This is a genomic window from Streptomyces sp. NPDC059788 (genome assembly GCF_042732265.1).
Lineage (GTDB): Bacteria > Actinomycetota > Actinomycetes > Streptomycetales > Streptomycetaceae > Streptomyces.
The window spans coordinates 1-57,671 of record NZ_JBHWHY010000048.1; the positions used below are offsets into that span (position 1 = coordinate 1).

Consider the following 57,671-nt stretch of genomic DNA (forward strand, 5'->3'; position numbering starts at 1 on the left):
GCCCACCTGCTTCGCGGCCGGGAAGCAGGCAGGCCGCGGCCCCGGCCGTCAGCCCTTGCCGAAGTGCACCGCGGGGAAGGCATCAGCCGCTCGGAGGGATTTCGAGAAGCCGCCGGCCAGGTCGGTGAGGCGCGCGGTGGCGGTCGGGCCGAGGTGGTCGTACGGTGCGGCGTCGAGGCGGTCGGTCCGCGCCTCGACCTCATTTCGCAGGTCGGCGCCCGACTTCGTCAGGTCCCCCGTCTCGTCCAGCAGGCCGCGCACGCGCAACCCGTCGCGGGCGGCGGCCCACTGTTCGGCGGACCACCCGCGGGTCTGCATGAAGAGGGCCGAAGTCGGTGCCGTTCCGGTGGCGTTGTGCAGGACCAGCGCTTCGAGGCCGGACAGGCCGGCGATCGCCAGGGCGGCGAGGTGCCCGTCGCCCCGGTGCTCGCGCAGCAGCGTGGCGGCGTGCCACAGGGCCAGGTGGGCCTCCTCGGGTACGGGCAGGTCGGCGTTGGCGGCGTACAGCGGCCGTGCCTCGCGGCGGCACGCCTCGGTGGCACGCAACGCCAGCTCGGCCGCCTCGGCCAGCTCCCGCGACGCGAGCACCTCCTCGCCGAGCATCCGTCGCAGTACCTTGTCCGCGACGCGCAACCGGGCCGCGAGCACCGCCTCCGGCGTGGTGACCGTCCACGCGGCGGGTATGAGCCGCTCCACATGCTCGTGGTTGAAGTTGTAGAACGTGGCCGAGACGGTGCCCGCGCCGACGGCCCCGAGCGGGGCCGCGCGACCGGCGAGGTAGGCCATGGTTCCGCGTTCCAGCCCGAGCGCCGTGAGTTCGTCCTGCTGTTCCGGCGCGAAATACACGCACGAGTGCAGGGGACCGACGGCGCTGTGGCAGTGGCGGCCCGCGCTTGCTTCGAATGACGACATGCGACAGCTCCAGTGTGAGTGATCAGGTGTGGCTGCCCGGCCGGGGCGGCGGGGAGGCGGGGTGTCAGGTCTCGTTCGCGGGTTCGTGGTGGGGGCAGTCGGTCAGCGCGGCGGCGGTCTGGGTGAGGTGCTGGGCCAGGACCTGGGCGGCGGTGTCGGCGTCGCGGGCGAGCGCGGCCTCCTCCAGGCGGCGATGTTCGTCGGCGCCGTCCCGGCCGGGGGTGCGGTGTGCCGACCAGCGGCGGGCCAGCTCGCTCGCGGTCCACATCCGGTCGAAGGTCTCCAGCAGTACGGGGTTGCCGCACCCCTCCAGCAGCGTGCGGTGGAACGCGCGGTGGGCCTCGGACCATGCGCCGCTGTAGTACTCGCCCTCCTCGGGCGCGTACGCCGGGGTGCGGGCCAGGCGGTGGTGGGCGGCGCGTACACGGGCCTCCCAGTCGAGGTCCCCGCGTTCGACGGACATGCGCAGTACGACCGGTTCGATGGTCCGGCGGGCTTCGGCGATCTCCTGCCAGCGGCGGTCGGTGATGGCCGGGACGGCGAAGCCGCGGTTGGGCAGCCGGTCGGCGAGGCCGTCGCCGACCACCCGTACGAGCGCCTCGCGTACGACGGCCAGGCTCACGCCCTGCTCCCTGGCGAGGTCCTGCGGTTTGAGGGCGTCTCCGGGGGCGTGGTCCCCGCGCATGATCGCGTCCCGCAGGTGTGCGTAGACCTGCTCGGAGAGCATCTGCTTGCCCGGCGGGGCCGGGGGGTGCTGCTGCTGCGGCGGCGTCTGAGTCATACCTCCATCATAGATCAAACATCGAATAATCGATTATTGCTGCTATGGTCGATCCATCGGTGGGCAGCAGCAGAGCGCCGACGGCCCCGCACGTGACACGGCAGCAGGCCCGGCGCCGATCAAAGCCCCACCAACCCCCAGCACGGTCTGAAAGGAACGACGCGTTGCGCGCCAACGACCCCTTCGCCCGCCTCCCCGAGGCGGCCTCCTTCACCGTTACCAGCACCACCGTCACCGACGGTGCCGTCTGGCCGCCCGAGCAGCACGCCTCCGGCGTTCCCGGCGGCAAGGACATCTCCCCGCAGCTCTCCTTGAGCGGCGCCCCGGACGGCACCAAGAGCTACGCCGTCACCGTCTACGACCCCGACGCCCCCACCGGGTCCGGGTTCTGGCACTGGGCGGTTGCCGACATCCCCGCCACCGTCACCGAACTCCCCGAGGGCGCCGGCGGCGACACCGGCCCGGGCCTGCCCCCGGGCGCCTTCCAACTGCCCAACGACGCCCGCATGGCCTGCTACATCGGCGCCGCCCCGCCCGCCGGACACGGCCCGCACCGCTACTTCACCGTGGTGCACGCCCTCGACGTCGAGACCATAGGCGTCCCGGCCGACGCCACCCCGGCCGTCCTCGGCTTCACCATGGCCGGCCACACCCTCGGCCGCGCGGTCCTGACCACCACCGCCGAAACCCCCGCCTGACATACGGCAACGGGGTGGCCCTCGACCGCGATGGCGGTCGAGGGCCCGATCCCGGCGGAATGTGCAGGTGGTCCGATCCGGCAGGGCCGCCGCACCCCCGTGGCAGCGGCCCCTCGCCCGTCCCGGCTCAGCGCAGCCGGGTCGCGGCGTACACCTCGATGGCGGCCCGCTGGTACGCGGCCAGGCCCGGCGCGATCGACTCGTACGCCGCGCGCCAGCGCTCGTTGTCCACGCAGGTGTGCCCGATCGCGCCGTACTCCTCGGCGGTGGCTGCCCGGATACGGGACAGTGTCCGGTACTGGGTGTCGATCTCGGCCTGCACCTCGTCGGCGTCGGCGGGCAGGCCCACAGGCTGTTTCACCGGACCGGAATCTCCGGCCCCGCTCAGGACGGTAGAGGCTTCCGCTGCGGCAGCTTCAAGCCCGACTCGTGTCATTCCCGACAGTGAGCCCACGGCCGGTCTTGCCCGCTGGTGGTGACCGTTCCTGACGAGCGGTCAGGAGCGGTCCGGCAACGAGGGCGGGACTTTCGCCGGGTTCCGGCGCAGCGCCGCGAGGGCGGTCCTGATCGCCTCGTCGAGCTGGGGGTCGCGGCCGGCCGCGTAATCCTGCGGAGCGTGGAGGACCTCGATGTCCGGTTCGACGCCGTGGTTCTCGACGCTCCACTCGTGTCCGTCGGCCCAGAAGGCGTATTTGGGCTGGGTGACCAGGGTGCCGTCGACAAGGTGGTAGCGGGAGTCGATGCCGATGACGCCGCCCCAGGTGCGCGTGCCGACGACCGGTCCGATGTCGAGCGCCTTGATGACGGCGGTGGCGATGTCGCCGTCGGACGCGGAGAACTCGTTGGCGACGGCGACGATCGGGCCGCGCGGCGCATCGCGCGGATAGCTGTATGGCTGTGCTCCGCGCGGCAGCTTCCAGCCGATGACGCGGCGGGCCAGCTTCTCCACGACGAGCTGAGAGGTGTGGCCGCCCGAGTTCTCCCGCACGTCCAGGACCAGGCCCTCACGGGCCACCTCGACCCGCAGATCGCGGTGCAGTTGGGCCCAGCCCGAGCCGACCATGTCGGGGACGTGGAGGTAGCCGAGCCGGCCGCCGGATGCCTCGTGGACGTAGGCCCGTCGGCCGGCGACCCAGGCGTGGTAGCGCAGGGGACGTTCGTCGGCGATCGGGATGACGACGGGATGGCGCAGGTCCCCGCCGCCCGCCGGGCGGACGGTGAGTTCGACGGGCTGTCCCGCGGAGCCGACCAGGAGCGGGCCCGGCCCGGTGGTGGTGTCGACGGGCCTGCCGCCGACGGCGATGATCCCGTCGCCCGCGTGTACGGCGACGCCGGGCGCGGCCAGGGGGGAGCGGGCATCGGGGTCGGAGGTCTCGGAGGGCAGGACGCGGTCGATGCGCCAGATCCCGTCCTCATGGCGGGAGAGGTCGGCGCCGAGCAGCCCTTGCCGGGTGGCTTTGTTGTAACCCCAGGTCGGGGAGACGTAGGCGTGCGAGGTGCCGAGTTCGCCCTGCACCTCCCAGAGCAGGTCGACGAGGTCGTCGTGGGTGGCGATGCGTTCCAGCAGCGGGCGGTAGCGGTCCAGGGCCGCGTTCCAGTCGATGCCGCCCAGGTCGGGGCGGCCGAGGTCGGGGTGCCAGAAGTGGTCGCGCATCAACCGGCCCGCCTCGTCGTACATCTGGCGCCATTCGGCGGCCGGGTCGAGGGTGTGCCGGATGCGGGAGAGATCCACGGTGATGTTGGTGTCGCTGTTCTCGTCCTTGTAGGTGCGGCGGTCGGCCGGTACGAGGCGCAGTTTGACGTCCGAGCGCAGCAGCAGCCGCTTGCCGTCCCCGGTGACCGCGAAGGAATCGATGTCGGAGCCCAGTTCCTCGCACTTCTGCTTTTCGAAGTCGTACCGCTCCAGAGCGGCTTTCGGGCCGGCGGCATCGGGGGTGGCCCGGGTCGCGCCGAGCACCCCGCGTATCGGGTGACGCAGCCACACGAGACCGTCCTTGACGGCGCGGAGCGCGGAATACCGGGCGGCCTCCACGGGGACGGGGATGATCCGGTCGCTGAGCCCTTCGAGGTCGACCGCGGTACGGGGCACCGCGCCGTTCTCCTGCGCCGCGTCCTTCTTCTCGGTCTCGACCGCGCGCCCGGAGCGCTGCGGGCCGAAGGGGGACGGCGTGGTCGCGGCGAGGGTGATCAGATGCGGGCGGCACGCGCCGACGAAGGCGAGGTCGAAGACATGGGCGTCATAAACCGGGTCGAAGGAACGATCGGAGAGGAAGGCCAGGTGCTTGCCGTCGAGGGTGAAGGCGGGGGAGTAGTCCCGAAAGCGCAGCGGCGTCGCGTCACAGACGACCAGGTCGGCGGTGGCGGCGAGCTTCAGGTGACGCAACGGCACGGGCCCGGGGTGGGACCAGGCGAGCCAGGACGAGTCCGGCGAGAAGACCGGCCCGCTCGCATGGCCGTGCGCGCTGCGGTCGACTTCCCGGACATTCCCGGAGGTCAGGTCCACCAGCAGGACGCGCCCATCGTGCGCACACACGGCGGCATGACCGCCGTCCGGGGCGACGGCAAGGCTGAGCACCCGGCCCAGCTCCCCGCTGCCCAGACGGCGCGGCGTCGTGCCGTCCGCCGGGCCGGGGGGCGTCGCGACCTCCATGCCGGTGGCCGGCGCGACCTCCAGGCCGTCCTCGCCGTCGGCGTCCGACACCCAGACCACATGCTCCTCCTCGTCCAGGCGGAAGGTCTGGGGCAGTCGGGCCCGTACGCCGGGCCGTGCGGCAAGCGCGCGGGCCGGGCCGTCGCGATGGGTGATCCAGTGAATGGTCCCGCGGACGGTGACGGCGCTGCCGCGCCCGGTGCGATCGGGGGACACCGCGGTGAGATGGTGCTCGGTGGTGATGGGGCGCGGCGTGAGGTCGGTGCGCTGGCCGCCGAGCCGGATGTTCAGACGTCGGGGCTCGGCTCCGTCGAGATCGTCCAGCAACCACAGGTCACCGGCCGACATATAGACGACGCGGGCCCCGTCGGACGTGGCGTGGCGGGCGTAGAACCCGCCGAGCGGCGTGTGCCGGCGCAGATCCGTACCGTCGGGACGCGAAGAGTACAGCGCGCCGGTGCCCTCGTGGTCGGAGAGGAAGGCGATGCGCTCACAGGCCCCGAGCCACAGCGGACACTCGATGTTCCCTTCGAGATTTGGGTGCAGGCGGACGAAAGTACCTGCCCCGTCCGGGTCGACCCACAACTTGCCGGCGCAGCCGCCTCGGTAGCGTTTCCAGGCCGCCGCGTCCCGTCCCATCCTGGCCGACTGCAGCAGCGCCCGGCCGTCCGGCCCGAAGGCCACGCCGCCGACCGGCCCGTAGGGAAGCCGGTGCGCCGGGCCGGCGTCGAGCGGTACGGCGTGCGCCCATTTGCGGTACCAGGACGCCTGTCCGTACGCGCTGATGGCCACGACCCGGCCGTCGGGCGTCCAGCCGCCCACCGACGTGCCCGGGGTGCCCCAGTAGGTGAGCTGGGTGGACAGCCCCCCGTCCAATGGCGCGACCAGGACTTCGGGGGCGCCGCCGCGGGTGCTGGTCCAGGAGACGCGGGTGCCGTCCGAGGAGATCCGGGGATGGGTGACGGGGCGGTTGTCGGCGCTCAGCCGCCAGGCCCGGCCGCCGTCGAGCGCGGCGATCCAGACGTCGTCCTCCGCCGTGAAGGTCACCGAGTCATGGTGGAGATGCGGATACCGGAGGTAGGCGGCAGAAGTCATCGTGCACCCCCGAGGAGCGTTGCCACGGCGGGGCGGTGGTAGCAAGCGCCGGGTAAGCCGGTGCGTAAGCCGGTGGGCTCGGGCGTCTGGCCGCTCAGCCGGGCCCGGGGCCCTCGATCGGGGTGCGGAGCTTTCCTTGTATCCATTCGCTTCAAGTCCCTTTCATAGGGGCGTGGCCGGAGGTGTGTCGGGTCCGGAAGCCGCGTCCGTACGGTCCGGTGCGGCGGCGCGGTGGCCGGGAGGGTAATTCCCCGCCCGGGGGTAATTCCGGAACTTCCTCGGGTGAAGCCGGGCTCTGCCATAAGGGTGCCGAAGGAACGGCTCTGACGTAGACGCTCTTACCCACCGACTGAAGTTCGGGCAGCGGCCGCCATGACGGCGGCATCGGTGCCGAGTCCACGCCCCGTACCTCTGGGAGTTCACAACAGCCGCGACCCGGCTCATGAGCGTGCCCCTTGAGCCCGGCCGTGCGGGTCGGAAGTGACCTGGTAGGACAGGAGTTGCCGGAACAGCCCCGATTCCCGGGCGAGCTCCGCATAGGTGCCCTCCTGCACGATCTTGCCCTCGTCGAGGACCACGATCCGGTCGGCTACGGCAACATTGGTGATGCGGTGGGTCACCAGCAGCACCACCCGGTCGCGGGCCAGGTCCCGCAGGCGCTGGAAAATCCGGTACTCGGCCCGGGGATCCAAGTTCGCCGTCGGCTCGTCGAGCACCAGCAGTCCGGCCTCGCGGAAGAACGCTCGCGCGAGGGCGATGCGCTGCCACTGCCCGCCGCTCAGTTCCTCGCCGTTGAGCCACTCGCGGGCGAGGAGGGTGTCCAGGCCGGCGCCGAGCCGGCTGACGACCTCGTCGGCGCCGGCAGCGTCGCACGCCTCACGCACCGCCGTGTCGCCGCGCGCCGTGGGCTGCCCGAGGGTGACGTTCTCGCGTACGGTCAGCGGCCAGTGCGCGTAGTCCTGCGGGACCAGCGCCACCTGTTGCCACAACTGGTGCGGGTCGATGTCGCCGGTGGGGACGCCGTCCCACAGGACCTGCCCCTCTGTGGGCAGGTACAGGGCGCTGACCAGCTTGGACAGCGTGGACTTCCCCGAACCGTTGAAGCCGACCAGGGCGGTCACCTCGCCCCGGCGCAAGGTGAGCGACACGTCGGACAGCGCGTCACGGTCCTTGCCCGCGTAGCGGTGGCCGACCGCCTTGACCTCGATCGTCTTCGGTGGTTCGGGACGGTGGACGCCCCGGCGCATACGGAAGCCGCCGGCCTTGTCCAGGAAGCCGCTCCAGTCGTCCATGTACAGCCCGGTGCGTACGGCGCGCGCCCCGATGGCCACCAGGCCGCGGACCGACTGGCCCGCGGTCTGCAGGGCGAAGACGGCCGTCCCCGCGTACCCGACGCTGATCCGGCCGGTGGCCAGCAGCCATACGACCGCCGCCCATACGACGGCCGACCCCAGGCCACCGCACAGCGCGCCGACCAGGGACATCCGCGCTCCCGTGTCGGCCGCGGCCCGGTCCTCGCGGTTGATCCGGGCCACCGTCCGCCGGTAGCGGCCGGACAGGAAGGGCCCCATGGTGCCGGCGCGGATCTGGTCGGCGGCCTCCTTGGTGAAGATGTGCCAGCGCAGGACCGACAGCATGCGCTGGTCGCCGTTGCTGCGCATGTTCGCCAGGTAGCGCACCCGAGCGGCGCTGACCTGGGCCAGGGCCTGCGGCAGGCTGGCCGCCACCAGAAGCGGGAGCAGGACCCAGTGCACGCCGGCCAGCACGATCGCCCCGGCGAGGAAGGAGGCCGACGACGCGATCAGGTCCTGGCCTTCGTCGATCAGATCACCCGTGACCTGCGCTCCGCGGTCGGCGGCCTCACGGTCGCGGTTGAAGTCGGGCTCGTCGTAGGCGCACAGTTCCACCTCGGCGCAGCCGGCGAGCAGCATCTGCTCGGCTTCGCGCGACATCAGCGGGCCGAGCCGGGAGGACAGCCAGCCGACGGTGATCCCCAACAGGGCGCGCACACCGGCGGCGCCGGCCAGCAGGGCCACGGACGGCCACGCGTGCAGGAGCCGGTCGTAGACGGCGCCGTCGGCCAGCAGGGCGCTCAACGTACCGCTGATGGCGACCAGACCGAGGGCCTGCATCACGCCGGCGGCGACCTGACACAGCAGCAGGCCGACGGTCGCTCGCCGGTCGACCCGCCAGGCCAGATCCAGCGACCGCCGCACCAGCCGCGGCAGCCGTCGAGCCATGTCGCGCATCCGGATCGAACGACCGGCTGCCTCACGGCTGCCGGTCAGGTCGATGTATCGCATCTGCGAATCGCCGTCGGAGGCGCTTGCGGGAGCGGGTTCGGCTGTGGTGCCGGGTTCGGCTCCCGGCCTGCCGCTCGGCGAGCCCGGCGCTTCGGTACGTTGCGTCGGTGGGGGCGTCAGCGGAGGCGTCGGTGGGGCGGTGCGCGGCTCGGGGACATGGTCGGCTGAGGCATCGGTGGACTCGCTCATGCCGCCCACCCCGTATCGGGGCTCCCTGAGCGGACGACGCCGACGACACGCCGAGTGCGCGAAGCGGCCCCCGACCGAACACCGGAGGGGGTGTCCTGGCAAGGGCCGGGAAGGGCAGCGGTCACACAGGCGGGAAGAGGACGCATGGTGGCCTCCAAAAAGACGAGTTGTGCGATGTCACGGCGTTCAACGACAGCTCCCGCGTTTCGAACACATGTGTTTCGGACGCAGTGGGAGCCGCGGAATGGTGCGGAAGCACTGGTCTGCCGGATACACCGACCCTTGGCGGAAGCGGGTCGTCCCGCGTAATGACCATGGCCGAAAAGCCGAGGCTCGCGGGTACATATCTGGCAGGGGGCTCTGACGGGGGCCGAGGGAACGTGACCGATCGATCTGGTTTCCACGGCAGATCGCCCGCAGTGGCCAGCGCCCGTCGCGGCCATGCAAGTCGACGCACGGCATGGCGCCGCGAGCCGCACCGGCGATGGGCGCCCGCAACGAGCGACTGCCCCGCCATCGCATTCCACGTTCCAGTATCTGGTCACAGGCTTCTCGCGATGTGAGTCGATCGTTATCGTCCTGGCAAGTCGGGTTCCCGCAGGGAGGCAAACGATGGTCGAGGCTGTGGCGCTTCCGGTGCCCTGGCAGGTCAGGTTCCAGGCCGGCGGCAACGAAGGCATCGCCGACACACTCAAAGCCGGCATCGGCGGTTCGGCGGGGATGCGGCCGCACGAACTGCTGGAGGCTTCGCTGGCCACGTGCATGACCATCTCGGCGCGGATGGCGCTGGCGGACCTGAGCATCACCGACGCCGAGGTGCGTGTGCGGGTGCAATTGGAGCGCGAGGAGTCCACGACGCGGTTCCGCTACGAACTTCTCCTCGCCCCGGAACTGGAGGCCCACCGGCCCGCGGTCGAGGAGCGCATCGCGCACTCACCGGTGTGCTCCACGTTGAGCAAACCGCTGACCTTCGAACCTGTCTGACCGGTCCTGGCTGGTCTCATTGCCCGGGGCAGGGCAGGGCAGGGCAGGGCAGGGCAGGGCAGGGGCAAGGTGGGGGCGCGGGGTTGTACGTGCGGGCCCTGCCGGGTTCGGCCGGCCTCGCGGCATCTGCGGTAGTACCGGTCGTACCGGTCGTTATGCTGCCGGGATGACCGCGCACCGGCCCCCGCTCCTGACGTTGGAAGCCGCCAGGAACCTTCAGCGCACGCTCCGAGCCGAGATCGGACCGGGCCTCACTGAGCGGGAACTCGACGCGGTCGAGGCGCGGTTCGGCTTCGCGTTTTCGGCGGACCACAGGATTTTCCTCACCGCCGGGCTCCCGCACGGGTCACGACGCTGGCCCGACTGGCGCGACGGCGACCCCGAGGAGCTGGCCGGGTGGCTTTCAGATCGCACGGTCGGAGTTGGCGACCGTACCGCAGCTGGTCCCCGTCTACGGCCACCGCTACCTGCCTGGCACAGCAGGCGAATCCGGCCACCCCGTACTGTCCGTCCACCAGGCCGACATCATCATCTACGGGAACGACCTCGCCGACTACGTACGGCACGAGTTCACCGGCCGGGCGAGCCGTTTCCCGGCCCACGCGACTGTCGGTTTCTGGTCGTACTTCGTCCACGGCGGGCCCGGTACCGACGTCACCTTGCCCACTCCGCACACCCCCTGCGCCGACAGCGCGCAGGAGGCTGTCGAGTACCTTCGGATGCTGGCACTGGAGCGCCTCATCGGTCGACAGCACTACCCGCACCAACTGATCGAGGCAGGGCTTACGGCGCTGGCCCTCGACATCGAGTCGGAGTCGCTTCCGCTGCTCGCCGGCTTGTCACGCACCGAGCACGAGCGGGCCGACGCGCTCTTCGACCAGGTACTGGCCGAACTCGGCCTGCTCGGGGTCCTTCCCGGTGATGACACCGATATCCCCTGGGAGGCGGCCGGGCGCGGTACTCGCCAGCAAGCGATCGTCACGGAGGCCGAACGACTGCTCGCCGGTCCCTGGTCACCGTCGGACTGAACTCCCGGACAGGCGCTGCCCGGGGCGGCGCATGAACGACCCCTCATTCGACCTGCCGCCTTGCTTCTCTCGCCAAATCACATCAAAGCCAGTGCACGCGGCGTCTGCAGCATCAGCGCACTTGGCGTTGCACGCAGTGCGTGCATAATAAGGGCGTGAGCTCGCCGGGCGCCCCTGCGTGAGGTGGACCGGCATGCCGCCGGCGCCCTGCAATACAGGGCATGCAGGGCATACGGGATATGCGGTTTGCCCGGGCCGGGCGACCGATGCGAAGCCCGCCCCGGGAACGCGAAAGGACGCCTGACGTGAAGAACCCACTGGATTCGGCCGCACTGGACGCAGCCATCGAGAACGTCCACCGCGCCGGGATGCCGGGCCTGTTCGCCGAGGTGCGATACGGCGGCCAGGTCTGGCGCGGCGCGGCCGGGGTCGCCGACGTCGCCACCGGCCGCCCCGTCACCGCCGATATGCGGCACCGCGTCGGCAGCATCACCAAGACTTTCACCGCCGCCGCGGTCCTGCAGCAGGTCGAGAGCGGGCAGATCGGTCTCGACACGCCGATCGGCCGATACCTTCCGAAGCTGGTCCCCGGAGAACGTGGTGACGCGATCACCGTACGGATGCTGATCAACCACACCAGCGGCCTCGCCGAGTACCTCCCGTACGCCTACCCCTCCCTCAAGGCGTACCCCGTCCTCGCGGACACCGGCCCCCAGAGCTTGGACGACCACCGGTTCAGGCGGTTCGACTCCACTGAACTGATCGAGATGGGGGTCACCGCACCTGCCGTCGGCATTCCGGGCGGTACGCCGGGGGTGTACTCGAACACCAACTACCTGCTCCTCTGCGAACTTCTGGAACATGCGACCGGTACCACGGCCGAGCGGTACATCACTCGCAACGTCATCGAGCGCGCCGGACTCCGGGACACCGAACTCGCCGCCGGACCGTACGTCGACGGGCCTCACTCGCAGCTCTACGAAGCGTGGTTCGGCATGATCGACCCGCCGCGCGACTACAGCGTCTACGACATGTCCTGGGTGGGGCCGTCGGCCTCACTGATATCAACCGTCACGGACCTCAACCGCTTCTACCGCATGCTGATGGCCGGGGAGATCGTCGGCCCGTCGTCGCTGGCGCAGATGCAACGCACCGTCCCGGTCGTCTCCCAAGAGGGAAAGACGATCGACTACGGCCTCGGCCTCCACCCGATGGAGGGGCCCGGACAGGGCACTTTCTGGGGCCATGGCGGCACGGTCTGGGGTGGTGGAGCGCTGTCCATGACCCGAGCCGACGGCGAGCGGCAGATGACGGTCGCGGTGAACATGCAGAGGTGGAACCGCCTCGACTCCTCCGGCAGGCCGCGTCCCCATCCCATCGACGACGCTCTCGCGACTCTCTACGGCGTGGCGATGTACGGCTGACCGCAAGGCGAGGGCCTGGGCAGGCGTCAAGCTCTCGGCGCGGTCCCCACATCCCCGCGGTGCGGCAGGCTTTCGCCCCAGGGGTGTAGACGCACGTCGGCTCGGGCGCCGGTGCCGGAACTCACCCGTCTACCTGCCGCCCGGAGCTGGCGACGCCCCGTCAGCCCTCCTCCTCGCGCACGATCGCGTAAAGGTGCTTGAGGTACTCGGCGAAGCGTTCGCGTCCGCTGTCCGACAGGCGGACGTGGGTGACGGCGACGCGCCGGACGCGGAGTTTGGCGACCTCCACCATGCCCTCCCTCTCCAGGATCGCGATCTGGCGGGAGAGTTCCGGAGCGGACACATGCAGGTTCTCGCGCAGATCCGCGAACGCCACGTGCTGCACCCGGTTCAGGGTGGCGAGGACGGCCAGCCGAGTGGGGGAGTGGATGACGTTGACCAGCGCCTCGCGCGGCGGCAGAGCCGGTGCGTCGTCGTCCGCCGTCGTCATCGCTTCCAGCGCAGGACGAGGAAGACCGCGGCCGCCACGGCGGGCACCGCGGCGGCGACCAGGTGGGCCGTCAGCGTGTCGGGCCCCTCGTCGAAGACGAGGTCGACGCCGGGCAGAGCCAGCAGGCACACCGCGCCGAAGCGGGCCGCGTTCTCCACCCGGGTCTGCGGGCGCCTGCGCGCAGCGCCGTCGTGGTGGCTGCTCCAGGCGAGCAGCAGAGCCAGGGCGCCTACGAAGACCGCGATCCCCGCCGGGCGGGGCAGGTCGCTCTCCATGGCGATGACCAGGCCGACGTACAGAACAACGAGCGTGGCCAGCCCGGCGGCTCGCTCGCGTCCGGACGCCGGCCGGGACAGATCGGGTGCGGAAGCTACCGTCGCCAGCTGGTCGGCCGCGCAGGGGCGGGACTCGTCGTACGTCATGGTTGGAACGCTCGCACCTGGTTACCAAAAGTGCAACTGCTTCCCAGTTGCGTCCTCCATGCTTGTCGCTGAGCCGCTCGGGCTGTGCGGGCCGGCCGCGGCCGCAACGGCTGGGGCGTCGCGGCCGCTGTCGCCCCGTCAGCCGTGCGTGCGGTATCTCTTGCCGCTCGCCGCCACGTATTGCGACCACGTCGCGACGGTCTCCGGCCGGGGCGCCTTGATCTTCGGGTCGGCGCCGTAGCCCGAGAACTCTTCGGTGATCCGATCGTCGCCCTTGGCCGTCCTGCCCTTCTCCTCTTCCTTGGCGATGAACCCGTTCTCGTCGACCCAGACGTCGATCTCGGCCTTCTTCCTGCCGGCTTTGCCGCTCTGCAGGAGGTACAGGTCGCGGTAGTCCTTCGTCATGGCCGGACCCTCGTAGTTCTTCAGGTCGGCGAGAACGACCGTGCCGCGATAGTGGTCAGCTGCTCGGGTGCCCACCGTTTCGCGGCCGACGTGCTTGAGGTCCTTGGAGACAGCCAGCAGGGCGCCGACCCATTTCTTCACGGAGCCCGCGACGCGCCGCTCGGCGTTCTCCTTGGGTGGCGTCGACGGCGAGGAGGTCGCCTGCTTCTTCGCCCCGGAATCCGGCTCGGCCATGGTGAACCAGGACTTGCCGGGAACGTCCTTGGTGGCCATGTACGACGTGCCGTTCACGGACAGCATGTGGACATCCGGCGTCTTGACCTCGGTCGCCTCGGGCTCGTTCCGGAAGGCCATCTCGGTACGGGACTCCGGCTCGCCGCCGGTCCTGGCGGTCTCGACGGTCCGGTACGAGTTCTGCTGGGCCATCTTCGCCAGGGCGGCCTTCAGCACGGCGGGTGCGTCAGCCGCCGCGCCGCCGGGGCGCGCGGCATGGTCGCCCTTCACGTCCGACGCCTTCGTGTCGTTGCCGCCACAGGCCGCCAGGCCCATGACCAGAGCGGCGCTGATGGCCGCCGTGACGCTCTTACGGATCGCCTTCACGGCTTTTGAAGTCCTTTGTCAGTTCTCGAACAAACAGGGGGAGAGTATCCCTTCTGCCGCATCAGTCTCGAACCGGTTATCGAATTGTCGGTTTGCCGGCGGGGTCCCGTACGTGAGTTCCGGCCGTCTCAAGGGCGGCCGGTGAGCCACCTGGAGCGGATGGACGCCGCTGTAGCCGCATCGACAGTGGAGGCCCAGGGCCGAGCCCGCTGGGAAGCCCAAGTCCGAGTCTCCATCCGAGGCCGTCGAGACCGAGGCCGGGGCCGACGACAGTGGCCGTCCGCCCGCGTGCCGTACGAGTGCCGACCGGCAGCCCCTACGAGTTCCCGCCCATCAGGCCCCCGGCCCTCTCTTTCCCCCCGCCTCCCCTCCGCCCCGACAGCAGCCCCGGGAAGCGCGGCACGCGCACCTCCCGGGGCCTGTCCGCTCGCGTCAGGCGAAGATGACCGACCGCACCTTCAGGCGCTCCGAGGCGCCGCCGGTGTGCGGCCGGAGTCGGAAAGAGTCGCCCTTGCAGTTGGTGTCGGTGTAGACCGTCGCCCAGGCGTCGGTGCGGTTCTTCGGCGAGTGGCCGGGCTGGGGGTTCTCCAGGCCGACGCCGGGGAGGTTGATGCACCGGCCGCTGTGCGGGTTGTTGAGGAAGCCGCTCGCCTCGAAACCCTCGACGGTCTCGTAGGTGTAGCGGAACTGCCCTGACGCCGCGGAAGCGGAACCAGGCGCAGCGGTCAGGAGCAGGGCAGCGCCGAGAACGGCGGTCAAGGTGGAGCGAAGACGCATCAACGGGCCCCTTAGCAGGTGGGAAGAGTGGCGCAGCCAGCTCTGCCCGCCCTGGCGGGCACCCACCCGCGCATCACACCTACGGATGACGACGAAACGATCCTGCACAGCCCGAACGGTGCCGGCACTCGGATCCGGCGACGCCCCGCCCGCCCCCTGCCCGCCCTCGCGCGGATCACTGATCAGCCCGCCGGGTTGTACGTATTCGGACGCATTGACCTGTCCGGAGGTGGTGCGTTTGTATCCTGCTGGGCCTCCGGCGCAGGGTCGGGGCACATGGGCTTTCCGGGGGAAGCATGTCCGCCGCTGCTCCGCACCGTAGGCGTATCCACGACGCCCGCCGCGCCGCCGCACCTGCCGGGCGCGCCGCCGCCCGTCGCGCCCGCCGCGGCGTCACCGCCCTGGCCGGGGCGCTCGCGCTCGCCGTCCTGCCGGGCACCGCGGCCACCGCGAGCCCGGTGAACTCCTCACCCGGCCCCGGCACGGAGAGATTTCGTACGGTGGCGGAGAGACCGGGCACGGAGGCGGAGGGATTCGGTGCGGACCGGGCCCTCGGCGCCCGGACGAAGTCCCGTGTCGGGCGGGCCAGTCTCGCCGCCGACGGGACCGAGGCCAACGACGCTTCCTGGGGTGCGGTGATCAGCGCCGACGGGCGGTACGTCGCCTTCACCTCGAAGGCGACCAACCTGACGCCGGACCCGCAGAACCCGTACCTCCCCGACACGTACGTCAAGGACCTGCGCACCGGCGCCGTCACCTTCATCCGCGACGGCCTGGGCGGCGTACGGATCAGCGCGGACGGCCGCTGCGTCGGCACCAACGACTTCGGAGCCCATGATCTGCAGGGCTTCGTCCACGACCTGCGGGCAGGCACCAGGCAAGCGCTCGGGTCCGCCCGCGGCGGCAGCCGGATCACCGGGCTCAGCGGCGACTGCCGGTACGCCGTGTACACCGCGAACCCGCAGCACCCCGCCGACCCGCAGCGCGTCTACCTGCGCGACCGTACGACCGGTGAGGACACCCTCGTCAGCCACCCGCCGACGCCCGAGCAGTACGACATGTCCGACGGATCGCTCAGCGCCGACGGCCGCACCCTCGCCTACCGCGCCCACCGCCGCCTCGGCGACGGCCCCGACCGCGACGACATCGTCGTCGCGGACCTGCGCACCGGCAAGCGCCGGCAGCTCGACGGCTCACAGGACGACGCCACCGCCGGTCTCGTCCAGCTCAGCGCCAACGGGCGGGCGGTGGCCTACACCGTCGGCCCGGACACCTACGTACATGATCTGCGCACCGGCCGGACGACGCGGCTGAACGGGCTCCGGGGACGGGCGCTGAGCCCGGACGGAGGGCACCTTCTCTACACGGACAACAGCACCGAGGCCCTGCGCCTGCGCGACCTGCGGTCCGGTGCCGATCACCTGGTCGCCGCGCAAGGGGGCGCCGAGCCCGGCGCGCTGACCGCGCACGCCCGCACCGCCGTCTTCGCCAGCCCTGCCGGCGATCTGGTTCCCTCGGACACCAATGGCGCGGCAGACGTCTTCGTCCGCCATCGGCGGTGAGCCGTCCCGGCTGCGGTGAGCCGTCCCGGCTGCGGTGAGTTGTGCCGACGGTGGTGGCCGGACGACGGACGATGGCTGGACCGCCCGTTCTGGATCAGGCGACCCGGTCAGGCGTGGCCGCCCACGGTGACCGGACCGAACGTCAGCTGTGGCGTGGCCTCCAGGATCTCGCCGATCCGGGCCACCCGGTGCTCGATCTCGCTGCGCTGCGCGGCGCTGAGCTGCACCAGGGACTCCACGGTGACAGCGAGCTTGCGGCCGGAACGCCGTTGATGCCACAGACCGCCGACCACGCCGTCCACGATCAGCACCTGGAAGTTGCCGCGCAGCACCCGTTCACGGGCGTCGCCGGGGTAGAGGAGCTGCGGTGGCTGGTTGCCGACCCGGTAGGCGTAGCCGTCGAAGTAGGGGAGCAGGTGCAGGCCGCGCGGTGGCGTGTCGGGCATGGCGGTGTCGCCGGCCGCCACCCAGGCCGGGCTGCCCTCGACCTCGACCGGCTGGAGTGCGTCGGCCAGTGACGCGAAGAGGTCGGCCGCCCAGCGGACCGGTGCGTTCAGCCAGTGTGCGAACTGCTGCGGGGTGGCCGGGCCGTAGGCGTGCAGATAGCTGGTCAGGACATGTCTCAGGGCGTCTTGGGGGTCGGCAGGCGCGAGGTCGGGCAGCCAGCGGGCCGGGTTGGTGTAGGTGACCTTACGGCCACGGTTGGGGCCAAAACACAGCGTTCCCCGCATACCGGCCAGGTGCAGGGCCTGACGCCAGCGCGGCCACAGGCCCTGGAAGCCCGGTATGACCAGGTCGCCGGCCCAGGGGCCGGTCCTGTGGATCACTTCCTCGCTGAGTTCGTCGATGGTCAGCTCCGCGTCCTTCAGCGCGTCCCCGACGGCCGCGACCACCTCGGCAGTCTGTTCCTCGCTGAGCCGGATGTGCGCGGGATGGGAGAACTTCGGCTCGGGTACGGCGGAGAGGGCCGCGACCCACAGCGGTAGGTCGCGGGTCGGGAACAGGTGCACGGTTCCCCGTTGCCCAAACGTTTTGACCAGGCTCTGTTCCGACCAGAGCGCCGTGCGTACGTCCACCCGGGTGGCGCCGGACATCCGCAGCCCGATGGCGAGTTCGGCAGCCGACAGCACCTGGGCATGGGTACCGGCCATGGCGGCGACGATGTCGGCGGGCCGGGCGGTGGTGGACGGGGTGCTCAGGGCGTGGCGTTCCAGGCGGCGGGCACACACCTGGGACCAGGTGAAACACGGGACCTGCGACATACGTCCGGACATGCGGGGAGGGCTCCTTGGGCGGCGAGCGGTTCATGGGGGACGAGGGCGCGGGGCGGAGGCTTGGGGCGGCAGGCCCGGCTGCGCAGTGGTGACCCACGTCCGTGACCACGTCTGTCCGTGACTGTACCGGCGCTTTAGGTCAAGAACAGTCCTCATTGCCGTTGCCCGGACGAGGCACGTCCGGGACGGCGCGGGCTACGGCATTGACGTCCAGCCGCTCCGAAGCCGTCCTCCACATCGCCTGCCGCCTGGCCTTCCTCATGACGCGCCGCAGCGTGGCACCAACGACCTGAACGACGCGTCGGGCCACCCCCGACGCGCCGCCGATGCATGCCACCGACGAGCCCCCGCGCGGCCGAGAGACCACGCAGAGCACGTCACGCCTCAGCTACCGCCCTTGGGCCGAAGCGTCTGATGGCCGCTGTCCAGGTCGAAGTCGCTGACGTACCACTTCCCGTCGACCTTCGCGGCCTTCACCTTGGCCGTGAAGGACTTCGGGTCCACGCCGTGCGAGCGGGACAGCATGATGGCCCGCAGGGGCTTTCCGTCGACAGTGATCTTGGCCGTCGGGACGACCGCCTTGTCGTCCTCGGGAGTGGGCGCGTCGACCTTCACCGACGGCTTGCCGGAGGCGTTCTGCGGCGAGAACGCCTCGCTCATGGACTTCAGCCCGCGGGCCATTTTCTGCGTCGCCGACGCGTTGCACGTCTGGGCAGTGGCGGCCTTCGGGGACGACTCGCCACTCCCCGGCATCGCGGAGAGCAGGCACGCCTGCTTCACGTCCTTCTCGATGACCGCGCCGACCCAGCCGCCGACCGCGGAGGCCACCGTGGACCGGCCGCCCGCCTGTGCGCCGGAGCCGTCGCCCGACGAGCCGCCGGATGCGTCCGATGCGGCACCCGAGGGGGAGGGGCTGCTGCTGTGCGAGGCGGAAGAAGAGGGCGAGCCGCCCGAGCACGCCGCCATCAGCGGCGCCGCCGCCAGCAACGTCGCCGCGGCGGCCCAGCCCATGACCCTCTTCCCGGACTCCGGTCGTGCCATGACTCTCTGCTCCTTGCGCGTTCGGGTCCCCCCCCGGATCGTTTTCCGTCGGCGACTACGACGGGCAACGAGCGCCGAACGGATGCACGGAACGCTACAACGCCACCTGGACCGGAAGCACACGCGGAGCGTTTCGCAGGCGGCGCCGCGTGAGATGTCCGCCGCGGACTTCAACGTCAGCAGCCAGGCCGGATTACGCGATCCGGGACGTGACGCGACGGACTGAGGTCTGCCGATGCCGGAGACCTCCGTACGGAGCGCGACTTGCCCCAAGCCTCCTGAGCCCCCCGATTTCCCCAATAAACCCACCCCCGGACCGAGCACCGGCAAGCTCAAAACGTGCCGCTTGCGGCCGGCACGGCAGTTTGTGATTCCCCAGGGACGGCCTCGCCGTCTGCCTGCGGTGCGATCGGGTGGTCAGCACTGCCTGCAGCGGCCAAAATTCACACCGCACGCGTCTTTTACGGGCATGAACGATTACTGTGACCGCCGATGATGTCCGACCGTGCGGTATCGCCCCACTGCTCCGCGTCCCGGACCGGAGCGGTGATCCTGGTACTGCTCGCTGCCCTGGCGCACGTACTGGTCTGCGCGCACGGGCCGGTTCCGGCAGGCCCCGGTAAGGTCGACACTCCCGTCGCGGCAGCCACCTTCGACTGTCCGGGCGCGCCAGGACAGCGCACCGAGGCCGCGGCCCCCCACTCCCTACACGGGCACGGCAGCGCCGAGTTCTGCTCGGGTCTGGACAGCCCAACCCTCCAGCCTCCGCGGCAGATCACTTCCCCCCTGGAGTCATCTCCGCGCCTTGTGCCGGCCGGTCTCGTCGAAGCCGAGCCGGACGGCGTGGCGGCCGACCAGCCGCAGCCCCCGAAGCCGGGCCGCTCGGCGGCCGGGCAGGAGCGGGCCCGCCTTGGCGTGTGGCGGACCTGATCGCTCCTGAGGCCGCGCCGGTACCTCGGCGCGGCCAGTGAGCACCTCCGTCATCCCCCGACCATCACGGCCGTTCGCCGCCGCTCGGCGCCGGCCGCAGGAGAAGCACGCCATGAATCAGGTCAACCACACTCCCGTACCCGTACCCGCCTCCCCGGCGCAGCTGCTGGCCGGCGCCCGGCGCCCGATGCACACCCCCGCCGGCCTCGTCGGGGACACCCCCGTCCTGTGGATCGGAGAGCCCTTCACCGCCCCCGGGCGGGGATTTTGGGCCAAGCTGGAAGGGCACAACCCCGGCGGCATCAAGGACCGCACCGCCTTGCACATGGTCCATGAGGCGCGGGCGCGCGGGCAGCTGCTGCCCGGCGCCCGTATCGTCGAATCCACCTCCGGCACCCTGGGGCTCGGCCTGGCCCTGGCCGGCGCCACCTTCGGCCACCCGGTCACCGTCGTCACCGACCCGGGCATGGAACCTCTGATGACGGGCCTGCTCACCGCCTACGGGGCCGACGTCGCCCTCGTGCACAGCCCGCATCCGGTCGGCGGCTGGCAGCAGGCCCGCCGTCACCGCGTCGAAGAACTCCTGGCCGTACACCCCGATACCTGGTGCCCGGATCAGTACAACAACCCCGACAACGTGGCCGCCTACGCCCCGCTCGCCCACGAACTGACCGCCCAGCTCGGCCGGATCGACACCCTGGTGGTCTCGGTGGGAACCGGCGGCCATTCGGCCGGCATCGCCTCCGTCCTGCGCGGCTTCTTCCCGCGCCTGCGTGTCGTCGGTGTCGACACCACCGGTTCCACGATCTTCGGCCAGCCCGCCGCGCCCCGCCTGATGCGCGGTCTGGGCTCCAGCATCTACCCCCGTAACGTCGCCTACCATCTCTTCGACGAGGTCCACTGGGTCGCCGCTCCCGAAGCCGTATGGGCCGCGCGGCGCCTGGCCCGCGACCACTACGCCACCGGCGGTTGGAGCGTGGGCGCCGTCGCCCTGGTCGCCCGCTGGCTGGCCCGCACCCTGCCCGCCGAGGAACGGATCGTCACCGTCTTCCCCGACGGCCCGCAGCGCTACGTCGGCACCGTCTTCGACGACACCTACGGCCGCGAACACCACCTGCTGGACCAGCCGCCCGCCGAAGACCCGGACGAGATCGACGACCCCGGCCGACGGGTCGTCACCCGCTGGACCCGCTGCACCCACGTCACCGACCCGACCCGCCCCGCCACCCGCCACGGCCTGACCGCCGCGGGAGCCACCCGATGAAGCACCTGTGGCAGCAGACCCGCTCCTTTCCGCCCGCGGCACGGCTGTTGATGGCCAACCAGTTCGCCATCAACCTCGCCTTCTACATGCTCATGCCCTACCTCGCCGCCCACCTGGCCGGCACCCTGGGGCTGGCGGCCTGGGCCGTCGGCCTCGTCCTGGGCGTGCGCAACTTCTCCCAGCAGGGCATGTTCCTGATCGGCGGCACCCTCGCCGACCGCGTCGGCTACAAGATCCCCATCATGACCGGCTGCCTGCTGCGCACCGTCGGCTTCGGCCTGCTCGGCTGGGTCGACAACCTCCCCGCCCTGATCGCCGCCTCCGCTGCGACCGGTTTCGCCGGCGCCCTGTTCAACCCGGCCGTACGTGCCTACCTCGCCGCCGAAGCCGGCCCGCGGCGGGTGGACGCCTTCGCCACCTTCAACGTCTACTACCAAGCCGGTATGCTCGCGGGCCCGCTCGTCGGCCTGGCGCTGCTGACCGCCGACTTCCGCCTGGTGTGTACGGTCGCCGCCGCCGTGTTCGCCGCGCTCACCCTGCTGCAGTGGCGCGCCCTTCCCCCGCTCAGCCGCACGGCCGCGTCCGCCCCGGAGCGGCTGCTCACGCAGTGGCGCACGGTCGCCTCGAACCGGCCCTTCCTGCTGTTCTCGCTGGCGATGATCGGTTCCTACGTCCTGACCTTCCAGGTCTACCTGGCCCTGCCCCTGGCCGCCTCCGACGCCCTCGGCGCCCGGGGCACCCTGGTCACCAGCGGCCTCTTCGTCGTCTCGGCCGCCGTCACCGTCGTCGGCCAACTCCGGCTGACCGGCTGGGCCAAGGCCCGGTGGAGCCCCAGCCAGGCCCTGGTACGCGGCCTGGCCGCCATGGGGCTCGCCTTCCTTCCCCTGGCCTTCGCTCCACCCGGTACGGCGACGGCGGTCCTCGCCGCGCTCGTGGTCGCCGTCGTCCTGCTCGCCGCGGGCAGCGCCGTGGTCTATCCCTTCGAGATGGACACCGTCGTGGCTCTGTCCGAAGGCCGCCTGGTGGCCACCCACTACGGCCTCTACAACACCGTCTCCGGCCTGGGCGTCACCGTGGGCAACCTTGTCACCGGCGCCCTGTGGGACTTCGCCGCACGCCACGACGCCCGCTGGCTGACCTGGAGCGTCCTGGCCGCGACCGGCCTGACCTGCGCAACAGCCCTCGCCGCCCTCGCCCGCGGCGGACACCTGACACCAAGCCGCCGACCGCAGCCCGCCCCGGCGTAGCCGATCGGTGCGCCGGCCCGGACCGCCTGGTCCGGGCCGGCGTGCGCCTCCTTGCCGGTCCGGCCCACCAGTGGAACTTGACCCTCGGGTCAACCAGCGTGTTACCGTCGAAATGCAAGTTGACCACATGGTCAAGCTATCTGGAGCAGGGAGCGCCCTCGTGTCCAAAGTGATCGCCGTATTCGGAGCCGGCAGCGGTCTTGGCGCCTCCGTCGCCCGTCGCTTCGGTCGTGAGGGCTTCCGCGTCGCCTTGGTGGCGCGCCGCAGGCATCGCCTTGACGCCCTCGTCGAGCAGCTGGCGGTGGACGGAATCGAGGCAGCCGGTTTCACCGCCGATCTCTCCCGGCCCGCCGACGTGCCGGCGCTGATCGCGAGCGTCCGCGACCGCTTCGGCCGCATCGATGTGATCGAGTACGGGCCGTTCAGCACCGAGCAGAGCCTGATCCCGGCCGCCCAGACGGACGCGGCCGTCCTGGAAGCGGGTCTGCCCATGTTTTTGCTGACGCCGGTGGAAGTGGTGCGCGCTGTACTGCCGGAGTGGACCGAGCGGGGAGACGGCGCCTTCCTCCTGACCACCGGCGTCACAGCCGTCCACCCCATGCCCAGGCTCAGCGGCCTGGCCCCCCTCGGCGCCGCCGCCCGCAACTACCTCTACTCCCTCCACGGTGAACTCGCCGACACAGGCATCTACGCCGGGACCCTCTCCGTCGGTGCCATGATCGCCCGCAGCGAGATGAGCACACTCATCGACCGAGCCGGAACCCCCACGGGGTCGACCGCAAAGTTCCCGGTCGTCGATCCGGACGACCTCGCGGAGCAGTACTGGGACATGTACACCAAGCGTGACCGGATCGAGCAGCTCCACCCGCAGCCCCAGGGCGCGTAGCGCACGGAACCAGCGGGCGGGCGGACGGGAAGAAGATGCCCGCAGTGCGGAGACAGCGATCGCGAACGCCGCAACTCCGCCCCGATCGGCCCGGAGACGGCCGCCCGATCGCATTGCGGGTCCGAGGCGGCTTTCGGTCGATGCGGCCGCCGCATCGTGCCCCACCGGGATCAGTGCTTCAGTACGAACTTGAGGGCCACGATCAGCAGACCGATCACCAGGTTGACCGCGTCGGTGAGGACCACTTGGCGCCAGACGGCGCCTGCGCGCCGCGCGGCAGCGGTCGCCCAGCCCATCTGGCCGATCAGAGCGGCGGCGAGGGCGAGCCAGGCGGCGCCCTGGACATCGAGGTCCAGCAGGGGACTGACAAGCACGGCGATCGTGGACGGCACGGCCGCCTCCACGATGGGCCACTCCTCACGGCACACGTGCAGCACGGTTCCTCGGTTCAGGGAGCGCTGCGCCATGCGTGCGCCGAAGAGCTGGGCATGGACGTGCGCGAGCCAGAAGACGACCCCGGTGGTCAGCAGCAGCAACGCCAGTTCCAGCCTCGGGAAGGCTCCGAGCGTACTGGCTCCGACCACTACGGAGGCGGCGAGCAGCGAACCGTAGACGCCACCGGTGTAGTCGGCATGAGCCCGGCGTTCCACTCTCCGTGCCCGGTCCTGCGCCCTGAACTTCTCCAGCATCCTTAGCTCCCGAGGTCAGCGAACCGGACACGCGGCGTCCTTCATCGTGCCGGTCTTCGCACGGCCGGAACATTTTCGGTCCGGAAAGCTGGGCCACCTCCTCAAAGCTCCTCGACCAGTGGTGCAGCCGCCGCCACGATCCGGTCGTACCGCTTGGGCCTGCCCGCGCGAACGGGCACGGGATGCGCGCGGTGGGCATGAGCCTGCTCCTGCCCACCGCCGTACGCCAGCAGGCTGTGCCTAGGAATTCACGAGGTTCCGCCACCGGCCGCGGGTAGTGCGCGTGCGTGAGGACCTGGCGGTGGACGAGCTGCCCGTCACCTCGTGCGTCGCGGGGTGTGAGTCCGCGTCGGTTCGTGCGTCTGCTCGGGCCTCGGGGGTCAGTGGGCGAGGCGGGGGAGGAGGGCCCGGGCGTTCTTGTGGTTGATGGCTTCTTCCTGGCCGGGGGTGAAGTCCGGGTAGGTCTCCAGGAAATGGTTGTAGTAGCTCCCGGCCTCCTGAGGGGCGAAGGGCCAGTCGCTGCCGTACAGGACGTGTCCCGGTTCCGCGAAGGCGAGCAGCGCGGGCAGGGCGCTGGGGCTGGCGGACAAGGCGGTGTCGAAGTAGAAGCGCTTCAGGTCGCGCAGGACGTCCTCGGACGTGCGGTCGGGGTCGACGGCCATGGAGGTCAGGCCGGAGAAGCGGTAGGCGGCGTAGGGGAGGAAGCCGCCGCCGTGGGAGAGGATCACGCGCACGCTGGGGTAACGGTTCATGACGCCGTTCAGTACGAGGTTGAGCGCGCTGCGAGTGGTGTCGAAGACGTAGTCCGCGAGCGGGGCGGGCGTGCCGGGGAGCAGGGGCATCGGCGGCTGGGCGGGGTGGACGAACACGTTCGCGGCGCGGCGGTCGAGTTCGGCCCACAGCGGCTCGAAGTCGGGGTCTCCGAGGTATCGCCCGCGGGCGTTGGACATCAGCACGACGCCGTCGGCGTGCAGGACGTCCAGCGCGTACACGGCCTCGGCCACGGCGGCGTCGATATCGGGCAGCGGGACGCCGGCGAAGTAGCCGAAGCGGGCGGGGTTGTCCTTGACGGCCTCGGCGCCGTACTCGTTCACGGCGCGGGCGAGGTCCCGGGCCTGGGCGTCGGCGCCGAGGTGGACGCCGGGGGCGGTGACGGACAGGACGCCGGTGGCGATGCCCTGCTGGTCCATCATCGCGATGGCGCTCCTGGGGCTCCAGCCCGGGATGGCCCAGCCACCGGAGTCGAGGCCCTGCGCGGCGAGGGTCTGGGCCCAGACGGGCGGGACGATGTGCTGGTGGACGTCGATGCGAGCAGGGAAGGCCATGGCGCTTCGCCTCCTAATGATTAGCACACTAACAATATTCTTTTAGTAGGCTAACAGACATGAGGGAGACGACCGGAACCCAGCCCAGCAACGCCGCCGAACCGCGCGTGGAGCCCGACATCGAGGAGCTGGCCCTGGCTGCCGATCGACTCTTCTACGCGATGCGACGCTCACGGGCGGCGACGGCGGGCCGGTCGGAGGCCGCGGGCCTGTCCATGTCACAGATGTCCCTGCTCGCCGCGCTGGCCGACGACCCCCGAGGCGAGGGCCTGCCGGTCAGCCGCCTGGCTGCGAACGCCGAGGTCAGCGTCCCCACTGCCACGCGCATGCTGCAGCAACTGGAGAGCAAGAACGTGGTCGACCGACGCCGTGCGCCGCACGACGAGCGTCAGGTTCTCGTCCGCCTCACCGAGGAAGGCGCCGAACGTCTCGCCGCCATGCAGGCCGGACTGCGCGCACGCCAGTACGCCGCTCTGTCGCAATTCGCGCCCGAGGAGCGGCGCGAACTCACCGCGCAGATGCATCGCCTTGCCGGCATCATCGGCGAGATGATCACCGGGGCGGCCGAGGCAGCCGGGGCGGCCGGGGCGGCCGGGGCGGCCGGAACGGGCGGAGCGGTGGCTCAAGAGGAGGGCTGAGCGTCCAGGGACTTCGGCGGCTGCGGGTTGTGTGGTGCTGCTGCAAGGTGGCCAGGGGCGCACGCAACGAGTCGGGCTCCTCTGAACTCCTCGCTCACGTCATCACGGGGGAGTCCGTTTTCCTCGAACGCCGGGAGCAGGAGCGCCAGGCCCTCGTCCGGTGTGTCGCCGATGTGGAAACGGCCAGCCGTTCGGGTGTCGCGGAAATACCAGTACTCCCTGGGTGGGGCGTCTCCCCGACAGGCGTCGGTCAGCCACGTGATGCCGTGGTTCAACGTCCTCTGCTGGTTTCAGGGGCGAGGCTGGAGCGGGAGGGCGTGGCCGTCCCGCCCCAGTCTGTGTCGTGCCCTACCAGCCGGTCACGGCTTGGCGACGGTGCACGACACGGTCACCTTGGACGCGTCACGGTGCGCGAACTCAGGGGTGGCTGCCCGGTTCACGGCGCGGCCGGGGTTTTGAACTTCGTCCACGCCGACCAGCCCGCCTCCCACTGGACGCCGTCGAAGGCGGCGGTGCGGAAGACGTAGGTGGTGTTCGGCTTCAGGTCGCCGTCGTGCAGGGTGACCTTCGCGGTGCTGCCGGAGGTGACGTAGTCGGACACCAGGACGCCGTAGGGGGCGGGCTTACCCGTGTTGGGGTCGGTGAGCTTGACTTGGTCCCAGGCGTTGCCGTTGGCGTCGGTGGTGTAAACCAGAAAGGTCAGGCGTGCGGTGTTGCCGTCGCTGTCGGTGACGGTGTTGGACAGGGTGGGGGTGGTGCTGTTGACCTGCCACACCCCGTTCGCGTCCTGGGTGCCCGGTGCGGCCTTGAGGTCTTTCCCGGACGCGGGCCGTTGATTGGCGGCCGCGGTCAGAGCCGCTGGGTCTGCCGCAAGGCGGGCGGCCGGAGAATGCTCCCACCCGTGCGTTGCGTGGCTGCTGTCGGCGGCTGCTGTGCCTCCTCCGAGGAGTATGACGGACGCCGAGGCGGCAGCAATCGTGGCCAGGATGTGGGTTCTTCTCGATAAACGAGACATGAGGTGCTCCCTTTCTGACCGCCGGGCCCATCTGTGTTCCCCTTGGGCCGGGCGGCGGTGGTCGGTGGTCGCGCCGACCTCTGTCTATGGGGGGCGCCATGCTCTATTCAAGGCCATGAACTGGGGTAATCCGGTCGTAAGTCAGGTACCGGACATGATCCTTGGCACGTTTAGTCATGGTTGCAGTACGGTTCCTCCAAATGAGGCGACGGCGCTGCTGTGCATTGCGGCCAGCGGGGGCGAAGTCCACTCAAGAAGGCCCGGACCGAGAGGCGGGCTTTGCTGCGTGGGCGGATCCATTGCCGTCGGACTGCCCAGAGGCGTGGCGGTATGTGCTGCTCTCTGTCCATAGCCGAGCTGTTCAGGTTCGCTATCCGCTTCCGGGTGTGAGGTGCCGAAAGGACACAGCGAAAGGCATCCGCACATGGCGCAGAGCGCGCTCGGCAAGCAGGTAAAAGAGAGCGCCGAGACGCTGGCGTTCGGCATCGGCCGATGCCTGGCCGACTGCCCCTGAACGGGAGCGGAAGACCGGCGTGGCGTTCTGGCGGACGGGCACCCGCTTCCTGCCCGAAGCCAAGGCCGAAGGGCGGGTTTCCCGCTCTGTCTACCGGGCTGGCCGGTATGTCTGGCTGGGGCGGCCGGGGGCTGGCCCGGTGAGGGTGCGCAGCGGTGGAGGTAGTGGCGGTGTCGGCGCCGTAGCGGCATGCCCGTAGCGGTGTTGCCGTCCGTCTCGGGCCACCGCCGGTGGGTGGTAACGCCTGTGTGTCCGCTGTCCGTTCGGTCGTCACGCGGATGAGGCGGTAACCGGGCGAGTAGATCGTCCACTGTCTTGATCAGTTCCATCGCTGTTGCCCTGTTTCCTGCGCTTGAGCAACATGAGCTGTCCTTGGGGCATCGGTGCCCCGGGTGGAGAGGGGTATTCGTGAACCGGGCGATTGTCAGTACGTTGACGGCCGTGGTGATGGCCGGGGCAGGACTCACAGCGACTGCGGGGCATGCGTCTGCTGCGCCCGCCGGTGCGAACCATGCGTCCGCGGCGTCAGCGCGTGCGGCGAGGCTTCTATGTGCGATGGTCTGGAACGACGAGACCACTGTGGGTGTCAAGTGCGTTGGGGGGTCGTTCTTCGCGGCGGTCAGGTGTGAGAACGGACAGTTCCCGAAGGGCGCGGTGGTAGAGCCCGGAGCCATCTCGTACGCCTCCTGCGCCCCCTCCAATTCGTTCCTGGAAAAGCCCATCAAGTGGTCAGGCCATTCGGCGTAACAAGCCGCGGCGCGCAGCGACAGGGGGCGGCTTCTCGCTGAGGGGCCGCCCGGTCTTGCGTCTGCTCGTCCGTGGGGTGGACGCAATTCCCTGGCCGGCCGCCAAGGACCGCAAGCTCTCCGAGGCTGGGGCGTGCGCACCCTCGGCGGTCTCCGCCGCCGCATCCCGACGTTCTCCTGTTCACGCCACGCTGCTGCCGTTGCGCTGGCCTGCGCTTCGGAGTGGTCGGGCGGGGGCGGTTTCTGGCTCTGCTGTCGCGTCCGCGGGGATTCGCCGTGCGGCCGGTCGGCGGTACGGCGCTGAGGGAGCGTGACCCGCGGGCGGACCGTCGGCCCTGGGTCTGGGACAGGCGGATTTTCGGCCGTCGAGGCAGGGCCTTGCGGTCGGCGGGTCGGGGCGTCACCGGCGGTCCGGCTGCCGCTCGACCGCCGGTGTCCGTCTCCTCATGCCCGGGGAACGAGCCGCGCCGGTCATGCCCTGCGGTCCGAGCTGCATGCGCGGCACCGCCGTCAGCCGGCCGTGACGGCTCACCGGACATCGGTGTGGCTGTTGGCTGCGAAGCACGGCGCGGGTTCCTGGAGGCCGGGGGAGAGACGCCCTGGCGTCCTTATCGGGAGAGCGCCGGCGCCGGACGGGCGGCCGTGCGCCAGCCACACAGCGGTACTACGTGGACGGCGCGGACGGTACCGATCCGGTCAGAGAAACACCTCCGCTGCGGGCCCGGACCAACCGGAACAACCGGACCAACCTGGCCGACAGGCACCGGCACACCGGCGCCGTATACGCCGACGCGCCCGTGAAAACCGGGCGGTGCCTGGACCCGGTGGTCCGTCAGCGGCAGTTGCCGACGCAGTGGGCAAGACGCGGACGCGTTCTTGCGGCATGACGGCCGGTTCGGCAAGGCCGGGCCGAGCTGACGACGTGTACGTACACCGGGCACGTCGCGCTGCGCCTACGCCTGTGCCCGCACACGGGCCGGGGCCGGCGGGCGGCGGGACGCAGAGGGTTCTCAGGCGGATCTGAGGAGCTCGGCCAGTCGGAGAGTGTCGTCGAAATAGCGTTCGTAGGGGAAGCCGGCTTCGATGAGCTTGGCGCGGAACTCGTCGTAGAGCGGCTTTCCGGCGGTGTGGAAGGCTTTCCGGCCGGCGTCGGTGAGCCGGACCAGGCGCCGTCGCGCGTGTGCGGGGTCGGTGGTGACCTGCACCAGGCCGTCGGCTTCGAGCGGCCGCAGGGCTCGGCTGATGGCCGGGTCGGACACCGACAGTGCCTGTGCCAGCCGGTGCTGTGTCGCCGGCTCGATGTCCTCCAGTGTTCCCAGTAGCCGTATCTGACTGTAGGTCAGGCCGGCCCGGTCGTCGGTGCGCTGCCGAGTCGCCTCTCCCAGCAGCATCACCACGCGGTGCAGCAGGTCTGCAAGTCCTTCGTCCACGGCGTCAGCATAGCAGAGTGTTGACGGGTTAATGTTAACGAGGTAAGACTGATGTCATGGACAACGTCAGTTACCTCGCCCAATCGGCCTTCCCCGTGGTCTGGATCCTGGTCCCGGCCATCGGCGCCTTCGTACGGGCCCGCCACGCCACCTCGCCCCAGGAACGCCTGGAGATCTGGCAGCGCTGGTGGGCCATCGGCGCCTTCGGCATCGGCAGCCTGTGGATGACGATCGCCTTCCTCGCCTTCCCGGACGTCATGGCCACTGCGATCGGCTTCGACCGGACGCCCTTCATGTTCGAGATCGCCTTCGCCAACCTCGGGCTGGCCGTCATGGGCTTCCGCGCCGCCTCGGCCTCGCCGCGTGAGCGCATCACCATCGGGCTCGGTGGCGGCATGTTCCTGTGGGGAGCCTTCGTCGGTCACGTCTACCAGTGGTTCGCCAACGGCGACCACGCCCCCGGGAACACCGGCGGAGTTCTCGTCAACGACCTCCTGATCCCGGCAGTCATGATCATCCTGGCCGTACGGTCCCGCCGCCTGGCCGCCACGCCCCGGCCGACCGGCCCGCTCGCCACCTGACACCGGGGGAGCCGTCCTCGCCGCGGCGGCTCATGGCTGCCGCCATGGCGGCAGCGAGACGGGTGGCACGCAATCGGCCACCGCCGAGCGGCTCACGGGGCCCGTCGACGCGGTGGACGTCTGGCAGTCGAGCGAGGGCGCCTGGGGGCACGTACTGCGTCGAGAGGCTCTGCGAACTCCAGGCCACCGACCCCGCCGTCGCCGACGTGGTCAGCGACGTTATCCGGACGCGGAATGCCGCATGACCGCCTGCGGCCGCACGAAGGGCGCTGCACAACGGATCGTCGGGCGGGTCACGTAGCCGGCGCTCCGCGTCCCGACTTCACCAACGCGGATCTGGTTATTGACCTTCGCCGCCAACGCCCTCCTGCCTCAAGCCGCCGCCGAGTCCGCCCCGACCGAATGGCGCCGCCAGCCGCCAGCCGCCAGCCGCCAGCCGCCAGCCGCCAGCCCCTCCTCCTCGACGACCTGCGCACCGAATCCGCCCGCCACCCCCTGCCCGCAAGCCAGCCAACCCCCACAGGCAACTCCGCGACGCTCTGGCGGCCCTCGACGACAAGACATAGAGCGGGTCGAAGGAGGCACGGTCGGGCGATCTTCGCCTTGAGGGGTGTGAGTGGCGCTGGCGGGGCTGCCCGCCCGGGAATCCTTATGAACTTGGTTCCTGTTGCCGTACAACCTTCCCTCAAGTGATCCAGATCACCGGCCCTTCTGGAGTGGTATGCCGCTTTTGCTTCGCGGAGCGGGAGGAGTGATCTAGACCACTGGCCTGCCGTGCCCGTACTGTCCCGCTCCACGGTCTTCATGGAATCTTCATATTGTGGGCGGGGAGTGGGGATGACGCGTTCGGCGCGCAGACGGCGCGGCGCCAGCCGGTTACTGGTCTGGATGCTGGGCACCGCGGTGTCGGTGAGCCTGCTGCCAGGACTTCCCGCGGCCCAGGCCCAGGCCCAGCCCCGCACGGCGCACCCGGCCTCCGCGGCTGCCCGCCCGGCCCGAGCCGCCACCGAACAGGCCGCGTTGGCGCAGGCCAGGAGCGGCGACACCAACATCGAGGTGACCTCCGCGCGCGGGGAGAGCCGGGAGGTGTTCGCCACCCCCGAGGGCAATCTGGAGGCGCGCGAGTATCTGCGCCCGGTGCGGGCGCGGATCAAGGGCCAGTGGCGGGAGATCGACACCGACCTCGTGACGGCCGACGACGGCACCGTGGCTCCGAAGGTCACGACGGTGGACCTGCGTTTCTCCGGAGGCGGGACGGGTCCGCTGGTGCGTATGCAGCGCACCGGGCGGGAACTGGCCCTGTCCTGGCCGACCCGGCTGCCGGCCCCCGTACTGGAGGGGGCGACGGCCACCTACCGCGACGTGCTGCCGGAGGTGGACCTGCGCATGGGGGCGCAGGCCGACGGGTTCACGCAACTGCTGGTGGTCAAGTCGGCCGAGGCCGCGGCCAGTGCGGAGCTGGCGCAGCTGCGGCTGAAGCTGTCCGCGACGGGCCTGCAGGTCAAGGAGACCGCGGGCGGGGGACTGGAGGCGGTCGACGAGGGCGCCAAGGCCGCGGTGTTCGAGGCACCCACCCCGATGATGTGGGACTCCAGCCCCGGACGGCCCGCGGCGCAGGGCGCCACCGGGCCCAAGGCTGCCAGGGCCGGGCCCGCGGCGGCGCGTGACGGTGGCCAGGAGCCGGGGGCGGGGGAGTCCGGCAAGCTGGCGCCGGTCGGCGTTCAGGTGCCGGCCGGGCAGGGCGAGGTGGTCCTCAAGCCCGACGCGGACGTGCTCACCGGCAAGGACACCGTCTACCCGGTCTTCATCGACCCGCAGTGGTCCTCGCCGCGCGCGGCGGCCTGGACGGTGGCCTCGAAGTACTGGGCCTCCTCTCCGCAATGGAAGTTCAACGGCGACCACGATGCGGGGCTGGGCTACTGCGGCTGGAACTACTGCAAGCCCAACGACACCAAGCGCCTGTTCTACCGCGTGCCGACCGCCGCTTTTGCCGGCAAGACGGTCCTCAAGGCCGAGTTCGTGGTGAACAACACCTGGGCGGCGTCCTGCTCCGCGCGGGAGGTGCAGCTGTGGCGCACCAAGGACATCTCCTCGGCCACCACCTGGAACGCCCAGAACGCCGACGGGTTTTGGCAGCGGCACTTGAAGACGTCCAGTTTCGCCTACGGCTACGAGGGCTGCGCGGCCCGGGACGCCGAATTCGACGTCAAGGCCGCGGTCCAGGAGGCCGCCGACCATCAGTGGTCGGCGATGACGTTCGGGCTGCGCGCCACCGATGAGGACGACCGCTACGGCTGGAAGCGGTTCTCCGACAAGGCGTTCTTGCGCGTGCAGTACAACCGGCCGCCCGCGCAGATCAAGATGTCGCAGCTGGCCATGGAGTACGGCGGGGTGTGCAAGACGCCCCAGGCCGCGGCACGCACCCGCACCCTGGGCAAGATCTACGCCAACAATGTCAGCGACCCCGACGGCGACAGCGTCGCGGTGCAGTTCCAGGCCAAGTGGGACGCCGGCGACGGCAAGGGCACCATCGCCCGCTGGCAGCCGGGCCACACCACTGCCAAGAAGTCCGGCTCCAGCTTCGCCGTGAGCTTGCCGGCCTCGATCCCCGCCAACAAACAGATCTTCTGGTACGCCCGCGCCTGGGACGGTGCCCAGTACTCGCCGTGGTCGTTCGCCGGGACGGCGACCGCCTGCTACTTCGTCTACGACACCAGCGTCCCCAAGGCCCCCGCCGTCACCTCCGGCGAGTATCCCGCCTCCGATCCCGACAACCCGGACGATCCGTGGTACGACGGCGTCGGCCAGTACGGCACCTTCACCCTGCACTCCGCCTCCAGCGACGTCACCCGCTACCGCTGGAACCTCAACGGCGACCCCTGGCCCACCCGCGAGATCGCCACCAGCGCCGGCGCGCCCCAGAAGGCGATGGTGCTGCCTGCCCGGCCGGGGCTGAACTTCGTCACCGCGCAGGCCTTCGACGCGGCCGGCAACGGCAGCGAGATCCGCACCTACCAGTTCCGCGTCAAGGCCGGGCAGCCGGACCGCGCAGCCTGGCAGCTGGACGAGCCCGCCGGCGCCCAGCAGGCCCAGGGCACGGCCCCGCCCCGTACGGCACGCCTGTACGGCGGCGCCCGCACCGGCGCCGACGGCGTACTGGGCACCGCCCTGTCCCTCAACGGCACCGACGCCTACGCCACCGCCGACCTGCCCGTCGTCGACACCGACCGCGGCTATTCGATCTCCGCGTGGGTCAACCCCTCCGAGAAGCCGCGGCACGCCGCGATCGTCGCCGCCCAGGCCGGCAACCGGGTCTCCGGCACCGAGCTGTACTACTCCGCGGACCTGGACCGCTGGGTGTTCAACCAGTACGCCAAGGACGACCCCGGTGCCCCCATCGTGCGGGCCATGGCCCCCGCCCCCGGCGGCCTGACGCCGGGCCAGTGGACCCACCTGATCGGCTCCTACGACCCCGTCGCGAAGAAGCTGCAGCTGTTCGTCAACGGCAAACTCGCCGGCGAGACGCCCTACAGCGCCGCCTGGAACGCCCGCCGCGGCCTGCACATCGGCGCCGCCACCTACGAAGGCAAGGTCTCCGCGCACTTCCCCGGCACCATCGACGCCCTGCAGATCTTCGACAAGCAGATCACCGCACCCGAGGTCGCCAAGCTCTACGCCAAGCAGCGCATCGCCGGCCCCGAACGCCCCGCCGTCGCGGTCTTCGACCTCGACGAGCAGCCCGGCGCCACCGAAGTGTCCGCGCGCGCGGACGTGCTGCCCGCCCAGTTCCACGGCGGCGCCAAGCCAGGGGTGCCGGGCGTCGCCGGCAACGCGGTGTCCCTCAACGGCACCGACGCCTACGCCCGCGTCAACGCGCCCCACCTGAACACCGCCCGCTCCTTCACCGTCTCGGCCTGGGCCAGACTCGATACCACCAAGCCCTCCCGGGCCGCGGTCGTCGCCGCCCAGGCCGGCGCCCACGCCCCGGGCTTCGAGCTGTACTACTCCGCCGACCTGGACCGCTGGGTCTTCAACCAGTACACCGACGACGCCCCCACCGGCACGCCGGTACGGGCCACCGGCCCGCAGGCCGCCGGCGGCACCTGGGCCCATCTGGTCGGCGTCCACGACACCATCGCCGACACCCTCACCCTCTATGTCAACGGCCAAAGGACCGGCGCCGCCAAACTCAACGGCGCCTTCTACGCCGCCGGCCCCCTGCTGATCGGCGCCGGCTCCTACCGCGACGGAGCCCTGGGCAGCTACTTTCCCGGACAGATCGACGACGTGCGCCTTTTCGACCGTCCCGTCTCCGCCGAAGAGGTCCAGCAGCTCTTCAAGCACCGCCCCCTGCTCGCCGGCCGCTGGCAATTCGACGAAAGCACCGGCACCGGCCCCGTTACCACGCCCGACGCACTCTCCCCGGCTCGCCCCATGGCCCTGTACGGTGACGCCAAGCTGACCCCCGAGGCCGCCTTCATGGGTGGCAACGGACTGCTGCTCGACGGCACCGGCGACTACGCCGCCACCTCCACCGTGCCCGTCGACACCAGCGAGAGCTTCACCGTCGCCGCCTGGGTCCAGGCCGCCGCCGTTCCCAAGGGCGCCTCCGCCCTGCTGAGCGCAGACGGCGAGCACACCAGCGCCTTCGCCGTGGGCTTCGTACCAGCACCCAACGACCCACAGGCCCAGGGCCACTGGCAGTTCGCCATGGCGGACAAGGACACCGCCGATGCCCCGATCACCCGGGCCGACAACGCTCAGGGCTTCCATGACGTGCGGGAATGGAACCACCTGGCCGTGGTCTACGACGGCCTCGCCAAACAGGCTCGTCTCTATGTCAACGGCACCCTCGAAGCCCTCGCCTGCACCGACGCCGACGGTGACGGGAACGCCGACAACAGCGCCTGCGCAGACCAGGTCCCCTGGGCCGAGAACGTGCTCTCCTTCAAGGCCGTCAAGAGCCTGCAGATCGGCCGCGCCAAGGGCCGCGGCACCTGGGGCGAGTACTGGCCCGGTGCCGTGGACGACCTGTGGGCCTTCCAGGGCGCGCTGAGCGAGCAGCAGGTCCGCTGGCTGGCCGAGCACTGGAACGACGTGCCCACCGAAGTCCCGCAGCCGTAGCCCCGGCTGCGGGCCCCGTACCCGCGGCCCGGCGCAGCCCACCGTCTTCCCCGGAAACCTCTTGCCACCCCGCCCTGCCACAGGCCGCGGGTGGCGCAGCGAAGGGTTGGAACAGCGATGAACGGCAAGGCCAGAGCCCGCAGACCCCTGGCACTGCGACGCCGGACAGCCGCAGCACGGCGCAGGATCGCCCTTGCCGCATCCGCGGTGATGATCGGCGCCCTCCTGCAGGTCACCGGCGCTCCGCCGGCCCCGGCCGCCGACACCGCCAACCGCCCCGACCTGCCGGCCGCCGAAAAACCCGTCCCCGGCAAGACCGTCAGCCTCGCCAAGCCGCGGACCCTGCAGCAGGGCCCCGTCACCCCGCGCGAGGCGCCCCAGGCGTCCTGGCCCCGCCCCGGCACGGCCACCATCGACCTGACCCGGCCCGCCGCCCGCGCCGCAGCCCCGGCCAAGGCCGCGGGTCTGCCTCTGAGCCTGACCCCCGCCCCGCAGCCCGGCACCGGTAAAGCTGTGGCGGCCCGCGCCGCGGTCCCCACCGTCGTCGCCGCCGAGGTTCTGGACCACCAGCACGCCCAGCGTGCGGGCCTCGACGGGATGCTGTTCACCCTCACCCCGCAGCCCACCCCGAAAACCGCAGCCGTCGCCCCGGAAAAGACCGCGGTCGGCGTCACAGTCAGCTACGCCGACTTCGCCGGAGCCTTCGGCGGCGGCTACGCCTCACGCCTGACCCTGCTGCACCTGCCCGCCTGCGCGCTGACCACCCCCGACAAGCCGGGCTGCCGCACCGCCACACCACTTCCCACGGCCAACAACACCGAACAGCACACCCTCACCGCCTCGGCCGTGGCCCTGCGCCAGGGCGCGCCCACCGTCCTGGCGGCCGCCGCCGCGGACAAGGGCGACAAGAGCGACTACAAGGCCACCTCGCTGTCGCCGTCGGCCACCTGGAACACCAACCTCAACACCGGCGACTTCACCTGGTCCTACCCCATGCCGGTGCCCGATGTGCCCGGCGGCCTCAAGCCCACCGTCGGTCTGTCCTACTCCTCGGGCGCCCTCGACGGCCGCACCAGCAGCACCAACAACCAGGCCTCCTGGGCCGGTGACGGCTTCGAGATGTGGCCCGGCTTCATCGAACGCCGCTACAAGCCCTGCGCCGACGACGACGTCAAGAACGCCGACGGCAACAAGCCCGCCGACCTGTGCTGGGGCTACGACAACGCCTTCCTGACCTTCAACGGCAAAGCCGGCGAACTCGTGCCCGTCGGCGACAACGCCTGGAAGGTCAAGGGCGACGACGGCACCCGCATCAAAAAACTCACCTCCGCCGACCGCGCCAACGGCGACAACGACAACGAGTACTGGGAACTGACCGACCCCAAGGGCACCCGCTACTACTTCGGCTACCACCGGCTGCCCGGCTGGGCCGCGGGCAAGGAAACCACCGACTCCACCTGGACCGTCCCCGTCTTCGGCGACGACAGCGGCGAGCCCTGCCACACCGCGGCCTTCAAGGACTCCTGGTGCCAGCAGGCCTGGCGCTGGAACCTCGACTACATCGTCGACACCCACGGCAACGCCGTCTCCTACTTCTACGGCAAGGAGACCAACTCCTACGGCCGCAACCTCAAGGAAGACGACGACACCCCCTACACCCGCGGCGGCTACCTCAAGCACACGGACTACGGCCAAAAGGCCGCCGACCTCTACGCCGGCAGCCCGCTGGCCCGGGTCAGCTACACCACCGCCGAGCGCTGCCTGCCCCAGACCGGCGTCACCTGCGAGCCCGACACCATCGACGCCAAGGCCTTCTACTGGTACGACACCCCCTGGGACCTGAACTGCAAGGCTGCCACCAAGTGTGACAACGGCCGCTCCAGTCCCACCTTCTGGACCCGCAAACGCCTGACCACCGTCACCACCGAGATCTTCCAGAACAACAAACCCACCCCGGTGGACTCCTGGTCCCTGAGCTACCGCTGGGGGAGTGCGGACGTCGACTACCAGCTCCTGCTCGACGCCATCGAGCACACCGGCCACACCGCCGCCCCCGCCGTCACCCTGCCGAAGACCACCCTGGCCTACACCCAGCTCGCCAACCGACTGGACAAGACCGGCGACGGCTACGCCCCCTTCATCAAGGCCCGCCTGTCCACCGCCGCCGACGAATCCGGCGGCCAGCTCGACGTCAACTACTCCGCCCCGGCCTGCAGCTTCGATGACCTGCCCACCCCGCAGACCAACACCACCCGCTGCTATCCCCAGTACATCGGCGGCACCGCCAGCGACGACCCGGACCGGCAGTGGTTCAACAAGTACCTCGTCACCTCCGTGACCGCCACCGACCGCACCGGCGGCGCCCCCGACCAGGTCACCCGCTACGAATACCTGGGCGATGCCGCCTGGCACTTCGACGATGACGACGGGCTGACCAAGGAGAAGTTCAAGACCTGGTCGCAGTGGCGCGGCTACGGCCACGTCCGCGTCAAGACCGGCGGCCAGGGCGCCGGCGGCATGAAAACGCAGGCCGACACCTACTTTCTGCGCGGCATGGACGGCGACCGCAAGGACACCACAGGCGGCACCAAAGCTGTCACCGTCGCCCTCGCCGACGGTGAGGGCGACGCCCTCACCGACCACCCCGCCACGGCCGGCTTCGCCTACAAAACCGCGACCTACTCCGGCCCCGACGGCAAGGTCCTGACCAAGACCGTCAACCGCCCCTGGCACCACGAGACCGCCAAGAAGACCCGCGCCTGGGGCACCATCGCCGCCAACCTCACCGGTACCGGCCACACCCGCACCTTCACCTCCCTCGACGACGGCAACGGAGCCAAGTGGCGCACCACCGCCCAGGCCACCACCTTCGAGACCGTCGCGGGCCGCGCCACCCAGCACGAAGATCTCGCCGACGAAAGCACCGCAGCCGACGACCAGTGCACCCGCACCACCTACGCCGCCAACACCGACAAGAACATCCTCACCGCCGCTTCCCGCGTCGAGACCGTCGCCGTCAAGTGCGCCGCCACCCCCGACCGCGCCAAGGACGTCCTGACCGACCAGCGCACCGCCTACGACAGCGCCCCCTACGGCACCGCCCCCACCAAGGGCGACGCCACCGCCACCGCCGTCCTCAAGAAACACGACGGCACCACCGCCACCTACCTTGAATCCGGCGCCACCTTCGACGCCTACGGCCGGCCCCTGACCGCCACCGACCTGAGCGCCGACCTCACCGCCCGCGGCGACGCCGCCCCCGCGCGTACCCCGCGCACCGACGGCCGCACCACCACGACCACCTACACCCCCGCCACCGGCTTCCCGGCCACCACCACCCAGACCGGCCCGCCCGCCACCGACGGCGACGCCACCACCGCCCAGACCACCACCACCGAAACCGACCCGCTGCGCGGCCAGCCGACCGCCAGCACCGACACCAACGGCAAACGCACCACCTTCACCTACGACGCCCTCGGCCGCGCCCTGAAGGTCTGGCTGCCCGACCGCCGCACCAACCTCCTGCCGACCTACCAGTTCAGCTACCGCATCGAAGAAGGCAAACCCGTCGCGGTCACCACGCGCACCCTCGACGAGGACGGCGGCAAACACCTGACCGCCTACACCCTCTTCGACGGCTTCCAGCACCCGCGCCAGACCCAGGCCCCCGGCCCCGACGGCGGCCGGCTGCTGAGTGACACCTTCTACGACGAACGCGGCCTGACCGCCAAGACCTTCGCCCCCTACTACACCACCGGCGCCCCCGCCCCCGCCCTCTTCACTCCCGACAACGCCCTGAGCGTCGAAAGCCAGACCCGCCACACCTACGACGGCCTCGGCCGCGAGACCGAATCCCGCCAGATCGCCGGCAACGGCGACGGCGGCACCGTCCTGGCCACCACCCAGACCCGCTACGGCGGCGACCGCACCACCGTCATCCCGCCCCAAGGTGCCACCGCCGTCACCACCCTCACCGACGCCCGCGGGCAGAGCACAGAACTGCGCCAGCACCACACCCGCGCCGCCGATGCCCCCTACGACACCACCCGCTACACCCGCACTCCCGCCGGGAAGCTCGCCACCGTCACCGACCCGGCCGGAAACACCTGGACCTACACCTACGACCAGCTCGGCCGCCAGATCCGCACCACCGACCCCGACAAGGGCACCACCACCACCGCCACCTTCGACGACCGCGGCCAGCAGACCACCACCACCGACGCCCGCGGTACCACCCTGGCCACCGTCTACGACAACCTCGGCCGCAAGACCGCCCTGCGCGAGAAGAGCACCGACGGCCCCCTGCGCGCCAAGTGGGTCTACGACACCCTTCCCGGCGCCAAAGGCCAGCTTGCCGAGGCCATTCGCTACGTCAACGGCCAGCCCTACACCCGCAAGGTCACCCAGTACGACCGCCTCTACCGCATCCAGCGCGCCGCCACCGTCATCCCGCCCTCCGAGGACGCCCTGCAAGGCACCTACGAGGACACCACCGCCTACCGCGCCGGCGGCCAGGTCGGCAGCCGCGGCTACTCCAAGGCCGGCTCCCTGCCCGGCGGCGGCTGGAGCTACACCTACGAAGACCAGACTCTGCGCCCCACCGCCGTCTACGACGGCCGCGGCGTACGCGCCGACGTCACCTACTCCCTGACCGGCAAGGCCCTGCAGTACCAGCTCGGCGGCACCAGCGACACCTACGGCATCAAGAAGACCTGGGCCACCAACACCTACGAATGGGGCACCCAGCGCCTTTCCACCGCCCGCGTCGACCGCCAGGACCAGGCGGGCGTCGACCGGTACGCCACCTACGGCTACGACCCGGCCGGCAACGTCACCGCGATCTCCGACGTCTCGCGCACCGGCACCGACACCCAGTGCTTCAACTACGACCACCTGCGCCGCCTGAACGAAGCCTGGACCCAGGGCGACAAGACCTGCGCCGCGGCCCCGGCCGCCAACCTCCTCGGCGGCCCGGCCCCGTACTGGCAGAGCTACACCTACGACAAGGTGGGCAACCGCCTCACCGAAACCCAGCACGACCTCGCGGGCGACGCGTCCAAGGACACCACGAAGACGTACGCCTACCCCGGCCCCGGCAAGCCCCAGTCGCACACCCTGACGTCCGTCACCACCACCGGCCCCACCGGCACCGCCAAGGACACCTACGGCTACGACCCCTCCGGCAACACCACCAGCCGCATCCTCGGCGGTGACGAACAAAGCCTGACCTGGGATGCCGAAGGCCACCTGGAACAGGTCACCCAGCCCGTCAAGGACGGCGGCGCCAAGGAAACCACCACCTACCTCTACGACGCCGACGGCGCCCGCCTGATCGCCCGCACCCCCACCAAAACCACCCTCTACCTCGGCGCCACCGAACTCACCTTGCGCAAGGACGCCGCCAAGGCCGAGGCCACCCGCTACATCCCGCTCGGCGGCGGCCACCAGGCCGTCCTGGCCGACGACGGCACCTACACCGTCACCCTCGCCGACCACCAGGACACCGGTCAACTCGCCGTAGGCACAGCCGACCTGACCGTGCAGCAGCGCCGCACCACCCCCTTCGGCAGCCCCCGCGGCACCGCTCCGAAGACCTGGCCCGGCACCAAGGGCTTCGTCGGCGGCACCGACGACAGCGCCGACACCGGCCTCGTCCACCTCGGCGCCCGCGAGTACGACCCCGCCGTCGGCCGGTTCCTCTCCGTCGACCCGGTCATGGACCTGGCCGACCCCCAGCAGATCAACGGTTACACCTACGGCAACAACAACCCCGTCACCTTCCCCGACCCCACCGGCCTCATGCCCGGCGGCTGCGAAATCCCCGGAAACTGTGCCGGATACGCCCCGGGCGGCCACGGCTGCCCGCACGGCTGCGGCACCACCGAAAACGTCGCGTGGGGTAAACAGCAATACGAGCGGAGCCGGAAGAGGTATGCCGGCGGCGGTTCCTCGACGTCGCGGCCCTACCGCATCGGCAATACGGGGATGAGTTACCCCATCTCCAAGGGTGAAGAAGTTCCCCATCGCTTCTATGAGGCACTCGAAGCTCCGATGAGGGAGCGAGAGAGGCAGAACTCGTGGATGGAAGGGGGTGTTCCTGACTACGTCATCGCCGGGGTGGCTTTGGCGGCCTGCCACGAGTCGGAAAACTGCACCGACAAGGCCAGAAACTACTTTTACGACATCTTCATCGCTGAAGTGATGAAGTTTGTCGGGACCGATCATGCGGGAGCCGGCCCGATGCCCGCGGTGAAGGGCCTGAAGGGCGCGGCGAAGGCCGGACGATCCGGTCCCTGTCACAGTTTCCTGGGCGACACTGACGTGCTGCTCGCAAATGGGAAAAAGAAGCGCATCAAGGACGTCGAACCAGGCGATGAGGTCAGGGTGACCGACCCTGTTACCGGTGAAACGGTAAACCGCCCGGTTGTCGCTTTGATCCGTACGGAAGACGATAAGGAATTTGCCGAGATCGAGGTGAAGGGGGAAGGCGGTAAGGGGGTCGTAACCGCCACGAACAACCACTCCTTCTGGGTTTCCGAGAAGGAGGAATGGGCGGAGGCCCGGAATCTTCGCCCTGGTGCGCGACTACTGTCCTCTGCGGGAGGTTCGGCTGAGGTTTCAGCAGTTCGTCGCTATCAGAAGCAGCAGCGTACGTACGACCTGACGGTTCAGGGGATACACACGTATTATGTGCTGGCGGGGGCTACGCCGGTACTCGTTCACAACTGCAACCTTGCGGGCTACGCCGACAGTGTCCGCAATGAAACTGGAGTGAAGTTCGTCTCCGAGTACACCTCTCCCTCGGGTGCCAAGTACTACGGTCGCAACAAGCATGGCCAGCAGGCAGAAGGGCCGTTGTCGGGTGCGCTTGAGCGGACCGGTCACCACGGAGGGTGCGCGGAGGTGCACTGTTTGATTCAGGCCCAGACGGTCGAGGGGCCCGAGGCCATCAAGGGTGGAACCATGCGAACGGTAAAGACGCGGAATAATTCCATGCCAACATCGAATACGAACGGGCATGGTGAGCCCGCTTACCCTTGCGGCCGCTGTAGTCGTCTGCTGGAAGACCTGGAGATCAACTGATGTCCACGATTTGCTTCGACTCGCTCAGTGAGGATCTGCTTGGGGCGCTTGTCGCTTCCGGATGGAGCGCAGGAAGGAAGGTTGACGTCGGTCAATGGGTGACGCCGTTGGAGAGTGAAGGGTATCGGGCCCACCCATTGGCAGAAGAAATCCTCGCGGCGGTGGGAGGGTTGTCGATCGAGCCCGTCAATCGAGCTGGCCCGAACTTCAACAATGACGAGCCTTATAATTTTGATCCGTTTTCTGCTGGATCAGGGCAGCGTGGCCTAGCGGCAGAGGTAGAGGGTGTTCTCGGTGGGGACTATTTCCCCATCGGTGAATGGCTTAGTTATTCAAGCGTATTCGTTGAAGCTGAAGGGAGGGTGGTTGCTGCTGGTATGGGCTGGATTTGGGAGCTTGGTTCGACCTTTGAAGACTCCCTGGAATTGGCGGTTTGTGCGAATCGCCCGCTGGTCTGTCTGCACTCCGATCCGGGGCTCGATCCTTGGCCGAGGCCTGATACCCGTTAGTGAATCTCGGACCCACCGGGCAGCGTTCAACGGAGCTTTTGGTCGGGTTGGCGGCAGTAGCTGACGGCAACGGCGGCGGACACGGTGGTGCCCGTCGTCGTCTGCTGCCCGGGGCCGTCGAGCGCGTGACCGATCAGGCCGATAGCGTCGCGCTGGAGGCGTAGTCAGACGTTCCGAGGCACCGCCTGCATGTAGAAGATGCGGTGTTCAGTCAGGCTGTCCGGGACGGCGGGATCAGGCGGCGCAAACGGGTAGTTGCCACCGCCGGCTTTCGCCATGGCCGTCGCGGTGCCAGATTTCCAGGGCGCGGGTGAGGACGAGGTGGTCGAGGAGGTCTTCCACTTGGGAGAGGGCAGGTCGGTGAGCCGGGTGAGCTGTTCGGTCTCGGCGCTGCCGGCGCCATCGGCGGTGTGGGCGGCCAAGGCGAGTGCGGTCAGGTGGACGGCCGGCGGCGCCCCGCGAGGGGTGACCAGGGGGACGGGCTGCAGGGTCCCGGATGCTGCGAGCAGGGGGCCTGGGTCAGGACGGCAGGATCCGGTAGTTGCGCCCCCCCCCCACGCCGGTGAAGCTGTTCTTCGCACCCGTCGTGGGGCGCAGCCAGCCGGCGTGGATGAGTTCGTGCCAGGGCACCGCGTGGCCGCCCAGACGCATGCTGCGCAGTAGGCCCCCGGAAAGGTGGACGCCGCCCGTATCGATCAGCTCGCAGCGCGCACTGCAGGGCCAGCAGCCGAGCGGTAGGGGAGCAGAAGCGGGGGAGTGCGTCGGCGAGGTAGGTGAGCATCTCTCGGACACGCGCCCGCTCGCTTGTGCTCGGCCGCCGATCGATCGAGCGGGCTGCGGCCGGCAGGACAGATGAGCAACGTGTCCGGCGCTACGGCGGCGTGGGGGGCTGCCGCGCAGGCGGTGCAAGTATCGACCAGCCGCCACCGTCGTTTTCCGAACTCACTGGTCAAGACGAGCAGGATGGGGTCGGCGCAGCCGCGGGTGTGGCTCTGGCAGGTGCGCAGGTGCAGTGACAGAGCGTCTTCGCGGGCGTGCCGGGTCAGGTGGTGCAGGGCTGCCGAACGTGCCGATTCGGCCAGCAGCGGGTGGGTGCGAGGCACGTAGGAGGGGAGTCGAGTACCGGGCCGCTCGGCTGCGGGCGTAGCTCCATGGTTGCCAACGAGACCGCCGAGCTCCACCGGCGGGCTGAGCAGAGCCGGGCCGTACGGGCCTGGCGAGCCCGCGCCCACGAAGGGCTGCTTCCGCGCAGCTCCGCTCGGTTCACGCCATCGTCAACGGACGGGCTCTGCCGATGGACATCCGCTCATACCTCGCTTCCTGGAGGCGTGCGAGAACAACGACCTCGCGCTTTTCGTGGTTCGCCGTCTGGTTCATGGTCCGTGGCGATCCCCGCTTCGACCGTCACCAGCTCCGCCACCTGCCTTGCCCGACAGCCGGCGAGCGGCTCTTCACCGAATGGCTGGACGTCGTCGCTAAGGTGAGGTGCCGGTCCCGGCTGGGTCACCGGGCTCCCGGGGGCATCGTTGACGGACAGTAAAGGCCCAGGGCCGAGTTGTGGGTGAGGCGAGAGCAGCGCTGCGTGGAACTGCCCAGTACCGGCGCCTCCCGTGCGGGAAACGCTGCCTGATCGAGTACCTGGCCGGAACGTCGGTGCCTCCTCAACTCTTTTGAGAAGTGTGGGGGAGGAGTGCCAGGCCGCGGCCGCGGCCTGGCGCCGAAGCGGTCCCGTAGGCGCTGGCGTGCGAGGACTACGAGCCTCGGCGGGCGGCCGGGCCGTGTCAGGCGTGTGGCTACCAACGCCTGCTGAGGCGGTGGTCGCGGACGCCAGACTGGCAACGGCCACCTGTTCCGCCGACCAACGGCTCGAAGCAGCGACCGAGCGCACCGAAGCTATCGCTGCGGCCAACGAGTGCGCCCGGCACGAACGTTCGTGCCTCTGCCCGTTCCGGGCCTATTCCGAAGTCGGCTCCGCCACGGCAGCCGTCGAACCGGCCCCACACCGGCCCCACACCGGCCCCGCGGCCGGTCGCCGTTGCACCGGTGGAGCGCCGGACGGCTACCGCCGCGCGATCGAGGCGCACCGCCAGGTCGCGCTGGCTCGCGGCTCTTGCGGGAAGTGCTTGAGTGCCCGCGTACAGGTCGCCGGGGATCTCCAGCGGTGCTCTGCCGGCCCTGCCAGGGAGGAGGGCAGGGGTCGCGGGCGCCGGTGGACGGGTGGGGACGGGAGCGGACAGGGAGCCGGTTTCGGCGGTGGTGAGGTGCTGGGAGGGCCCGCGGTGGTCAGGGCGCTCCGTATGCCCCGAGGGTCGTCGTTGATATGGACATGTTCAAATCGCCGGGCTAGCCTCGAACTTGGTCTAGACCGCATCGGATGCGTGCCTTCCGGTTGTTTCCGAACTGCCACCTCGTCCCCACCGCTCGCCCCGGCAGGACATCCGAGGAACGCGTCCGTCCCATCCGCAACCTTGGACCACGGGAGCACACCATGCGCAGAAAGCTCACCTCGTTACTCCTCGGCCTCGGCCTCGCCGGGACGGCCCTGCTCGCCACCAGCGGCAGCGCTCAGGGCCACGGCTACACCGACTCGCCCATCAGCCGCCAGCAACTGTGCGGCAACGGCACCGTCCGGGGCTGCGGACAGATCCAGTGGGAGCCGCCGAGCGTGGAGGGGCCCAAGGGATTCCCCGCGCGCGGGCCCGCCGACGGGCGTATCTGCGCGGGTGGCATCGGGCGCTTCTCCGAGCTGGACGACCCGCGGGGCGGGAACTGGCCGGCCACCAAGCTGACCGCGGGCCAGAGCCACAACTTCATCTGGCGGATCACCGCCCGCCACGCCACCACCGACTTCCGCTACTACATCACCAAGGACGGCTGGGACCCCACCAAGCCTCTGACCAGGGCCGACCTGGACCCGCAGCCCTTCCTTACGGTGCCCTTCGGCGGCCGCCTGCCCGGCTCCACGGTCACCCACGCCGGCGTCCTGCCCCAGAAGACCGGCCGGCACCTCATCCTCGGCGTCTGGACCATCGCCGACACCGGCAACGCCTTCTACGCCTGCTCCGACGTGCGCTTCTGACACGTCCTCGGCTCGGGGCGCACACGCCGCCACCGCCTCCGAGCCCTCCCCGGCCCCGGCAACGAACGCCGGGACCTGGCCCCGGGCCGGCTACCGGCCTGGGGCCCAGCCGTTTGACCACGGGCGGTTCGCCCACCGCAGCAATTCAACGCCAGCCTCCCGAAGGCAGTCGGCATGCACCGCCCAGCCGCACGCGAACACTCACCACGTCCGAAACGTATCCCCTGGCCGGTGCCTGGGCCTTCACCAAGCTGCGGTGGAACCCGACTGTTGAACACCGTCGAGCATGCTGCGCTGCGCGAGCTCGCCGCCGGCTGCCCGGAGACGAAAATGGCCTTCACTTCTGGTCCATAGCCGAAATAAATTCCAGCGTGGAACAAGAGGCACTGCAGGCTTTCGGGCCCAGCGGCGCGGGATACGCGACGGAAAACTCCGTAGGGAAGCACCGATACCGCGGTCCGCACGAAAGCCGACGGCGACGTCATTTGACCAAGACCTCGAAGCCCCCTACCCCCAAGATTGGGGACAGAGGAAGCGAATTCGAGAATCAAGCACGCCCATAATGCCAAGCCGAGCAATCTGTGCGCCCAGGCTTCCATATGCACATCCGGATCGCCACTTTCCTGCCCTCAGGAATGCGCGCGTGCTTCGTCTTCAGCGTGCCAGCGCCTTTGGCGTAAACGCTGAAACCTTCCGTGCCCGGCTTGCCGCCGAGGTTCCACATGATTTCTGCCTCGATCCAGCGGCCGTCGGGCTTCTTGTCCCACGCGACCACCTTGTCGCCCCGGTGGTCAAACTTGGCCATGCCTCGGGAATTTTGAACTATCACATCCTTTCCTTTGGCTTCCGCCGGCCCGACGCCGACAGCGCCCACCAATAGTGTCGCGCCAGCAGTCGCCGCTGCAGTCCTGTACATTGCCGTGCGCATAATTTACTCCTGCTTCGAGGGCGCCCCCGTGACGCCCTGGAGATTTCAGTAGAAACATCGGCCAGAAAACATCTCAAGGGGGCTTTGGATTATCGTTACAAGTCCTTCACCAACGCTCCATCTCGGGCGGAGAGGAGGACGCGCACCATGTCCGGCTCTCGGTCGCCGTTCTGCAACTGCTGGGGCCCGCCCTCTCGGCGAGCGTGTTCTCGGCGGTGGCCGATCTGCCGGCCGGATTGCGCGCCCGCCCCGGTATCACCCCGAGCACAGTCCGTGCCTGGCCAGCCTGGCCGCACTCGGTACCGCTCTCCCAGGACATCGGTTTCGTGAGTACCACGACGGTGATACCGAAGCATGTCGGTAATGCCGAAGCATGTTGGACGGTCTCGCCATCCACGGCGCCCGCATGGTGATCTCGGACGACCGGCCCGGCTTCCGACCGACTCCGCATCCGAACCACCAGGCAACGGATCCGCGCCTACGGCAGAACCGGAAGCGGCAGACTTCTCACCAGGGAAGACGCCGACGCTGGGCAGCGCGGAGTCGCACGACCCGTTGGCGTCCCGCTGGAAGCGATCGAACTGCACTGCGGCCGCAGGCTCTGCCCCTGCTGGCTCGCGGCTTCACCTGCGCGCACGACATCACCGCCAACTGCCCCTGACCAGCACACGACTGCACCCACTTGAGGAGAACAACGGCCGCGCCCGACATCCTTCTGTCCTACGCCGACGGGCTGCCGCACGACGCTTATGCAGAGGCCATCGCCTACCGCGGCGGCAGCTCCGGTGGGGCGTACGACCGGACGAGTGGAACGCGTACCGCAGCGAAACCGTGCTGCTCTGCACGATGCTCTACTACCGCCGCACCGAGCCCACAGCCGTGCCGCACAGGCACGGCCACGAGCGCTCTCCGTACCTGATCCGCACCTGATCCCCGGGGGGCGGACCGTACACCGGATCGGGCCTCGCTGAACGTCCGCGGAAGCTCCTGTGCGCTGTTCGGCACTGCCGTGCGGCTGGGTGACCTCCAGGGACCTGATGTCATTTCACCTGGGGAGCGTAGCGCACCTCTTCCGCCGCGCCGCGGCCCCTGCCTGTCCCGTCCTGCTGCCGTCCGCGGCGGCCTGTTGTGCCGATACGTGAGGACGCCGGGTCGCCGAGGCTGACTGATGGCGGTGGTGTGTGGAGTGAGGTTTTCGCCGTCGTGGGTTGCTTAGCGGGCTCGTGCGGTGGCGCCGAGTTGTTCGGTCAGCCGCTTGAGTTCGGCGGCCGTGGCAGGTGAGAGGTCGCTGAGTCCGCTGTGCACGGCCGTGGGGCTCTTCAGGAAGAGGCGGAAGACGGCCGCGAGGAGCCCTTGCGGCAGAGTCCGCAGCGCGGCGAACGCGCGGGGTACCGGCGGTGTCTCCATCGCGGCGAGGTTCTGCCGCATGAGGCGGAGCATGTCGCGGACCGCGTCCCGGTCGTCGGCCAGCGCTGCCGGGCCGCCCGCCGCGTGTACCGCCTGCCCGAGCGGGACCGCGAACGCGGCGTGCGTCCTGAGCCAGGCATCCATCTGCGGCTCGGGCTTGGCGTTGATCCCGGCGGTACGGAACGTCTCCACGATCCGTACCAGTCGCGGGGTGGTACGGCCGTCGGGCTCGCCGATCGGCATCGTGACCCGGCGGGTGATGACATTGCTCTTGCGGTAGCGGACCACGTCGCCGTCCATCGTGCCGCCAGTCGTGGGGAAGCCGAGCAGCACCCGCTCGTGCCCGAGCACCGCACTCAGTGACTGTGGGCCGGCTGCCCAGTTGAGCAGGAACAGCACGTCACCTTGGAGCCCGGCGAGGGATTCCAGCACTGCGTCCACCTGGTGGGTGCGGACGAAGACGGTGATCAGGTCGTACCCGCCGCCCGGGTGCTCGACCACCGGTACCGGCACCCGCTTGAGTGCTGGGCCGCCTTCCTCGGCGAGCTGGACTCCGTGCCGGCGCAGGGCGGTCAGGCGCTCGCCCCTGGCGAGGAGCGAGACGTCGTGGCCGGCCTCGTGCATGCGGGCGGCGAACAGGGTGCCGCAGACCCCGGCGCCGTACACGAGCAGTTTCAAGGCAGCCTTCTTTCACACGTTGATTCATACGTTCGTTTCATTCAAACATATGTATAGTCCATCGTGTGGCGATTCCAGACACCCGCACCCAGATCCTCGACGCGGCCGAGCACCTTTTCGCCGAGCACGGATACCGCGGCACCTCGGTCCGCGCGATCACCAAACTCGCCGGAGCGAACCTGGCCGCCGTCGGCTACCACTTCGGCTCGAAGGCGGAGCTGATGGCCGCCGTCGCCCGCCGCGTGATCGAGCCCGTCACCGCTGCCCAGTGCGCCGGGCTCGACGAACTGCTCGCCCGGACCCCCGACCCACCGGTCGGCGAACTGGTGGAGGCCTTCGCGGGGCCGTTGTTCGACGAGATGCCGGCCGGCGAGGAGGGCGGCGCCCGGACGTCCCGGCTGATCGTGACGATCCTCAGCGACCCGGCCGAGGAGGCACGCAGTTGGACCGGCCCGGCCGAGGAATCGGTCCGCGAGCGTTACCTCGCAGCCTTCGCGCGCGTACTGCCCGGCCTTCCCCCGGAGGAGCTGTGGTTCCGGCTGCGGGGAATCCTTGCCGTGACGGCCGTCGACCGCCTTGAGGTCCACCAGCAGCCTTCCCCCGGCTGCGTGTCCCCGGGGGCGGGCGAGGCGGCCCGGCGATGGGCGATCACGTTCCTGACGGCAGCGATGAGTGCGCCACCGACCCGGATCTGACGATCTGGATGTATTGCTCACGAGCGTTGTTGACAGTCCGCCTGGTCTGATCATGGCGAAGACCTCCGGTGTGGTGGAGGTGTCTGAGCTGCACCACACAACGGAGGTCTTCGTGTGCCGCCGTAGTGCCCGGCTGACCGTTCACGGCAGGCGGCTGCTGGTCGACCGGCCCCCCCGGCCGCCCCGTGCGCCGCTACGAATACGCCCGGCCCGGCCAGCCGGTCCACGCCGACATCAAAAAGCTCGGCAACATCCCCGACGGTGGCGGTCGGCGAACCGTCGGCAGGACGGCCGGTGACCGCAACCGCCAAGCCACCACCACCGACCGCCAAAGCCGCGAACCGGTGGTCGGCTACAGCTACATCCACTCCGCCGTAGACGATCACTCCCGCCTGGCCTACAGCGAAGTCCTGCCCGACGAGCGCCAGCACACCGCCACCGCCTCTGGCACCGCGCCCACGCCTTCTTCGCGGCCCACGGCACCACCGTCCAGCGGGTCCTGACCGACAACGGCTCCTGCTACAAAGCCAAGCAGTCCACCCAGGCCCTGAACACGGCCGGCACCGCCCACCAGCGCATCCGCCCCTACCAGTCACAGACCAACGACCAGGTCGAACGCTTCAACCGCACCCTCCTGGACGAATGCGCCTACCCGCGCCCCTACGCCGGCAACCACGAGCGCACCATGGCCCTGCCAGACTTCCCGCACACCTACAACCACCACCGAAGCCACACCGCACTCCAAGGCCAGCCACCCATCAACCGAGTGAACAACGCTACGGGGCAATACACCTAGTTGATCTCGGTGGCGGCCTGGCTGACCGCCGGTTCACCTCGGCTCGCGCGGAGGGCACTGTCCCTCAGGTGGTGGTGTTGGGTGGTTGTGGGGGCAGGGGGAGTGCGAGGGCGGTGGAGAGTCGGGTGACGGTTTCGACCTGGGTAGTGGCCTGTAGGGCGGTGATGCCCAGTTCTCTGGCCGGGGGAAGGTTGACCGGGTTGTCGTCGACGAACAGGCAGTGCTGGGCCGGCAGGCCGAGGCGGTCCAGGGTGCGCTGGTAGATCCTGGGGTCGGGCTTGGCGAGGCCTTCTTGTTCGCTGATGACGTGCACGTCGAACAGGTCCCACACGCCGCAGTGCCGGTAGGGATCGAACGGGTCGAGGCCGAAGCTGTTGGACAGCAGCGCCAGCTTCAGCCCGGCCGCGCGGGCGGACCGGGCGAGGCTGAGAAGGGCGGTGGCCGGGCGGACGGCTCTCCATGCCCGGCCCATCAGGTCGTGGTCTTCGACCAGGCCGAGCAGGCGTGCGGTGTGCCGGTTCCACGTGTGCTGGGTTATCTCGCCGATCTCCAGGGCGCGGTACAGGCGGCGCCCTTCGGGGTGCTGTTCGAGGGTGTGTTCCCAGGCTCGGACGGACAGCCCTTCGGCCAGGCACCAGGCATCGTGGGCTTCGCGGATGCCGTCGGTCAGCACACCGCCGAAGTCCAGGATCAATGCCCGGTAGGGGGAGCGGTGGGGCATGGCGGTCTCCGTTCTTCGTCCGTCAGATCCCGCACCAGCCAGGCGGCGTGGTCGGCTGCCCTGGCCGGCACGGGCGGGTGGAGGTGCGGATGCGGTCGTGGTGACGAGGTCGGCGTCCCGCTGAGTGAGCTGAGGGCTGTGGCCGTACGGCACGCGCCCGTACGGCCGCGGAGCGGCGCCTGTGTGCCGATCCATCGTGGCGGGAAGTAGCTGCGCCAGTCACCACCGCCTGCACAGAGAGCACGTCGGGGCCGCCGTTGATGGGCCGGGCGGGGCCGGTTCACCTCCGCCTGCGCGGAGAGAACGACCGCCCTCAAGGTGTGGTTCCCCGCCAGGACTTCGTTCAGCCGTCCGGTCAGCGACCCCTCGCTGACGACGACCGGCCGGTACTGGCCGGTCGCGGACGGCGACTCGGCGATCGCATCGAGATCACCGGTGCGCGGGTTGCGGTGGTAAGCGGCGAGCTGATCGACGGGTACGGCCAGATCTGCGAGCGAGGCCGGGTTGGACACGGAACTCCAGCCCCACGCCCGCATCCGAGCCTGGGCGACCCGAGGCAAGATCCACCGTCCATGACAGGACCATCCATGACAGGACCATCCATGACACGCCCATGGGGCACTGCACCGGCCTCCGTGATCACCGCCAGTGGGCGGGACGGTTGTCCAGTTGCTGGAGAAGATCCCAGCCCTCCGGGCGATCCTCAGGGAACCGTCACTGCGCACCGCGCCCGAGCCAGTAACCACGCAGTTCCCGGGCCCTCATCAGGTCCATGGTCACAGTGCCCGATTCCCAACCGCAGCAACTACAGATCGTGTGGGTAGGCCAGGTGTCCTCGAAGAACGGGCCACCGTCGTAACCACGGGCACGGCATATTCCTCACCCTCGTTGCTGCGCATCGGGTGATTCTTGTCCATGGACCCATTTTGCTGGTTCGTGCGCCAACGTCTTACGGCACGTCCCGCTGCATCTCAGAGGTCGCTGGTGGCTTGCGATATCGAGTTTCTTCATGTCGCTCTCTGGCCTATCGTCTGGATAGTGCAGAACCACCCCATAGAACACCCCGTCAGTCTCTCGGAGGAACAGAGCGATCTCCAGCTCTCCAGCAACCCCGACGACATCAGCCACCTGGTGTGTTGTCGGCAGATGACATGGCGTACCGCGTTCTGCGGAGCCCAGGGCGACACCATCAATGTGGCTGCCGAAACCATCTGCACGATGTGTGTTGAACAAGCCGAGGCCATGTGGCCGGGGGTGTGGGCGGACCCGGAATCGTTCTGTCCCGTCGACGGCCGGCCGTGCCCGGACGAACATGACATTGACCTGCGCATCGCCTGGGAGGCCGGTCCTCCGCAAGCGTAGATCGAGCTTGCACTTCCAGACGAGCTGCGCATAGCACCCTACTGCGCAGCGGCGGTCAGAGTTTCGCTGCCCCACCGCTGTACCTCTCGTCGGCTCTGAGAAACTGATGTCGCTTGCCTGACTGATCACTCGGGGGGATTCGCGATGCGTTGGAAAGCTGTGGTCGTGGCCTGTTCGCTGGTTGTGGCCACGTCGGCGACTTCGGCCGGGTGCGCCCGGTACTTTGCCTGCGGACCCGAGGGAGCCTGGCCGAAAGGACTGACCGAGCATGACCTGGTCGGCCAGTACACCGGCTCGCCGTCCGGAAAACTGGAACTGAAGGCTGACGGGACGATGCGGGCCACTGACTGGCCGAAGTACGACGCCTTCGGCGACAACCCTGAGCCTGACCATCAGGAGGTGCGGGGCACCTGGCGAATCCGGCCTGGCTCGCACAAGACGCCGCATGGAAATCTCTCTGAAGATGACCTGGTCCTGGCGGGGGCGGACGGGGATTTCGCCGTCTCGGGCAGTCCCGAGAACCCCCGCCTGTACAGAGGGATCGGCGACCCCGACGTCTGCCACTTCCACGAATTCAAGCGCGTCGGGTAGCAGTGCCCCGTTGCCCGCGCGCAGGTGATTGCCGGATCCGGGTGTCGGCCGTGTGGGGTGCGGTGATGATGCTGTCGGCGGGGACGGTGCCCCCGGTGAGGGTGGCACCGCTGGCGATGCGGCAGCGGGGGCCGATGGCGATGCCGGGGCCGAGGCTGATGGTGTTGCCGGTCTGGCAGCCATCGCCGAGGATGCCGCCGAAGCGCGCGGTTCCGCAGCGGTAGAGGCCGCCCGCCGGGCCGCTGGCCACGTGATCATTTCGCGGCGCTGGACCATCGAGCGCAGCATCGGGCGGCTCATGCACCACCGCAGACTCGCCCGCGACTACGTACGAGACCCATCCGCACCGCAGCGAAGCCCTGATCCAGCTCGCGACGATCGGCCTCATGCCCCGCCGCCTCAGCAGACGCCGCTGTCCGCCTGCCGCTTCATGCGGCCGAGCAGTCGTGCGGCCCGGACGAGCATGGCAATGGCAGCGACCGTGCCGACCAGCATGACCAGCCAGCCGACTGCCTGACACGTCGATTCGGTGCGTAACACGTAAGCGGCCCTTCGGTTCGGAGTGCGCTCAGGCCGCCCGCGGGATGTACGCCAGCCCGTGGGCACCCGCCTCGCCGCGCTTGGGAATGTCCAGCCGGGCGACCATCTGCCATGTCTCCAGGTCGACCACCTCGACGGTGGACGACGCGATGCAGGCCACGTACGCGAGACGGCCGTCCGGCGACGAGGTGATGGTCAGCGGGGCGCGCCCCACCTCGATCCCGCCCAGGCACTCGCCGGTACCGGCGGAGAACCCCGTGAGGCGCCCCGGCGCGTGCCCTCCGGTCTGGGATTCCGGGTCGGATGCCATCCGCTCTTCGCCCACGAGCAGTTGGCCCGCCGAGGTCAGGTGTACGGGTACGACGATGTGTTCCGTGGGCAGAGTGCCGACGACGGACGCCGTCCGGGCGTCGATGACCTGGATGCCGGCGTCCGGCCGGTCCCCGGAACCGGCGAGGACGGAACCGGCGTAGGGAGCGGCGACGAAGACCCGTGTGCCGTCGGCGGCGACGGCGAGCCCCTCGCTGCCCGGCACCTCGACCTTCGCCGTGAGGACGCCCCGTTCGAGGTCCACGACCGACACGAACGGCGCCTCCTTGTTGGTGGCGTACCCCGTCGTGCCCGCCGGGTCGATGGCGAACCAGTGCGGTCCGGGGGCGTCCGTGTCGATCCGGCCCACCGGTCGGCGGGTCTCGGTGTCGATCACCACGACGCCGCCCGGCCGGTCCGCCGAGCCCTCCACGCTGACGTACAGGCGGCGGCGCGCGGTGTCGAGCGCCAGTCCGTGCGGGCCGTGTTCCGGTGCGAGGTCGATGATCTCGACGACGCGCCGGGTGTCGGGGTCGATGACGGTCAGTTCGGTGCTCCGGCCGCTGTTCGCGTGGTAGTAGCCCGAGCGGTACGTGCTGGTGCACCACAGCAATCGCTGCGTCGGGTCGTAGCACAGCTCGTGCGGCTGGGCCGGCACGTCCACCGTACCGACGTGCCGGTCGGAGGCGGCGTCGAAGAACGCGACCGACGGACCGGTCTGACTGACGACGGCCAGGACGTCGCCGTCCCGACCGATGCGCGGGGACTGCTGCATGGCGGACTCCTTGAGTGGTGTGGATGAGGCGTCTCGCGTATTCGCGGACTTCTCCACTCTCGGCTCGCGGCGCCCCGGCAAACAATGCAAGGATCGGCATCCAATACTTGCCCCAAACGTAAAATCCCAGCTCAGGAGCTTCATTGGATCTCAACTTGCTACGCGTCCTGGACGCCCTCCTCCAGGAGAACAGCGTGACCCGCGCCGCCGAACGGCTCGGTACGTCGCCCGCCGCGGTCAGCCGTACCCTCGCCCGGCTGCGCCGCGCAGTCGGTGATCCGCTGCTGGTCCGCGCGGGCCAGGGCATGGTCCCGACCCCGCGCGCCCTGGAACTCCGCGACGAAGTGGCGGCGTTGCTGCGCGGCTGCGACAACGTCCTGCGGCCCGGGGCCGGATTCGACGCCGCCCACCTCCAGCGCCCCTTCACCGTGCAGGCCACCGACCTGCTCCTGTCGGGACTGGCCGGGACCTTGACCGAGCGCATCCACAAAGAAGCCCCGCACGTGGACGTGGTCTTCCTGCCGGAGGCGGTGGAGGGCGGCCCGGCGCTGCGGCAGGGCTCGGTGGACGTGGAACTGGGCGTACTGGGGCCCCTCGACCCGGAGATCCGTACCCAGCCGCTGACCCGGATGACGGTGGCGGGCGTCGCCCGCAGCGGTCACCCGCTCTTCGACGGACGGATCGACGCCCGCCGCTTCGCCAAGGTCGGCCACATCGGCATCTCCCGGCACGGCAAACGCCTCGGCCCCATCGACAGCGCCCTCGCGGAACGCGGGCTGCACCGCCGGATCGCAGTCGTCGTCCCGAGCTACACCAGCGCGATGATCCTCGCCCGCGACACCGACCTCGTCGCCCTCACCCTCGCCGACTGGCTCCCCGGCACCATCTCCGCCCTCGGCCTGCGCACCTTCCCCATCCCCCTCGACCTGCCCCCCATGGACTTCGGCATGGCCTGGCACCCCTGCAACTCGGCCGACCCGGGCCACCGGTGGTTCCGCGAGCATTTGGCTGCGGCGGTGCGGGGGCGGGGCGGGTCGGGGGGTGGTGGGGCCTAGGAGCTGTTCGGGGTGTCGATGTTCACGGGAAACGACAGCATCCCGCCAGCGGAGTTACGCAGTGGAGCGCCATTCTCCTTCGAGGCTGCTGAAGACCATGGAGTCCCGCCAGCCGTCATGGAGCAGCGCCGTGTGGCGCAGGCGCCCCTCATACGTCATACCGATCTTGGACAGCACGCGGGAGGAGCCGAGATTCCTCGGGTCACAGGTGGCATGGATCCGGTGCAGCCCCAGCTCGCCGAACCCGTGTGCGAGCAGCTGCCGACCGATTTCCGTGCCGATGCCCTGTCCCCATACCCGGGGATGCACGATGTATGAGATCTCGCCCTGGCGCTGCTTACGGCTGCGGACATGCAGCTCACCCATGCCCACAACATCCCGCCCGACGCGGACGACATAAGGGAACCGGCGCTGCGGGGTAGCCGACCATGCCCTGGACGCGGAGTCCACGAAGTCCTGCGTCTGGACCTCTGTGTTCGGCCCCCAGGACTGATAGCGGCACGCCTCCGGGAGGCACGCCCATGAGTGAACGGCCGGCCAGTCCGCCGAAACGATCTTGTTCAAGGTCACCGAGTGCCTACTCATACGACGACCATGAACGGGTCTTCGCGCACAGAGCAAGAACAGGGAGTCCTCAAGATTGCCGACGACCATGCGGAGGGAAGGCTCGGTGCTGTGGAGCGGTGGCACGGAGCGGGCTGCGGGGGAGGATCCGCGAGGTGTCCTCCATCATGGGACGGTGCTGCCCACCCTGGAGGATCCCGGCCGGCTTCCCGCCCCGTGGTGGGTGCCCGACGGCGGCCTGCACAGCCTGGAGCGGGAACTTCACCGCGAACTGCCGCCGGACCACCCGCTGTACGGTGCTCGCGTTCGCGCGGCGGCACGGTGCGAAGCCTGCGACGACGTCCTGTTCCATGTCACCGACCGCGCCTTGCCCTGGGCAGTGGTGCATCTGACCTGGAGCGGCCGCCAGGAGCAGCTTCCCTGGCCCCGGACCGCACCATTGGCCCACCTCAACGACCTGCTCACCCAACACGCCCCTCACGATGACACCACCGACTCCTAACCCAGCGAACTGCCCAATCACCGCAGCAAGCAGCGCGGGCTCACCTCCGCTCGCGCGGAGAGGACGGATGCTCGGCAGCGAAACCACCATCCACGCCCGCTGAAGCGCCCTGGTCAGGTCCCGACAGCAGGTCTCCGGGACATCAGGTGGCACCGCTGTTCGCCATCGGGAAGGGGAATAGGGCCACGCGTCGTCGGGTTGCCTGATGTTGATCACGTATGTGCGATGCGCCGATAAGGAACCGCCATGAGCCAGCTGCCCCTTGACGCCGAAGCCCACCACGACGGGCGCCTCGAAGGGCGTACGGTCGTGCTGATCGGCGGTGGTTCGGGCATCGGGCTGCGGGTCGCGCATCATGCGGCCGCAGCCGGCGCTCGTGTCGTACTGGGAGGCCGCACTCCCGCGCGCCTGGCCGCCGCGACGGAGGAGGTGGGTGACTCGGCGACCTGGCGGACCGTGGACGTCACGGACGGCGCCTCGCTCGCGGCGTTCTTCGCGGAAGTCGACCGCGTGGACCATCTGTTCACCTCTGCCGCCTCCTACCAGGTGGGCCCGATGCTGGAGCTGAGCGACGAGGAGGCGGCGAGCCCGTTCGTCTCCAAATTCTGGGGCCAGTACCACGCCGTGCGATATGCCGCGCCAAAGCTGGCGGCGGATGGATCCGTGGTACTGATGTCCGGTGCCGCCGGGGCCCGGCCCCCGGCGCCCGCACCCGCCTATGCTGCGTGCAACGCAGCGATCGAAGGACTCGGGCGAGGGCTGGCCCTCGAACTCGCACCAGTCCGCGTCAACGTCGTCTCGCCCGGCACCATCGACGGCAACCTCTGGGCACAGCGTCCGGCCGCAGACCGCGAAGGCGCCTTCGCGCAGTACCGCAGGGACACGATCCTGCACCGGCTGGGCACCGAGGACGACATCGCCCACGCTGTGATGTTCCTCTTCACCAACGGCTTCACGACCGGTTCCACCCTCTATCCCGACGGCGGCTACACCCTGCGGTGACTCCACCCCCAGGCCGGCGGTTCGTGCCCGGCGGCAGTCAGCCGGCGCGGC

Annotated in this window: 44 protein-coding genes and 2 pseudogenes; 23 read left to right on the top strand and 23 right to left on the bottom strand. The window is 70.0% G+C overall.

Annotated elements, in window-relative coordinates; translation table 11 throughout:
* Window positions 1-48: 48 nt before the first annotated feature.
* A complete protein-coding gene (locus tag ACFV57_RS33045) occupies window positions 49-912 on the bottom strand; it encodes a hypothetical protein (RefSeq protein WP_385239767.1) in 864 nt (287 codons plus the stop codon).
* 64 nt (window positions 913-976) lie between these two features.
* Window positions 977-1,693: a GntR family transcriptional regulator gene (locus ACFV57_RS33050; RefSeq protein ID WP_385239769.1), complete on the bottom strand. Its 717-nt coding sequence runs from the start codon at window positions 1,691-1,693 to the stop codon at window positions 977-979.
* Between the two features lie 164 nt (window positions 1,694-1,857).
* On the opposite strand from ACFV57_RS33050, the gene ACFV57_RS33055 reads away from it, so the two are divergent.
* On the top strand, window positions 1,858-2,391 hold the full coding sequence (locus tag ACFV57_RS33055) for a YbhB/YbcL family Raf kinase inhibitor-like protein (RefSeq protein ID WP_385239771.1): 534 nt from the start codon (window positions 1,858-1,860) through the stop codon (window positions 2,389-2,391).
* A gap of 127 nt (window positions 2,392-2,518) precedes the next feature.
* Here ACFV57_RS33055 and ACFV57_RS33060 read toward each other — a convergent pair whose 3' ends face one another.
* The 3 genes from ACFV57_RS33060 to ACFV57_RS33070 all read right to left on the bottom strand — a co-directional run bounded on the left by ACFV57_RS33060 (window position 2,519) and on the right by ACFV57_RS33070 (window position 8,439).
* Window positions 2,519-2,752: a TipAS antibiotic-recognition domain-containing protein gene (locus ACFV57_RS33060; RefSeq protein ID WP_385239773.1), complete on the bottom strand. Its 234-nt coding sequence runs from the start codon at window positions 2,750-2,752 to the stop codon at window positions 2,519-2,521.
* A gap of 135 nt (window positions 2,753-2,887) precedes the next feature.
* On the bottom strand, window positions 2,888-6,136 hold the full coding sequence (locus ACFV57_RS33065; RefSeq protein WP_385239775.1) for a S41 family peptidase: 3,249 nt from the start codon (window positions 6,134-6,136) through the stop codon (window positions 2,888-2,890).
* Between the two features lie 440 nt (window positions 6,137-6,576).
* Window positions 6,577-8,439 carry an ABC transporter ATP-binding protein gene (locus ACFV57_RS33070; RefSeq protein ID WP_385239777.1) on the bottom strand — a complete coding sequence of 621 codons (1,863 nt, stop codon included), beginning with the start codon at window positions 8,437-8,439 and terminating at the stop codon, window positions 6,577-6,579.
* A gap of 801 nt (window positions 8,440-9,240) precedes the next feature.
* Between ACFV57_RS33070 and ACFV57_RS33075 the strand changes: the two genes are divergently transcribed.
* From ACFV57_RS33075 to ACFV57_RS33085, 3 genes are all read left to right on the top strand, one after another.
* On the top strand, window positions 9,241-9,612 hold the full coding sequence (locus ACFV57_RS33075) for an OsmC family protein (protein WP_385239779.1): 372 nt from the start codon (window positions 9,241-9,243) through the stop codon (window positions 9,610-9,612).
* Between the two features lie 422 nt (window positions 9,613-10,034).
* Window positions 10,035-10,640, top strand: a complete 606-nt coding sequence (locus tag ACFV57_RS33080; protein ID WP_385239781.1) for a hypothetical protein — start codon at window positions 10,035-10,037, stop codon at window positions 10,638-10,640.
* 305 nt (window positions 10,641-10,945) lie between these two features.
* Window positions 10,946-12,064: a serine hydrolase domain-containing protein gene (locus ACFV57_RS33085; RefSeq protein ID WP_385239783.1), complete on the top strand. Its 1,119-nt coding sequence runs from the start codon at window positions 10,946-10,948 to the stop codon at window positions 12,062-12,064.
* 160 nt (window positions 12,065-12,224) lie between these two features.
* On the opposite strand, the gene ACFV57_RS33090 is transcribed toward ACFV57_RS33085, so the two are convergent.
* The 4 genes from ACFV57_RS33090 to ACFV57_RS33105 all read right to left on the bottom strand — a co-directional run bounded on the left by ACFV57_RS33090 (window position 12,225) and on the right by ACFV57_RS33105 (window position 14,758).
* Complete coding sequence (locus ACFV57_RS33090) at window positions 12,225-12,554, bottom strand: transcriptional regulator (protein WP_385239785.1); 330 nt, start codon at window positions 12,552-12,554, stop codon at window positions 12,225-12,227.
* On the bottom strand, window positions 12,551-12,976 hold the full coding sequence (locus ACFV57_RS33095; RefSeq protein WP_385239787.1) for a hypothetical protein: 426 nt from the start codon (window positions 12,974-12,976) through the stop codon (window positions 12,551-12,553). Before ACFV57_RS33095 ends, ACFV57_RS33090 begins: the two co-directional genes overlap by 4 nt.
* A gap of 138 nt (window positions 12,977-13,114) precedes the next feature.
* Entirely contained in the window at window positions 13,115-13,981 is an 867-nt protein-coding gene (locus tag ACFV57_RS33100) for a hypothetical protein (protein ID WP_385239789.1), read from the bottom strand.
* 432 nt (window positions 13,982-14,413) lie between these two features.
* Window positions 14,414-14,758 carry a hypothetical protein gene (locus ACFV57_RS33105; protein ID WP_385239791.1) on the bottom strand — a complete coding sequence of 115 codons (345 nt, stop codon included), beginning with the start codon at window positions 14,756-14,758 and terminating at the stop codon, window positions 14,414-14,416.
* A 296-nt stretch (window positions 14,759-15,054) separates the two neighbouring features.
* On the opposite strand from ACFV57_RS33105, the gene ACFV57_RS33110 reads away from it, so the two are divergent.
* Window positions 15,055-16,320: a protein TolB gene (locus ACFV57_RS33110; RefSeq protein ID WP_385239793.1), complete on the top strand. Its 1,266-nt coding sequence runs from the start codon at window positions 15,055-15,057 to the stop codon at window positions 16,318-16,320.
* A gap of 107 nt (window positions 16,321-16,427) precedes the next feature.
* Here ACFV57_RS33110 and ACFV57_RS33115 read toward each other — a convergent pair whose 3' ends face one another.
* Window positions 16,428-17,594 carry a winged helix DNA-binding domain-containing protein gene (locus ACFV57_RS33115; RefSeq protein ID WP_385239795.1) on the bottom strand — a complete coding sequence of 389 codons (1,167 nt, stop codon included), beginning with the start codon at window positions 17,592-17,594 and terminating at the stop codon, window positions 16,428-16,430.
* Window positions 17,595-17,978: 384 nt separating this feature from the next.
* Complete coding sequence (locus ACFV57_RS33120; RefSeq protein WP_385239797.1) at window positions 17,979-18,635, bottom strand: hypothetical protein; 657 nt, start codon at window positions 18,633-18,635, stop codon at window positions 17,979-17,981.
* Between the two features lie 492 nt (window positions 18,636-19,127).
* Between ACFV57_RS33120 and ACFV57_RS33125 the strand changes: the two genes are divergently transcribed.
* The 4 genes from ACFV57_RS33125 to ACFV57_RS33140 all read left to right on the top strand — a co-directional run bounded on the left by ACFV57_RS33125 (window position 19,128) and on the right by ACFV57_RS33140 (window position 22,962).
* Window positions 19,128-19,565, top strand: a complete 438-nt coding sequence (locus ACFV57_RS33125) for a hypothetical protein (protein WP_385239799.1) — start codon at window positions 19,128-19,130, stop codon at window positions 19,563-19,565.
* A gap of 112 nt (window positions 19,566-19,677) precedes the next feature.
* Entirely contained in the window at window positions 19,678-20,829 is a 1,152-nt protein-coding gene (locus tag ACFV57_RS33130) for a PLP-dependent cysteine synthase family protein (RefSeq protein ID WP_385239801.1), read from the top strand.
* Window positions 20,826-22,076 (top strand): MFS transporter, encoded by a 1,251-nt coding sequence (locus ACFV57_RS33135; protein WP_385239803.1) that lies wholly within the window; start codon window positions 20,826-20,828, stop codon window positions 22,074-22,076. The genes ACFV57_RS33130 and ACFV57_RS33135 overlap by 4 nt, the downstream gene beginning before the upstream one ends.
* Before the next feature lie 160 nt (window positions 22,077-22,236).
* Window positions 22,237-22,962, top strand: a complete 726-nt coding sequence (locus ACFV57_RS33140) for an SDR family NAD(P)-dependent oxidoreductase (RefSeq protein WP_385239805.1) — start codon at window positions 22,237-22,239, stop codon at window positions 22,960-22,962.
* A gap of 170 nt (window positions 22,963-23,132) precedes the next feature.
* Here ACFV57_RS33140 and ACFV57_RS33145 read toward each other — a convergent pair whose 3' ends face one another.
* Both ACFV57_RS33145 and ACFV57_RS33150 read right to left on the bottom strand, forming a co-directional pair.
* Entirely contained in the window at window positions 23,133-23,651 is a 519-nt protein-coding gene (locus ACFV57_RS33145) for a hypothetical protein (RefSeq protein WP_385239807.1), read from the bottom strand.
* A 380-nt stretch (window positions 23,652-24,031) separates the two neighbouring features.
* On the bottom strand, window positions 24,032-24,976 hold the full coding sequence (locus ACFV57_RS33150) for an amidohydrolase family protein (RefSeq protein ID WP_385239809.1): 945 nt from the start codon (window positions 24,974-24,976) through the stop codon (window positions 24,032-24,034).
* A gap of 59 nt (window positions 24,977-25,035) precedes the next feature.
* On the opposite strand from ACFV57_RS33150, the gene ACFV57_RS33155 reads away from it, so the two are divergent.
* Window positions 25,036-25,614: a MarR family winged helix-turn-helix transcriptional regulator gene (locus ACFV57_RS33155; RefSeq protein ID WP_385239811.1), complete on the top strand. Its 579-nt coding sequence runs from the start codon at window positions 25,036-25,038 to the stop codon at window positions 25,612-25,614.
* Between the two features lie 436 nt (window positions 25,615-26,050).
* Here the strand turns inward: ACFV57_RS33155 and ACFV57_RS33160 are convergent, their stop codons facing one another.
* Both ACFV57_RS33160 and ACFV57_RS33165 read right to left on the bottom strand, forming a co-directional pair.
* Window positions 26,051-26,389 carry a hypothetical protein gene (locus ACFV57_RS33160; protein WP_385239813.1) on the bottom strand — a complete coding sequence of 113 codons (339 nt, stop codon included), beginning with the start codon at window positions 26,387-26,389 and terminating at the stop codon, window positions 26,051-26,053.
* Window positions 26,390-28,899: 2,510 nt separating this feature from the next.
* Window positions 28,900-29,319 carry a MarR family winged helix-turn-helix transcriptional regulator gene (locus ACFV57_RS33165; protein ID WP_385239815.1) on the bottom strand — a complete coding sequence of 140 codons (420 nt, stop codon included), beginning with the start codon at window positions 29,317-29,319 and terminating at the stop codon, window positions 28,900-28,902.
* A gap of 56 nt (window positions 29,320-29,375) precedes the next feature.
* On the opposite strand from ACFV57_RS33165, the gene ACFV57_RS33170 reads away from it, so the two are divergent.
* From ACFV57_RS33170 to ACFV57_RS33185, 4 genes are all read left to right on the top strand, one after another.
* On the top strand, window positions 29,376-29,900 hold the full coding sequence (locus ACFV57_RS33170) for a DUF6790 family protein (protein WP_385239817.1): 525 nt from the start codon (window positions 29,376-29,378) through the stop codon (window positions 29,898-29,900).
* Window positions 29,901-30,737: 837 nt separating this feature from the next.
* Window positions 30,738-35,024: a LamG-like jellyroll fold domain-containing protein gene (locus ACFV57_RS33175; protein ID WP_385239819.1), complete on the top strand. Its 4,287-nt coding sequence runs from the start codon at window positions 30,738-30,740 to the stop codon at window positions 35,022-35,024.
* 210 nt (window positions 35,025-35,234) lie between these two features.
* Window positions 35,235-42,107 carry an RHS repeat-associated core domain-containing protein gene (locus tag ACFV57_RS33180; RefSeq protein ID WP_385239821.1) on the top strand — a complete coding sequence of 2,291 codons (6,873 nt, stop codon included), beginning with the start codon at window positions 35,235-35,237 and terminating at the stop codon, window positions 42,105-42,107.
* Complete coding sequence (locus ACFV57_RS33185; protein WP_385239823.1) at window positions 42,107-42,616, top strand: SUKH-3 domain-containing protein; 510 nt, start codon at window positions 42,107-42,109, stop codon at window positions 42,614-42,616. Before ACFV57_RS33180 ends, ACFV57_RS33185 begins: the two co-directional genes overlap by 1 nt.
* Window positions 42,617-42,780: 164 nt before the next feature.
* Here ACFV57_RS33185 and ACFV57_RS33190 read toward each other — a convergent pair whose 3' ends face one another.
* Complete coding sequence (locus tag ACFV57_RS33190) at window positions 42,781-43,038, bottom strand: hypothetical protein (protein ID WP_385239825.1); 258 nt, start codon at window positions 43,036-43,038, stop codon at window positions 42,781-42,783.
* 2,066 nt (window positions 43,039-45,104) lie between these two features.
* On the opposite strand from ACFV57_RS33190, the gene ACFV57_RS33195 reads away from it, so the two are divergent.
* On the top strand, window positions 45,105-45,695 hold the full coding sequence (locus tag ACFV57_RS33195; RefSeq protein WP_385239827.1) for a lytic polysaccharide monooxygenase: 591 nt from the start codon (window positions 45,105-45,107) through the stop codon (window positions 45,693-45,695).
* Between the two features lie 547 nt (window positions 45,696-46,242).
* On the opposite strand, the gene ACFV57_RS33200 is transcribed toward ACFV57_RS33195, so the two are convergent.
* Together ACFV57_RS33200 and ACFV57_RS33205 are read right to left on the bottom strand one after the other, a co-directional pair.
* Window positions 46,243-46,500 (bottom strand): hypothetical protein, encoded by a 258-nt coding sequence (locus ACFV57_RS33200; protein WP_385239829.1) that lies wholly within the window; start codon window positions 46,498-46,500, stop codon window positions 46,243-46,245.
* Window positions 46,501-47,835: 1,335 nt separating this feature from the next.
* Window positions 47,836-48,708 carry a ketopantoate reductase family protein gene (locus ACFV57_RS33205; protein ID WP_385239831.1) on the bottom strand — a complete coding sequence of 291 codons (873 nt, stop codon included), beginning with the start codon at window positions 48,706-48,708 and terminating at the stop codon, window positions 47,836-47,838.
* Between the two features lie 65 nt (window positions 48,709-48,773).
* Here ACFV57_RS33205 and ACFV57_RS33210 point away from each other — a divergent pair, with 65 nt between their 5' ends.
* Together ACFV57_RS33210 and ACFV57_RS33215 are read left to right on the top strand one after the other, a co-directional pair.
* Window positions 48,774-49,403, top strand: coding sequence for a TetR/AcrR family transcriptional regulator (locus ACFV57_RS33210; RefSeq protein WP_385239833.1), 630 nt, complete (start codon window positions 48,774-48,776; stop codon window positions 49,401-49,403).
* Between the two features lie 161 nt (window positions 49,404-49,564).
* Window positions 49,565-50,199: pseudogene (locus ACFV57_RS33215) on the top strand (DDE-type integrase/transposase/recombinase); the annotation flags it as partial.
* A gap of 64 nt (window positions 50,200-50,263) precedes the next feature.
* Here the strand turns inward: ACFV57_RS33215 and ACFV57_RS33220 are convergent.
* Window positions 50,264-50,920 (bottom strand): HAD family hydrolase, encoded by a 657-nt coding sequence (locus ACFV57_RS33220; protein ID WP_385239835.1) that lies wholly within the window; start codon window positions 50,918-50,920, stop codon window positions 50,264-50,266.
* Between the two features lie 1,038 nt (window positions 50,921-51,958).
* Between ACFV57_RS33220 and ACFV57_RS33225 the strand changes: the two genes are divergently transcribed.
* Window positions 51,959-52,282: a hypothetical protein gene (locus ACFV57_RS33225; protein ID WP_385239837.1), complete on the top strand. Its 324-nt coding sequence runs from the start codon at window positions 51,959-51,961 to the stop codon at window positions 52,280-52,282.
* A gap of 165 nt (window positions 52,283-52,447) precedes the next feature.
* Complete coding sequence (locus tag ACFV57_RS33230) at window positions 52,448-52,873, top strand: hypothetical protein (protein ID WP_385239839.1); 426 nt, start codon at window positions 52,448-52,450, stop codon at window positions 52,871-52,873.
* Here ACFV57_RS33230 and ACFV57_RS33235 read toward each other — a convergent pair.
* Window positions 52,857-53,123, bottom strand: a complete 267-nt coding sequence (locus ACFV57_RS33235) for a hypothetical protein (RefSeq protein ID WP_385239841.1) — start codon at window positions 53,121-53,123, stop codon at window positions 52,857-52,859. The genes ACFV57_RS33230 and ACFV57_RS33235 overlap by 17 nt on opposite strands.
* A 9-nt stretch (window positions 53,124-53,132) precedes the next feature.
* Between ACFV57_RS33235 and ACFV57_RS33240 the strand changes: the two are divergent.
* Window positions 53,133-53,292: pseudogene (locus ACFV57_RS33240) on the top strand (IS5/IS1182 family transposase); the annotation flags it as partial.
* Here the strand turns inward: ACFV57_RS33240 and ACFV57_RS33245 are convergent.
* Window positions 53,273-53,413: a hypothetical protein gene (locus tag ACFV57_RS33245; protein ID WP_385239912.1), complete on the bottom strand. Its 141-nt coding sequence runs from the start codon at window positions 53,411-53,413 to the stop codon at window positions 53,273-53,275. The pseudogene ACFV57_RS33240 and the gene ACFV57_RS33245 overlap by 20 nt on opposite strands.
* Window positions 53,414-53,441: 28 nt before the next feature.
* Window positions 53,442-54,497, bottom strand: coding sequence for a YncE family protein (locus ACFV57_RS33250; RefSeq protein WP_385239843.1), 1,056 nt, complete (start codon window positions 54,495-54,497; stop codon window positions 53,442-53,444).
* 143 nt (window positions 54,498-54,640) lie between these two features.
* Between ACFV57_RS33250 and ACFV57_RS33255 the strand changes: the two genes are divergently transcribed.
* Window positions 54,641-55,552, top strand: coding sequence for a LysR family transcriptional regulator (locus ACFV57_RS33255; protein WP_385239845.1), 912 nt, complete (start codon window positions 54,641-54,643; stop codon window positions 55,550-55,552).
* Window positions 55,553-55,606: 54 nt separating this feature from the next.
* Here ACFV57_RS33255 and ACFV57_RS33260 read toward each other — a convergent pair whose 3' ends face one another.
* On the bottom strand, window positions 55,607-56,206 hold the full coding sequence (locus ACFV57_RS33260) for a GNAT family N-acetyltransferase (RefSeq protein WP_385239847.1): 600 nt from the start codon (window positions 56,204-56,206) through the stop codon (window positions 55,607-55,609).
* Between the two features lie 85 nt (window positions 56,207-56,291).
* Between ACFV57_RS33260 and ACFV57_RS33265 the strand changes: the two genes are divergently transcribed.
* Window positions 56,292-56,618, top strand: a complete 327-nt coding sequence (locus ACFV57_RS33265; protein WP_385239849.1) for a hypothetical protein — start codon at window positions 56,292-56,294, stop codon at window positions 56,616-56,618.
* Between the two features lie 246 nt (window positions 56,619-56,864).
* Window positions 56,865-57,620: an SDR family oxidoreductase gene (locus tag ACFV57_RS33270; RefSeq protein WP_385239850.1), complete on the top strand. Its 756-nt coding sequence runs from the start codon at window positions 56,865-56,867 to the stop codon at window positions 57,618-57,620.
* Window positions 57,621-57,671: the final 51 nt, after the last annotated feature.

Excerpts from the sequence above, each read along its gene's own strand:
- ACFV57_RS33200 (WP_385239829.1), bottom strand. The coding sequence starts at position 46,500 with ATGGCCAAGTTTGACCACCGGGGCGACAAGGTGGTCGCGTGGGACAAG.
- ACFV57_RS33065 (WP_385239775.1), bottom strand. The coding sequence starts at position 6,136 with ATGACTTCTGCCGCCTACCTCCGGTATCCGCATCTCCACCATGACTCG.
- ACFV57_RS33250 (WP_385239843.1), bottom strand. The coding sequence starts at position 54,497 with ATGCAGCAGTCCCCGCGCATCGGTCGGGACGGCGACGTCCTGGCCGTC.
- ACFV57_RS33155 (WP_385239811.1), top strand. The coding sequence starts at position 25,036 with ATGAGGGAGACGACCGGAACCCAGCCCAGCAACGCCGCCGAACCGCGC.
- ACFV57_RS33090 (WP_385239785.1), bottom strand. The coding sequence starts at position 12,554 with ATGACGACGGCGGACGACGACGCACCGGCTCTGCCGCCGCGCGAGGCG.
- ACFV57_RS33175 (WP_385239819.1), top strand. The coding sequence starts at position 30,738 with ATGACGCGTTCGGCGCGCAGACGGCGCGGCGCCAGCCGGTTACTGGTC.
- ACFV57_RS33110 (WP_385239793.1), top strand. The coding sequence starts at position 15,055 with ATGTCCGCCGCTGCTCCGCACCGTAGGCGTATCCACGACGCCCGCCGC.
- ACFV57_RS33185 (WP_385239823.1), top strand. The coding sequence starts at position 42,107 with ATGTCCACGATTTGCTTCGACTCGCTCAGTGAGGATCTGCTTGGGGCG.
- ACFV57_RS33070 (WP_385239777.1), bottom strand. The coding sequence starts at position 8,439 with ATGCGATACATCGACCTGACCGGCAGCCGTGAGGCAGCCGGTCGTTCG.
- ACFV57_RS33145 (WP_385239807.1), bottom strand. The coding sequence starts at position 23,651 with ATGCTGGAGAAGTTCAGGGCGCAGGACCGGGCACGGAGAGTGGAACGC.
- ACFV57_RS33195 (WP_385239827.1), top strand. The coding sequence starts at position 45,105 with ATGCGCAGAAAGCTCACCTCGTTACTCCTCGGCCTCGGCCTCGCCGGG.
- ACFV57_RS33120 (WP_385239797.1), bottom strand. The coding sequence starts at position 18,635 with ATGGCACGACCGGAGTCCGGGAAGAGGGTCATGGGCTGGGCCGCCGCG.
- ACFV57_RS33180 (WP_385239821.1), top strand. The coding sequence starts at position 35,235 with ATGATCGGCGCCCTCCTGCAGGTCACCGGCGCTCCGCCGGCCCCGGCC.
- ACFV57_RS33150 (WP_385239809.1), bottom strand. The coding sequence starts at position 24,976 with ATGGCCTTCCCTGCTCGCATCGACGTCCACCAGCACATCGTCCCGCCC.
- ACFV57_RS33125 (WP_385239799.1), top strand. The coding sequence starts at position 19,128 with ATGATGTCCGACCGTGCGGTATCGCCCCACTGCTCCGCGTCCCGGACC.
- ACFV57_RS33270 (WP_385239850.1), top strand. The coding sequence starts at position 56,865 with ATGAGCCAGCTGCCCCTTGACGCCGAAGCCCACCACGACGGGCGCCTC.
- ACFV57_RS33130 (WP_385239801.1), top strand. The coding sequence starts at position 19,678 with ATGAATCAGGTCAACCACACTCCCGTACCCGTACCCGCCTCCCCGGCG.
- ACFV57_RS33170 (WP_385239817.1), top strand. The coding sequence starts at position 29,376 with ATGGACAACGTCAGTTACCTCGCCCAATCGGCCTTCCCCGTGGTCTGG.
- ACFV57_RS33220 (WP_385239835.1), bottom strand. The coding sequence starts at position 50,920 with ATGCCCCACCGCTCCCCCTACCGGGCATTGATCCTGGACTTCGGCGGT.
- ACFV57_RS33045 (WP_385239767.1), bottom strand. The coding sequence starts at position 912 with ATGTCGTCATTCGAAGCAAGCGCGGGCCGCCACTGCCACAGCGCCGTC.
- ACFV57_RS33135 (WP_385239803.1), top strand. The coding sequence starts at position 20,826 with ATGAAGCACCTGTGGCAGCAGACCCGCTCCTTTCCGCCCGCGGCACGG.
- ACFV57_RS33095 (WP_385239787.1), bottom strand. The coding sequence starts at position 12,976 with ATGACGTACGACGAGTCCCGCCCCTGCGCGGCCGACCAGCTGGCGACG.
- ACFV57_RS33115 (WP_385239795.1), bottom strand. The coding sequence starts at position 17,594 with ATGTCCGGACGTATGTCGCAGGTCCCGTGTTTCACCTGGTCCCAGGTG.
- ACFV57_RS33105 (WP_385239791.1), bottom strand. The coding sequence starts at position 14,758 with ATGCGTCTTCGCTCCACCTTGACCGCCGTTCTCGGCGCTGCCCTGCTC.
- ACFV57_RS33050 (WP_385239769.1), bottom strand. The coding sequence starts at position 1,693 with ATGACTCAGACGCCGCCGCAGCAGCAGCACCCCCCGGCCCCGCCGGGC.
- ACFV57_RS33260 (WP_385239847.1), bottom strand. The coding sequence starts at position 56,206 with ATGGTCGTCGGCAATCTTGAGGACTCCCTGTTCTTGCTCTGTGCGCGA.
- ACFV57_RS33075 (WP_385239779.1), top strand. The coding sequence starts at position 9,241 with ATGGTCGAGGCTGTGGCGCTTCCGGTGCCCTGGCAGGTCAGGTTCCAG.